Source organism: Acinetobacter sp. F16, from assembly GCF_052712855.1.
Genome location: NZ_JBRATK010000008.1, coordinates 57,672 through 115,018 on the forward strand (window position 1 = coordinate 57,672; position 57,347 = coordinate 115,018).

General features: G+C 42.2%; 60 protein-coding genes (2 of these 60 cut by a window edge). 28 read left to right on the top strand and 32 right to left on the bottom strand.

Translation table 11 applies throughout. From position 1 onward, the window contains the following. On the bottom strand, window positions 1-514 hold the 5' portion of the coding sequence (gene pyrE / locus ACU0NF_RS06585; protein WP_445660545.1) for an orotate phosphoribosyltransferase. 137 nt of this gene lie to the left of the window's left edge; the window shows 514 of its 651 coding nt (coding positions 1-514); it begins with the start codon at window positions 512-514; its stop codon lies off the left edge, out of view. A gap of 40 nt (window positions 515-554) precedes the next feature. Between pyrE and ACU0NF_RS06590 the strand changes: the two genes are divergently transcribed. Continuing rightward, complete coding sequence (locus tag ACU0NF_RS06590; RefSeq protein WP_131267765.1) at window positions 555-1,373, top strand: exodeoxyribonuclease III; 819 nt, start codon at window positions 555-557, stop codon at window positions 1,371-1,373. A 451-nt stretch (window positions 1,374-1,824) separates the two neighbouring features. Further along, window positions 1,825-2,172, top strand: coding sequence for a Spx/MgsR family RNA polymerase-binding regulatory protein (locus tag ACU0NF_RS06595; RefSeq protein ID WP_445660546.1), 348 nt, complete (start codon window positions 1,825-1,827; stop codon window positions 2,170-2,172). A 92-nt stretch (window positions 2,173-2,264) separates the two neighbouring features. Here the strand turns inward: ACU0NF_RS06595 and ACU0NF_RS06600 are convergent, their stop codons facing one another. After that, window positions 2,265-2,702, bottom strand: coding sequence for a DUF2147 domain-containing protein (locus ACU0NF_RS06600; RefSeq protein ID WP_445660547.1), 438 nt, complete (start codon window positions 2,700-2,702; stop codon window positions 2,265-2,267). 154 nt (window positions 2,703-2,856) lie between these two features. Here ACU0NF_RS06600 and ACU0NF_RS06605 point away from each other — a divergent pair, with 154 nt between their 5' ends. Continuing rightward, complete coding sequence (locus ACU0NF_RS06605; RefSeq protein ID WP_445660548.1) at window positions 2,857-3,768, top strand: alpha/beta hydrolase; 912 nt, start codon at window positions 2,857-2,859, stop codon at window positions 3,766-3,768. Between the two features lie 79 nt (window positions 3,769-3,847). Here the strand turns inward: ACU0NF_RS06605 and ACU0NF_RS06610 are convergent, their stop codons facing one another. Beyond that, the gene (locus ACU0NF_RS06610; protein WP_445660549.1) at window positions 3,848-4,414 is read right to left on the bottom strand and encodes an FMN-dependent NADH-azoreductase; all 567 of its coding nucleotides are present in this window, start codon (window positions 4,412-4,414) and stop codon (window positions 3,848-3,850) included. Between the two features lie 260 nt (window positions 4,415-4,674). Between ACU0NF_RS06610 and ACU0NF_RS06615 the strand changes: the two genes are divergently transcribed. After that, window positions 4,675-5,871 (top strand): GGDEF domain-containing protein, encoded by a 1,197-nt coding sequence (locus ACU0NF_RS06615; RefSeq protein ID WP_445660550.1) that lies wholly within the window; start codon window positions 4,675-4,677, stop codon window positions 5,869-5,871. On the opposite strand, the gene ACU0NF_RS06620 is transcribed toward ACU0NF_RS06615, so the two are convergent. From ACU0NF_RS06620 to ACU0NF_RS06640, 5 genes are all read right to left on the bottom strand, one after another. Continuing rightward, window positions 5,868-6,548 (bottom strand): glutathione S-transferase family protein, encoded by a 681-nt coding sequence (locus ACU0NF_RS06620; RefSeq protein WP_370983736.1) that lies wholly within the window; start codon window positions 6,546-6,548, stop codon window positions 5,868-5,870. The two genes, ACU0NF_RS06615 and ACU0NF_RS06620, sit on opposite strands and share 4 nt — an antisense overlap. A gap of 3 nt (window positions 6,549-6,551) precedes the next feature. Next, window positions 6,552-8,393, bottom strand: a complete 1,842-nt coding sequence (gene dsbD / locus ACU0NF_RS06625; protein ID WP_445660551.1) for a protein-disulfide reductase DsbD — start codon at window positions 8,391-8,393, stop codon at window positions 6,552-6,554. A 20-nt stretch (window positions 8,394-8,413) separates the two neighbouring features. After that, window positions 8,414-9,184 carry a transporter gene (locus ACU0NF_RS06630; RefSeq protein WP_445660552.1) on the bottom strand — a complete coding sequence of 257 codons (771 nt, stop codon included), beginning with the start codon at window positions 9,182-9,184 and terminating at the stop codon, window positions 8,414-8,416. 13 nt (window positions 9,185-9,197) lie between these two features. Beyond that, the gene (locus ACU0NF_RS06635; protein ID WP_445660553.1) at window positions 9,198-9,740 is read right to left on the bottom strand and encodes an ankyrin repeat domain-containing protein; all 543 of its coding nucleotides are present in this window, start codon (window positions 9,738-9,740) and stop codon (window positions 9,198-9,200) included. A gap of 168 nt (window positions 9,741-9,908) precedes the next feature. After that, entirely contained in the window at window positions 9,909-10,286 is a 378-nt protein-coding gene (locus ACU0NF_RS06640) for an HPF/RaiA family ribosome-associated protein (protein WP_131384071.1), read from the bottom strand. Between the two features lie 489 nt (window positions 10,287-10,775). Between ACU0NF_RS06640 and ACU0NF_RS06645 the strand changes: the two genes are divergently transcribed. From ACU0NF_RS06645 to ACU0NF_RS06655, 3 genes are all read left to right on the top strand, one after another. Continuing rightward, window positions 10,776-11,510: an outer membrane protein OmpK gene (locus ACU0NF_RS06645; protein WP_445660554.1), complete on the top strand. Its 735-nt coding sequence runs from the start codon at window positions 10,776-10,778 to the stop codon at window positions 11,508-11,510. 109 nt (window positions 11,511-11,619) lie between these two features. Next, window positions 11,620-12,123 carry a GNAT family N-acetyltransferase gene (locus ACU0NF_RS06650; RefSeq protein ID WP_445660555.1) on the top strand — a complete coding sequence of 168 codons (504 nt, stop codon included), beginning with the start codon at window positions 11,620-11,622 and terminating at the stop codon, window positions 12,121-12,123. Window positions 12,124-12,243: 120 nt separating this feature from the next. Further along, window positions 12,244-12,948 carry a phospholipase D family protein gene (locus ACU0NF_RS06655; RefSeq protein WP_445660556.1) on the top strand — a complete coding sequence of 235 codons (705 nt, stop codon included), beginning with the start codon at window positions 12,244-12,246 and terminating at the stop codon, window positions 12,946-12,948. Between the two features lie 75 nt (window positions 12,949-13,023). On the opposite strand, the gene parE is transcribed toward ACU0NF_RS06655, so the two are convergent. Then, window positions 13,024-14,904, bottom strand: a complete 1,881-nt coding sequence (gene parE, locus ACU0NF_RS06660) for a DNA topoisomerase IV subunit B (RefSeq protein WP_445660557.1) — start codon at window positions 14,902-14,904, stop codon at window positions 13,024-13,026. 14 nt (window positions 14,905-14,918) lie between these two features. Then, a complete protein-coding gene (locus ACU0NF_RS06665) occupies window positions 14,919-15,503 on the bottom strand; it encodes a YqiA/YcfP family alpha/beta fold hydrolase (protein WP_445660558.1) in 585 nt (194 codons plus the stop codon). Window positions 15,504-15,752: 249 nt separating this feature from the next. Here ACU0NF_RS06665 and ACU0NF_RS06670 point away from each other — a divergent pair, with 249 nt between their 5' ends. Further along, on the top strand, window positions 15,753-17,084 hold the full coding sequence (locus tag ACU0NF_RS06670; RefSeq protein ID WP_445660559.1) for a PGAP1-like alpha/beta domain-containing protein: 1,332 nt from the start codon (window positions 15,753-15,755) through the stop codon (window positions 17,082-17,084). A gap of 48 nt (window positions 17,085-17,132) precedes the next feature. Here the strand turns inward: ACU0NF_RS06670 and ACU0NF_RS06675 are convergent, their stop codons facing one another. Continuing rightward, entirely contained in the window at window positions 17,133-17,657 is a 525-nt protein-coding gene (locus tag ACU0NF_RS06675) for a disulfide bond formation protein B (protein ID WP_445660560.1), read from the bottom strand. An 18-nt stretch (window positions 17,658-17,675) separates the two neighbouring features. Next, a complete protein-coding gene (gshA, locus tag ACU0NF_RS06680; RefSeq protein WP_445660561.1) occupies window positions 17,676-19,253 on the bottom strand; it encodes a glutamate--cysteine ligase in 1,578 nt (525 codons plus the stop codon). Window positions 19,254-19,478: 225 nt separating this feature from the next. Here gshA and ACU0NF_RS06685 point away from each other — a divergent pair, with 225 nt between their 5' ends. Genes ACU0NF_RS06685 through ACU0NF_RS06695 form a run of 3 tightly spaced genes read left to right on the top strand, consistent with a single transcriptional unit; the run spans window position 19,479 to window position 21,961 of the window. Beyond that, window positions 19,479-20,018 (top strand): DUF924 family protein, encoded by a 540-nt coding sequence (locus ACU0NF_RS06685; RefSeq protein ID WP_445660562.1) that lies wholly within the window; start codon window positions 19,479-19,481, stop codon window positions 20,016-20,018. 50 nt (window positions 20,019-20,068) lie between these two features. After that, window positions 20,069-20,623 carry a CC0125/CC1285 family lipoprotein gene (locus tag ACU0NF_RS06690; protein ID WP_445660563.1) on the top strand — a complete coding sequence of 185 codons (555 nt, stop codon included), beginning with the start codon at window positions 20,069-20,071 and terminating at the stop codon, window positions 20,621-20,623. Between the two features lie 30 nt (window positions 20,624-20,653). Beyond that, entirely contained in the window at window positions 20,654-21,961 is a 1,308-nt protein-coding gene (locus ACU0NF_RS06695; RefSeq protein WP_445660564.1) for a DUF445 domain-containing protein, read from the top strand. Between the two features lie 62 nt (window positions 21,962-22,023). Here ACU0NF_RS06695 and ACU0NF_RS06700 read toward each other — a convergent pair whose 3' ends face one another. Then, window positions 22,024-22,308, bottom strand: a complete 285-nt coding sequence (locus ACU0NF_RS06700) for a DUF2798 domain-containing protein (RefSeq protein WP_445660565.1) — start codon at window positions 22,306-22,308, stop codon at window positions 22,024-22,026. Between the two features lie 198 nt (window positions 22,309-22,506). Between ACU0NF_RS06700 and argS the strand changes: the two genes are divergently transcribed. Beyond that, window positions 22,507-24,297 (top strand): arginine--tRNA ligase, encoded by a 1,791-nt coding sequence (argS, locus tag ACU0NF_RS06705; protein ID WP_445660566.1) that lies wholly within the window; start codon window positions 22,507-22,509, stop codon window positions 24,295-24,297. A gap of 21 nt (window positions 24,298-24,318) precedes the next feature. Further along, the gene (locus ACU0NF_RS06710; RefSeq protein WP_284067507.1) at window positions 24,319-24,930 is read left to right on the top strand and encodes an SPOR domain-containing protein; all 612 of its coding nucleotides are present in this window, start codon (window positions 24,319-24,321) and stop codon (window positions 24,928-24,930) included. 183 nt (window positions 24,931-25,113) lie between these two features. On the opposite strand, the gene asd is transcribed toward ACU0NF_RS06710, so the two are convergent. The 3 genes from asd to pncB form a co-directional block, all read right to left on the bottom strand. Beyond that, a complete protein-coding gene (gene asd / locus ACU0NF_RS06715; RefSeq protein WP_445660567.1) occupies window positions 25,114-25,965 on the bottom strand; it encodes an archaetidylserine decarboxylase in 852 nt (283 codons plus the stop codon). Then, window positions 25,962-26,810 (bottom strand): sulfurtransferase, encoded by an 849-nt coding sequence (locus tag ACU0NF_RS06720; RefSeq protein ID WP_445660568.1) that lies wholly within the window; start codon window positions 26,808-26,810, stop codon window positions 25,962-25,964. The genes asd and ACU0NF_RS06720 overlap by 4 nt, the downstream gene beginning before the upstream one ends. 108 nt (window positions 26,811-26,918) lie before the next feature. After that, window positions 26,919-28,130, bottom strand: a complete 1,212-nt coding sequence (gene pncB / locus ACU0NF_RS06725; protein ID WP_284067509.1) for a nicotinate phosphoribosyltransferase — start codon at window positions 28,128-28,130, stop codon at window positions 26,919-26,921. A 340-nt stretch (window positions 28,131-28,470) separates the two neighbouring features. Here pncB and dtd point away from each other — a divergent pair, with 340 nt between their 5' ends. Continuing rightward, window positions 28,471-28,911, top strand: a complete 441-nt coding sequence (dtd, locus tag ACU0NF_RS06730) for a D-aminoacyl-tRNA deacylase (RefSeq protein WP_445660569.1) — start codon at window positions 28,471-28,473, stop codon at window positions 28,909-28,911. A gap of 61 nt (window positions 28,912-28,972) precedes the next feature. On the opposite strand, the gene ACU0NF_RS06735 is transcribed toward dtd, so the two are convergent. The 4 genes from ACU0NF_RS06735 to serB form a co-directional block, all read right to left on the bottom strand. Beyond that, window positions 28,973-29,479, bottom strand: coding sequence for a hypothetical protein (locus ACU0NF_RS06735; RefSeq protein ID WP_445660570.1), 507 nt, complete (start codon window positions 29,477-29,479; stop codon window positions 28,973-28,975). Window positions 29,480-29,545: 66 nt separating this feature from the next. Further along, window positions 29,546-30,025, bottom strand: coding sequence for an SCP2 sterol-binding domain-containing protein (locus tag ACU0NF_RS06740; protein WP_131269115.1), 480 nt, complete (start codon window positions 30,023-30,025; stop codon window positions 29,546-29,548). A gap of 152 nt (window positions 30,026-30,177) precedes the next feature. Further along, window positions 30,178-30,513, bottom strand: a complete 336-nt coding sequence (gene aciT, locus ACU0NF_RS06745) for a ciprofloxacin tolerance protein AciT (protein WP_131317221.1) — start codon at window positions 30,511-30,513, stop codon at window positions 30,178-30,180. Between the two features lie 423 nt (window positions 30,514-30,936). Continuing rightward, window positions 30,937-32,157, bottom strand: a complete 1,221-nt coding sequence (serB, locus tag ACU0NF_RS06750; RefSeq protein WP_131269117.1) for a phosphoserine phosphatase SerB — start codon at window positions 32,155-32,157, stop codon at window positions 30,937-30,939. A gap of 77 nt (window positions 32,158-32,234) precedes the next feature. On the opposite strand from serB, the gene ACU0NF_RS06755 reads away from it, so the two are divergent. Continuing rightward, window positions 32,235-33,488 (top strand): hypothetical protein, encoded by a 1,254-nt coding sequence (locus tag ACU0NF_RS06755; RefSeq protein ID WP_445660597.1) that lies wholly within the window; start codon window positions 32,235-32,237, stop codon window positions 33,486-33,488. Between the two features lie 75 nt (window positions 33,489-33,563). On the opposite strand, the gene ACU0NF_RS06760 is transcribed toward ACU0NF_RS06755, so the two are convergent. The 3 genes from ACU0NF_RS06760 to mhpT all read right to left on the bottom strand — a co-directional run bounded on the left by ACU0NF_RS06760 (window position 33,564) and on the right by mhpT (window position 36,764). Further along, window positions 33,564-34,505 (bottom strand): bile acid:sodium symporter family protein, encoded by a 942-nt coding sequence (locus ACU0NF_RS06760; protein WP_445660571.1) that lies wholly within the window; start codon window positions 34,503-34,505, stop codon window positions 33,564-33,566. A 128-nt stretch (window positions 34,506-34,633) separates the two neighbouring features. Further along, window positions 34,634-35,272, bottom strand: a complete 639-nt coding sequence (gene pncA / locus ACU0NF_RS06765) for a bifunctional nicotinamidase/pyrazinamidase (protein WP_284067512.1) — start codon at window positions 35,270-35,272, stop codon at window positions 34,634-34,636. Window positions 35,273-35,555: 283 nt separating this feature from the next. Then, entirely contained in the window at window positions 35,556-36,764 is a 1,209-nt protein-coding gene (gene mhpT, locus ACU0NF_RS06770; protein ID WP_445660572.1) for a 3-(3-hydroxy-phenyl)propionate transporter MhpT, read from the bottom strand. A gap of 726 nt (window positions 36,765-37,490) precedes the next feature. Between mhpT and dapA the strand changes: the two genes are divergently transcribed. Genes dapA through purC form a run of 3 tightly spaced genes read left to right on the top strand, consistent with a single transcriptional unit; the run spans window position 37,491 to window position 39,765 of the window. Further along, on the top strand, window positions 37,491-38,390 hold the full coding sequence (dapA, locus tag ACU0NF_RS06775; RefSeq protein WP_445660573.1) for a 4-hydroxy-tetrahydrodipicolinate synthase: 900 nt from the start codon (window positions 37,491-37,493) through the stop codon (window positions 38,388-38,390). Between the two features lie 13 nt (window positions 38,391-38,403). Beyond that, entirely contained in the window at window positions 38,404-39,009 is a 606-nt protein-coding gene (locus ACU0NF_RS06780; protein WP_131317231.1) for a lipoprotein-34 precursor (NlpB), read from the top strand. 36 nt (window positions 39,010-39,045) lie between these two features. Continuing rightward, the gene (gene purC / locus ACU0NF_RS06785; protein WP_131384147.1) at window positions 39,046-39,765 is read left to right on the top strand and encodes a phosphoribosylaminoimidazolesuccinocarboxamide synthase; all 720 of its coding nucleotides are present in this window, start codon (window positions 39,046-39,048) and stop codon (window positions 39,763-39,765) included. A 264-nt stretch (window positions 39,766-40,029) separates the two neighbouring features. Here the strand turns inward: purC and ACU0NF_RS06790 are convergent, their stop codons facing one another. Beyond that, entirely contained in the window at window positions 40,030-41,304 is a 1,275-nt protein-coding gene (locus tag ACU0NF_RS06790) for a replication-associated recombination protein A (RefSeq protein WP_445660574.1), read from the bottom strand. Between the two features lie 300 nt (window positions 41,305-41,604). Here ACU0NF_RS06790 and ACU0NF_RS06795 point away from each other — a divergent pair, with 300 nt between their 5' ends. Beyond that, window positions 41,605-43,752, top strand: a complete 2,148-nt coding sequence (locus tag ACU0NF_RS06795) for a sensor domain-containing protein (protein WP_445660575.1) — start codon at window positions 41,605-41,607, stop codon at window positions 43,750-43,752. Between the two features lie 126 nt (window positions 43,753-43,878). On the opposite strand, the gene ACU0NF_RS06800 is transcribed toward ACU0NF_RS06795, so the two are convergent. Next, window positions 43,879-44,331, bottom strand: coding sequence for a YcgN family cysteine cluster protein (locus ACU0NF_RS06800; RefSeq protein WP_171536943.1), 453 nt, complete (start codon window positions 44,329-44,331; stop codon window positions 43,879-43,881). Between the two features lie 192 nt (window positions 44,332-44,523). On the opposite strand from ACU0NF_RS06800, the gene ACU0NF_RS06805 reads away from it, so the two are divergent. Continuing rightward, window positions 44,524-44,682 carry a DUF1328 domain-containing protein gene (locus tag ACU0NF_RS06805; RefSeq protein ID WP_067869124.1) on the top strand — a complete coding sequence of 53 codons (159 nt, stop codon included), beginning with the start codon at window positions 44,524-44,526 and terminating at the stop codon, window positions 44,680-44,682. Window positions 44,683-44,900: 218 nt separating this feature from the next. Here the strand turns inward: ACU0NF_RS06805 and murJ are convergent, their stop codons facing one another. Together murJ and ampD are read right to left on the bottom strand one after the other, a co-directional pair. Then, the gene (murJ, locus tag ACU0NF_RS06810; protein WP_445660576.1) at window positions 44,901-46,451 is read right to left on the bottom strand and encodes a murein biosynthesis integral membrane protein MurJ; all 1,551 of its coding nucleotides are present in this window, start codon (window positions 46,449-46,451) and stop codon (window positions 44,901-44,903) included. Between the two features lie 73 nt (window positions 46,452-46,524). Further along, the gene (ampD, locus tag ACU0NF_RS06815; RefSeq protein WP_445660577.1) at window positions 46,525-47,100 is read right to left on the bottom strand and encodes a 1,6-anhydro-N-acetylmuramyl-L-alanine amidase AmpD; all 576 of its coding nucleotides are present in this window, start codon (window positions 47,098-47,100) and stop codon (window positions 46,525-46,527) included. A gap of 174 nt (window positions 47,101-47,274) precedes the next feature. Between ampD and nadC the strand changes: the two genes are divergently transcribed. Further along, on the top strand, window positions 47,275-48,120 hold the full coding sequence (gene nadC / locus ACU0NF_RS06820; protein WP_445660578.1) for a carboxylating nicotinate-nucleotide diphosphorylase: 846 nt from the start codon (window positions 47,275-47,277) through the stop codon (window positions 48,118-48,120). Here the strand turns inward: nadC and ACU0NF_RS06825 are convergent. From ACU0NF_RS06825 to ACU0NF_RS06840, 4 genes are all read right to left on the bottom strand, one after another. Continuing rightward, window positions 48,117-48,296 (bottom strand): ABZJ_00068 family colistin stress protein, encoded by a 180-nt coding sequence (locus tag ACU0NF_RS06825; RefSeq protein ID WP_445660579.1) that lies wholly within the window; start codon window positions 48,294-48,296, stop codon window positions 48,117-48,119. The genes nadC and ACU0NF_RS06825 overlap by 4 nt on opposite strands. Window positions 48,297-48,510: 214 nt before the next feature. Beyond that, entirely contained in the window at window positions 48,511-49,227 is a 717-nt protein-coding gene (rph, locus tag ACU0NF_RS06830) for a ribonuclease PH (protein WP_284067522.1), read from the bottom strand. A gap of 174 nt (window positions 49,228-49,401) precedes the next feature. Continuing rightward, complete coding sequence (locus ACU0NF_RS06835; protein WP_445660580.1) at window positions 49,402-50,547, bottom strand: fatty acid desaturase family protein; 1,146 nt, start codon at window positions 50,545-50,547, stop codon at window positions 49,402-49,404. Window positions 50,548-50,627: 80 nt separating this feature from the next. After that, complete coding sequence (locus ACU0NF_RS06840) at window positions 50,628-51,650, bottom strand: ferredoxin reductase (protein WP_445660581.1); 1,023 nt, start codon at window positions 51,648-51,650, stop codon at window positions 50,628-50,630. 175 nt (window positions 51,651-51,825) lie between these two features. On the opposite strand from ACU0NF_RS06840, the gene ACU0NF_RS06845 reads away from it, so the two are divergent. Next, window positions 51,826-52,482, top strand: a complete 657-nt coding sequence (locus tag ACU0NF_RS06845; RefSeq protein WP_445660582.1) for a TetR family transcriptional regulator — start codon at window positions 51,826-51,828, stop codon at window positions 52,480-52,482. A gap of 371 nt (window positions 52,483-52,853) precedes the next feature. Here ACU0NF_RS06845 and ACU0NF_RS06850 read toward each other — a convergent pair whose 3' ends face one another. After that, entirely contained in the window at window positions 52,854-53,471 is a 618-nt protein-coding gene (locus ACU0NF_RS06850; protein WP_284067524.1) for a thiol:disulfide interchange protein DsbA/DsbL, read from the bottom strand. A gap of 181 nt (window positions 53,472-53,652) precedes the next feature. On the opposite strand from ACU0NF_RS06850, the gene ubiG reads away from it, so the two are divergent. From ubiG to ACU0NF_RS06880, 6 genes are all read left to right on the top strand, one after another. Further along, entirely contained in the window at window positions 53,653-54,369 is a 717-nt protein-coding gene (ubiG, locus tag ACU0NF_RS06855; protein ID WP_171536949.1) for a bifunctional 2-polyprenyl-6-hydroxyphenol methylase/3-demethylubiquinol 3-O-methyltransferase UbiG, read from the top strand. Continuing rightward, window positions 54,366-55,064: an HAD family hydrolase gene (locus ACU0NF_RS06860; protein WP_131269136.1), complete on the top strand. Its 699-nt coding sequence runs from the start codon at window positions 54,366-54,368 to the stop codon at window positions 55,062-55,064. The genes ubiG and ACU0NF_RS06860 overlap by 4 nt, the downstream gene beginning before the upstream one ends. A 33-nt stretch (window positions 55,065-55,097) precedes the next feature. Then, complete coding sequence (locus ACU0NF_RS06865) at window positions 55,098-55,844, top strand: YciK family oxidoreductase (RefSeq protein WP_131317259.1); 747 nt, start codon at window positions 55,098-55,100, stop codon at window positions 55,842-55,844. Between the two features lie 193 nt (window positions 55,845-56,037). Continuing rightward, complete coding sequence (locus ACU0NF_RS06870) at window positions 56,038-56,193, top strand: hypothetical protein (protein WP_165494450.1); 156 nt, start codon at window positions 56,038-56,040, stop codon at window positions 56,191-56,193. Between the two features lie 295 nt (window positions 56,194-56,488). Beyond that, window positions 56,489-56,887 carry an RcnB family protein gene (locus tag ACU0NF_RS06875; protein ID WP_445660583.1) on the top strand — a complete coding sequence of 133 codons (399 nt, stop codon included), beginning with the start codon at window positions 56,489-56,491 and terminating at the stop codon, window positions 56,885-56,887. Window positions 56,888-57,134: 247 nt separating this feature from the next. Further along, window positions 57,135-57,347 carry the 5' portion of an RcnB family protein gene (locus tag ACU0NF_RS06880; protein WP_445660584.1) on the top strand. Its footprint extends 162 nt past the window's final position, so only the first 213 of its 375 coding nucleotides appear in the window; its start codon is at window positions 57,135-57,137; the stop codon falls past the right edge of the window.

The following is a 57,347-nucleotide window of genomic DNA, read 5'->3' on the forward strand; positions in this document are numbered from 1 at the left end:
GAATTGCAGACAAATTGCCTTGACCTTTTTCTTGGCGGTCTAAAGCGACCAAAACACCGGCAATTTGCGCACCTGCATTTTTAAGCACAGTCACCACTTCACGAATGGCTGTGCCCGCTGTGATCACATCATCAATAATCCAGACTTTTTTACCTTCAACTGAAGCACCGACAAGCACGCCACCTTCACCGTGATCTTTGGCTTCTTTACGGTTAAAACCCCAAGGTACGCTCACGCCATGATTTTGTGACAACGCCACAGCAGTTGCCGCTACAAACGGAATGCCTTTATACGCAGGTCCAAAAATCACTTCAACATTGTCGCAAGTTGTTAATTTATCGGCATAGCCCGAAGCTAGTAGTGTTAATGCTTCACCATCATTGAGCAAACCGGCATTAAAAAAATAAGGACTCACACGACCCGATTTTAAAGTAAACTCACCAAATTTAAGCACACCACGTGATAATGCAAGTTCGATAAAAGCTTGAGGGTTAAATTGAGCTAGCGAGGTCATGAGGTGCTCCAAAATTCATAAATAGAGGTAAGACTTGCGCATGATACCAAAGAGTAGCTATCCAAGTGATCAAAAAATTCTAAGAGTCGTTTCCATTAACGTAAATGGCCTACGTTCGTCAGTGACCAAGGGTTTACTTGAATGGTTAGAACAGTCAGAAGCCGATGTGATTTGTATGCAGGAAAGCCGGATCACGCATGCGCAGTGGACTGAAAAATTTAGACCGGAAGGTTGGTACACTCACCTGTTCCCTGCTGAACGTGCAGGCTATGCCGGTACAGCCATTTATAGCCGCCTACCTTTTGTGTCAGTGACTGATGGTTTGGGTTTTGAATTGGCTGATTCCCAAGGACGCTTTATCTCTGCTGAATTCGACTTAGGTCTGGAAAAACCTGTTCATATTTGCTCGCTTTATTTACCATCAGGTTCATCGGGTGAAGAAGCGCAAGCGCGTAAAGACCACTTTTTAAATCAATACCAGGAAATTTTAAAACAGTGGCGTGATGAAGATAAATCGATCATCGTCTGCGGCGACTACAACATCGTCCATAAACGCATTGATATTAAAAACTGGACGGGCAACCAGAAATCTTCAGGCTGTTTACCGCATGAACGTGCTTGGCTTGATCATATCTATGATGATCTGGGTTATGTCGATACTTTCCGTGAAGTCCGTAAAGAAGCTGAGCTTTACTCATGGTGGTCAAACCGTGGACAAGCCCGCGCCAAAAACGTCGGTTGGCGCATTGATTACCAGGCCTGTTCACCCGACTGGAAAGACCGCACAATCAATGCCTGGGTCTATAAAGAAACCTGGTTCAGTGATCATGCTCCAGTGATTATTGATTATAAAATCTAATCAATCACATCTATTTTAGTGAACACATGTTCACTCAATACCATCCAAAAACCTACACTACTTGACGCGTTTGTGTATTTTTATACACCTGTTTTAAGTGCATTATGGCTTCACGGCAAAGGGATACGTCAGGATGACGCAAAAGGACAGGACGCCGTAGGATGAAACAAAATAAACCACTTCGGTCGCTTATTTTGCAAGGATGTTGACAATGGACGTTGAATTGAGACCCGCATGATCAGGATGATTAAATGCGGGTTTTCTCTTTTCTAGATACACTAAATCCATATTTTTAATATTAAAGTTATTTTTATCTATGACACCATATTGGCAAATCCACATGTCAATTTCATGACATCCGGATTTAATTTTTAATACTTTTAATTCCCTCTAGAGCTTCTGGACAATTTTCGCTAGGCTATCTGGCAATCGAAAATGGAATGATCCTGTTATGCTTAAAATTTATGGCATCAAAAATTGCAGTTCAATGAAGAAAGCGTTCGACTTATTGACTGAGCTCGGTCTGGCCTACGAATTTCATGATTACAAGAAACAAGGCATTGATGCTGAAACTGTACAAAAATGGCTAGATGAAGTTGGACAAGATCTCATCCTGAATAAAAAGGGTACCACTTGGCGCAAACTAAGCGAAGAAGAACAGCAAACTGCGCTTGCCAATCAAACCAATTTAATTAGCGCTTTAACAACGCATAGCAGCCTGATTAAACGTCCGGTGCTTGAAACAGCTTCAGGCTATATTATTGGTTTTGATGAAGAGGCCTATCGGGCATTAAAATAATGTAGTGTGCATCACCAGATTAAAAAAGCCTGATAATTAAAAAAGCCTGACTACGTCAGGCTTTTTTGTTTAATCCATGTGGCTTTGCACAATTAGTTTGCACGAATCCAAGTCTGGTTACGACCTAAAGCCGCTACACCAATAAAACCACGTAATTCTAATTTTTTGCCGCCATCAACCATTTGGCCTTTTAATCGGTAAGTTTTGCCTGAAGAAGGATCAAGAATAGTTCCATCTTCATAGCTTGTACCACCCGCATTTTTAAGACCATGAACAATCTTTAAGCCTCTTAAAGATTTGTTGTGATATGGACCTTCACATTTTGAACATGCTTTTTCTTCGCCTGGTGTTAACACCTGTTGAATACTCGCAGATAATGTGCCATTTTTTTGCTCAGTAAATTTTACTATCGCTTTCGGTTGTTTCGTTTTGTCATCAATCGTTTTCCAAACAGAACCATTTAGTGGATCAGCAGCATTAGCCAAAGCTGTTAATCCGAGCAATCCTAGTGCAAGTGCAATTTTTTTCATTTTTTTTGTTTCCCTAGTCTGGTATAGACGGCTTAGTATTAAAAAGTCACAACATTTTTGCAATTTTTCAGTGTGACCATTTAGTGTAATCTTGTAACTTGATTTGGTAAATATCCAGTCATCCCTTAAAAGATAGAACAAGATGGAAAAAAATATGAAGATCAGCCCAGTCTGGAAACAATTAATTACAGAAAGCATTTTAAAAACCACCATCCGCAAACCAAGCCAATTTAACCTGCCTCCAAACTCGATGCGTTTTGCCTTGGAGCAAATGTGCCGTGCCTTTCCAAGCAACAAAGACGTTGAAATCAGACCGCTACGCTTGGCAGGCTTACATGCTGAAGAAATCAAACCTCAAAGTGAATCGACGCAACTTATTTTGCATATTCATGGCGGTGCATTCTATTTGGGCTCACTCAATACCCATCGTGCCTTTTTGACCCATGTCGCTGCACGTACCCAAATGCAGGTGCTTCACGCCAATTATCCCCTGTCTCCCGAATCGGTTTATCCGGAAGCCAGCGATGCGATTTTCGATATCTATACCACTTTATTAGGCCAAGGAATTCAAGCCAAAGACATTATTTTATCCGGTGACTCTTGTGGCGCCAATCTGGCTTTAGCCTTAGCGCTTAAAATCCGTGACGAAGGCCTTGCTCAAGTCAGTGGACTAATCCTGTTATCGCCTTTTTTAGATTTGACTTTAAGCAGTGAATCTTTGCGTTATAACCGTAAACATGATGCGCTCCTCTCGATTGAAACCTTAGAAGCAGGCATTAACTATTACTTGCCTAAATCTATGGACACCGCCGATCCTGCCATTTCACCGTTATTTGCAGACTTAAGCGGATTACCCCCGATCTTGGTTCAAGTGGGCTCTAAAGAAATTTTACTGGATGATGCGCAGCGCTTTAAAGAAAAAGCGGAACAGGCAGGTGTCGATCTGACCTATAAACTTTATACCGGCATGTGGCATAACTTTCAGATGTTTCATCCCTGGTTTGATGAAGGTAAACAAGCCTTGGCAGATCTGGCCGAATTTGCGCATAAGCTCGATCAAGATTAAAGCTTGGTATTAAAAAGTCATGCTCATAAAAAAGGTCAGCCGAAGCTGACCCAAGAGCAATATATTGTCTTTTGAAAAATTACAGTGCTTGTACTTGAGTTAAAGCGCTAGAAATGGCTTGGTCTTTCAACTCTGGCCCCATATTCACGCCTTCAGCACGAATAATTTCAACATCATTTACACCGGTGAAGTTAAATACCGTTTTCAAAAAGCCTTCCTGAAAATCGACCGGGCTATTTTCGCCATAAACTCCGCCACGGCTACTGGCGATATAAACTTTTTTCTCACCAGCCAAACCGACTGGGCCATTTTCAGTATATTTAAAGGTTTTACCGGCTACGCTAATACGGTCAATCCAGGCTTTCAAGGTTGAAGTCAAACCGAAGTTGTACATGGCCGCACCGACCACCACGATATCTGTATCCAGATATTGCTGAATAATTTTTTCGCCCAAAGCCGCTTGTTCTGCATCTTGCCCCATTAAAATGGCACCGGTTAAATGCGGAATAGGCTGTGCAGCCAGATCCAGATAATCCACGGCTAAATCTGCATGTTTAGTCTGTAACTGATCAACAATAGCCTGGCTTAATTGGCGTGAAACTGAAGCAGCGCCTAAAATGCTTGAATCGATATGTAAAACTTTCATGCTCAAAACCTTAATCTTTATTTATTCAATGCGCTCAGTTTAAACGATCAACAAAAATAGAATAATACCCTTATATACAACACACTGTTTTATATTTAGAACAATAAACAGGCGAATAAAATGCTGTTTTATACCTAAAAGTACAAAATATAGGCATTACTATTCGTAAAAAAACGTGCTATGTTGTGAATTATTAAAAATAAATCAGATCAACGCATCACTAATACCTAATTTAAAGATCTAAAGGTCATATCTATCGAATGAAGCCAACCTTTTCACCCAATCTTAGCTCCTCATTACAAGAAAAAATTGCGAAATATCTGATAGAAGATGAAGTCGTAATGAACTGGAGCGTCCTTAATAAATGCATTCTGATGCTTGTTTTAGCAAGTTTGGTGCATGTGATCTGGATTGTCTGGAAAGTTTTTGTCCTTCTTTCACCCGAACTGGGGCACTGGATCAATTTGCCTTTGCTCAGGTTTCAACTTGGACTGAATATCTTCTCTCTGATTGTTTTTATTGGGCTGATTTATTTGTGTTCAGTCTGGCGAAAAAATGTGAGGGCACAAAAGTGGCTGCCTTATTTATGTGTGGCCATTTTTGTTATTTCATTATGTCGGGATGGCTATGTCATCGGGGTTCTCAGTCCTGCCACCATGATTTCTTACATCAGCCTGGTGACTGTTGGCCTGGTGTTGTTTAAACGTAAAATTGTCTATTACGCACTGATTCCGGCCACACTCTATTTGGTCTTATGTGGTTATTTAAGCTTACAGGGTCACTTTCCCTACGCACCGATTTTTTATCTAGACAGCCTGCCTTATCAAAATATGTTTTGGGTTGTTACGATGATGTATTTCATTGTGCCTATTTTGATTACCTGTTTAATTTTATTTGAAATTTTACTCAGCCAATGGCGTCATCGGGAAAAACTCATTCAGCATTTAAGTCAGATTGACCCGCTGACCAATGCGCTTAACCGCCGTAGTATTAGCGCTTGCCTGGAAAAACTGGAGCGTAAACCGGTAACCTCTTATGCACTGGTGTTAATCGACCTGGATCATTTTAAACGGATTAATGACCAGTATGGCCACGATAAAGGCGATGAAACCTTGATTAAAGTCAGTGAAATCCTTTCCCAAATCATTCGTGATAGCGATGTGGTGGGACGCTTTGGCGGTGAAGAATTTATTCTTATTTTAAATAACTCTTCTTTAGAAAAAGCGCAAATTATTGCCGAACGTTGCCGTCAAGCCATTCAACAGTTGCAGTTAATCAGTGATGTAGGCGAGAAAATTCAGGTCACCGCCAGTTTTGGGATTGCATTATCCAATACCCAGCTCAGACCGCAGCAATTGTTAAGCCAAGCAGATAAAGCACTCTATGAAGCAAAAGCATGTGGCCGTAATCAGGTCAAATGCTATCAAGACTTCTTTAACGAAGCCAAGCTGTGTTAAAGCTTTTGCTGTTGATAGGTTTCTAAATAATTCACCCAGGCATCTTCTTGCATGGCTGCACCCATCCAGGCTTTCATTGCCGGATGTTGTAGCATGGTTTGCATATACTGCTGTGTAGACTCGCTGACCGGTAAAGCATAGGTCATTAAGCGCGTCACCACCGGTGCATAAAACGCATCCGCAATCGAGAATTCACCACATAAAAAACCATTCACTTCTGGACGTTCAGACCAGATCTGCTCGATACGTGCCACATCCTGACGAAGTTCTGCATTTTCCTGCCATAAACTTTTGCCGACATCGGCTAAAGTTGCCCGGATATTCATGCCGCAGGCATTGCGCAAACCCGAAAATCCGCTGTGCATTTCCGCCGCAATACAGCGCGCACGTGCACGTTGCTTCAGCTCTTTCGGCCATAACGCCTGATCCGGATGCTGTTCTGCCAAGTATTCACAAATGGCCAAGGAATCCCAGACCATCAGCCCATCATCCATCAACACCGGGACTTTCCCATTCGGGTTAACCGACAAAACATCCCGCTTAAAAGTGCCTGTATCACGCTCTGCAGGAAACGGAAGTATGATTTCTTGAAATGGGATATTAAACGCCTTCAGCACCAACCACGGGCGCATGGACCAACTGGAATAATTTTTATTGGCAATATATAACTGATACATGAATTATTGTCCTATATGCTTTTGAAACAGATCGAGCTGTTGTCGTAATTCTGCTTCGCTAAAAGCGCCGGTTAATCGTAGACCACGGATTTCTTGTTGTTTTGGATTTAAAAACAAATAGGTCGGTGGACCTAAAATATCCCATTGATTGAGTAAAGCCTGATGGGTTGCATCGTAATGACTCAAATCAAGCTTGATGAGAAAATACGGTGCCAAGTCTTGCTGCACTTGTGCTGATTTTAAAACACGCTGTTCAATCGGCTGACATGCCACGCACCAATCGGCATAGACATCAATAATAATACCTTGCTCAGAGGGCGCACTGGCGAGCAACTGCTGAAATTCATCGGCTGTTTTAGCCACATGCCATGTTGCCTGTGTACTGCTGCGTTCGACAAAGAAGCGTTGACTGTGCTGATATTGCGTATAGGCCAGATAAGGAATCACGGTGATTAAGGCTAAAATATACAGCCATTTAAACTGTGTTTTTTGTCCGATTAAGCGCGCGATTACATAGCCAATAAAGCTTAAGCCCAAGCCCAGACCTAGCCATTGCATCCACGCTTCAGAAATTAAAGGACGAATAAAATACAGCGCCAAAGCCAGCATGATAAAGGCAAAAATCACTTTAATTTGGTGCATCCACTGTCCGGCTTTGGGCAGAATTCTTGCACCTAATACACTGGCCAAAAGCAGCGGTGTTCCCATTCCGAAACCCAGCGTGAACAGTAATAGTGCACCTTGCCACTGGCTTTGGGTTTGGGAAATAAATAACAATACCCCGGCCAAAGGCGCGGTCATGCAGGGTCCAACCAGTAAGGCCGAAATCATGCCCATCACCCCGGCACCCACCAAGCTGCCGCCTTTTTGCAGCGAATGTACCCGGTCTAAACGGTTCACTAAAGCATGCGGCAATTTAATTTCAAACAGGCCAAACAAATTCAGCGCGAACACCACAAAAAGTGCGCTAAAAGCAATGAGGGTCGAAGGTTGTTGTAACCAGCGCTGGAAGTTCAAACCGGCGGATGAAGCGATTAAACCTAAAATGGCATAGACCATGGCCATGCTACAGACAAAAACCAAGGCAATCATCCAGGCTTTTAAGCCCTTGCTGTCACGCACGATTAACGAGGTCAAAATCGGTAGCATCGGCAATGAGCACGGCGTGAAGGCCAGTAAAATCCCTAAGCCAAAAAATAGCAGCAGGCTATAAAATAAAGAATTTTTTGCCAGTTTTTCTGACCACATCTGATCTTGGGCAGTATCTAGCGCCGCTAGAGGTGCAGTGCTTTCTGAATCATTTTGTTCAGTTGTAAAAGGAGTATTAGGATTTGTTGTGCTATTTGATGACTGTGCAAGATCGAGCAAACGCTTGCTGGATTTCGCCTGATTTTGCAGAAGCACCAAGCCACCGACATCGGTCTGGAACTCAACCGTTTGTGGCGGATAACAAATACGGTCTTGGGCACAACCCTGCCAAGTCACCTGATAAGTTTTTGCTGCTTCGGTCGCAATATTCACTTGCACATTCTGGAAGTAAACCTGGGTATGCCCATAGTTTTCATCATACAGGTCGGTGGCTTTAGGCAGCTTTAAAGCAAGTTGTTGTGTGCCTTGCCGGACTTCAAATTTATGTTGGTATAAATAATACCCTTGGGGAATATTCCAGTTGAGCTGTGCTTCATGCTCACCAGTAGATTCAACTGTAAAAGAAAAAGCATCCTCTGCAGAGCGCAATTGTTCCTGTGCGTGTAAAGTCATTGAAAACAATAAAATGACGCTACAAATAAATCCGCTTACTGCAGAATGAAACAACAACCCACCATTTTGAAGATGCTTTTTCATATCGTTTATATTTTTTTTAATTAAAAGAGGAATGAAACACCCAAACCTGACTGGTAGCTTTTATCTTTGCCATTCAAGTCAACACCCACACTAGCATCCATTTGCACGCGGTCATTCAATGCATAGATCACACCTGAACCCAGTGAATATTCATCAGCTTCACTTTCTGCTTTACGGTAAACCAGTTCTGAAAAACCAGACCATTTACCCGAAATTTGATATTCGATGGTCGGTACTGCAGTCACGGCCCAATTACTGTTCTGGACTTCGTAACGCATGGTGATGGAGGTATTAATCAGATCAGTCGCTGCGTAAGCTAGGGCAGAGCTGAGGCTGTAAATGTCATCGTGATTGCTAAAACCATCATTGCCTGTTGCAAGAATAGCTTCGGCTAAAATGGCCATAGACAGCTTTTCATCATCCAGATCAATGGATTTTTTCACACCAATGCTGACATCGCCTAAACCGTCTTCTTCAACAGACTGTCCTGCTGTTTTGGTTTTTGACCAGGATGGACCTTGCCAGCCCAATTGCAGCTCCAGGTCTTTGGCCAAACCCGTACGCAACAACATGTCAGCATTTAAGCGGGTGTTCCTCACTTTTATGCCATTTTCATCTTTGCTTTCTGCATAGCTTAGGCTGGGTAAACCTTGTTCCCAAGCCAGTTGACCGACTGGAGTAATGCCGGTACCGATACCTGTCCCGGGGCGGTCAAAGGAAAATTCAGCAGCCATAGTATTCATACTGAAACCTGCCGCAACAATCAAAGCTACTATTTTTACTGCTGACATTTCTATCTCGCTATTATGTTAATTCTTTGGTCATTTTAGCACCGTGACTACGGAGCAATTCCAAGGTTTGTTTTTCTTCTTGCAAAGCTTCTGACCAGTTAATTTCATCAAAATCACAATCAAAGAATAAATCGCTAATAGACGATAAAATAGTGAAGCCTTCTTCATCCTTGCTATTTGGATCTACTTTTTCATCGAGCAAGCGTTGTACGGCAGGTGCACAGGCAGCGCTGGCAGCATCCCATAATGGACCATACAGTTCTTCTGCATCCCATAAATGTACATTGGTTTTGGCCTGAATAAGCGCTTCTAAAATTTCAATATGTACCGTCAAATTTTGTTGTTTTTCTTGTTCAGATAAGGGTGAATCGGCTTCATAGGCTTCACAGATCTGTTCCCACCATTTAAACAAACCATCTGACCAGACAGAAATGACAGGACCTTTTTCCGGATCAATAAAATTGGGGTCGAGGCCTTCTGCCAAAAGGCGCTGTACTTGAGCAAGATTGAGTTCTTCTATTGCCTGTACAAAGACTTGTTGTTGCGCTGTTAACATGGAGAAAGCTCTCTTCAATCAGTTTTAAACTATTATGCCCAATAAAAGCTGATTTGTTTTAGCTAAATGTATAACAAGTATATTTATTATTCATTTTTCTTTTTATAAGATTTGCACATAAAAAAAGCTCCGAAGAGCTTTTTTCTATCCAATCAAGCAAGTTTCTGCCTAATCTTCTAAATCCGGTGTAGCTCCAGTATCGCTGTCTTCAGCAAATGCCGGTACTGCAGCACGAGGGTTTTCTTTCTTCTCGAATAGATGCTCTAGACTGCGTTTCAAGCGGTCGATGGCACCATGTATCGCGGTGTCAATATTGTGACCACGATGATTGACCACCACAGGTTTCAATCCTGCTGGACGCGCTTCAATCATGCAGTGAATATCATCTGCACCGCCTTTGGCTGCATTTTGGTCGCTAAAATGAACTGAAAAGTGAGTAATACGTTCGCTATGACGTTGGAATTCTGCATTCAGTTCTGCACGAACATAAGTAATTAAACGTTCACTATTTTGAATGTTTTTATCTGTACGGATTTCAATGTTCATATAATTTCATCCTCTTTTATTCACATCTTTTGTGCAAAACTTCTTATCTTGGCACGTTTAAACTTGCTGTAAAAACAGCGCGAAACATCTTCAAATTAGTTTGGAACAAGTTCCTCCACATTGAACGATGAACACTTTTGAGTCTGCAGAATCGTGTCCTTATACTTCGAATATACGGTTCTAAGCGAAACATATGCAAGTAGTATTTTGATATTTTTTTTAATATCAATATTATAATTAAATCATTCAATTTTATTTGCCAAGTTAGTTGATAAATCTCACATTATTTTTTATGAATTAAATGTAATGATTAAAAAGTATTTTATATTCTTGGCCCGCATGTGTTTTTAAGTATCAAAGCTGTAGTTTAATTTTAACCCCAGCAATATTTTAGCAAATGATATTATTTTTGAGCCATTGATCAATTATGGCTTTATTTTTACTTAAGAATCTGTATGCTTTGTTTGCTTCTCGGGGGAGATATTTTCAATGAAACTTACACAAATTTTTACTGCATGTGCATTGGCTTCAACTGCTGCACTTACTCAAGCTGCGCCAATCTGGCAAGACTTCAGCGTGACTGGTCTTTATGGTGAAAACTATGAAGTTGTAGATGATCAGCAAACAACTTTAACTGTTGAGTATGCAGCTAAAGTAAAATATGCAGATGTATTCTTCTTTGCTGACCGCATGCGCGGTGGCGATGATAACAAATCAACTTACTTTGAATTATCACCTCGTTTAAGCCTGGGTGAATTAACCGGTCAAAAACTAGCATTTGGTCCAGTAAAAGACGTGTTGGTTTCTACAACTTGGGAAGCTAATAGTGCTAAAGAAAGTTATAATAACTTTGATAACTTTTTATACGGCGTTGGCTTCGATCTAGATATTCCATATTTCCAATATGCGAGTTTAAATCTTTATCGTGCCAATAATGAACTTCAAAAAGATGACTACCAAATGACACTCACTTATGGTGTGCCATTTAAATTAGGCTCTGAAGATTTCCTAGTTGACGGTTTCCTGGATTGGTCAACAGCAGAAAAAAATGACCATGCGAGTGAACTTAACTGGACCACGCAATGGAAATGGAATGCTGGTAAACACATTTCTCCAGACACGCGTTTATACCTTGGTATTGAGCACTCAGTTTGGAACAACAAATTCGGTATTAAAGACCAAAATGAAAACAATGTAAGTGCATTGGTTAAATACCACTTCTAAGCACCAGATTTTGAACGTTAAAAAAGCAGGACTTCGGTCTTGCTTTTTTATTGCCCTAAAATGGAAATATTCCTAAAATATGCCTCTATTTATTCATTCGGCATAGATAATGGACTTTCAAATACGTCCCGCTCAAATACAAGATCTAGAACAAATACTGAATATTTATAATACTGAAATCCTAAATGGAACTGCAACCTGGAATGACAAGGAAAAATCTTTAGATGATTTCCATCATTGGTTTCACAATCTCATCGCTCAGCAGTTTCCTTTGTTCGTCGCTGAAGATTCAGAGTCTAAACGCATTGCAGGTTATGCTGATTATTCTTCATTTCGTCAAATTACCGGCTTTAAGCATACCGTTGAACATTCCGTATTTATTCATCCTGACTTTGCACGACAAGGCTTAGGCAAGGCTTTAATGCTGAAACTGATAGACCATGCCAAACAGAACCATATTCATGTCATCGTCGCGGCGATTGATCATGGAAATAAAGCGTCGATTGTGTTGCATGAAAAATTAGGTTTTAAGCAAACTGGTTATATGCCTGAAGTGGGACAGAAATTTGGCCAATGGCGTGACTTGGTACTGATGCAGCGGATACTAGATTAAGTATGAGGTTATTTACCTTTCTAAAATAATGCTTCAAATTTGTTTATTTACTGCTAAACAAATAATGTGTATGTGCTTTAATAATAAAAAATAATTTGAATAAACCGAGTCTGGGGAATTATGGCTAAGTTTCTAAATACCAGTGCGACCAATTTTTTCTTGGAAGAACTGATCAAAAATGCAAAAGAACGGCTCATCTTAATCAGTCCTTATCTGCGTTTAAACGACCGTATTAAAGAATTATTAGAAGACAAAAACCGTTTAAAAATTGATATTCGTATTGTTTATGGAAAAAGTGATTTGCATCCCGATGAAATTAAATGGATGCAAAAACTTGATTATGTACGCCTAAGCTTTTGCAAAAACCTACATGCAAAATGCTATATGAATGAATCCGAATGTATTATTTCGAGTTTAAATCTCTATGAATTTAGTCAAGTCAATAACAATGAAATGGGTATTTTGATTCGCAAATATGAAGATGATGAAGTGTTCAAAGACGCTTATGAAGAATCTCAGCGCATTATTCGCATTAGTGATGAACTTCGAATCTCATTAGATGAAGTAAAAACAGCGCAAGTTCAAGTTGAAGAGAAAAATGATGAGGACGCTGACAACCTAAGTAAATTAACTTCATCAAAATTAGCGGCAAAACATAAATTAAAAACTACTGATTTACTGGATAAGTTTGTCGAAAAAGGTTTTCTAACCCTGAATGACAATGGCAAACATTTACTCACAGAACAAGGCAAAGCTATAGGCGGAGAATTTAGGACCAGCCAATACGGTGGTTACTTTCTGTGGTCAGAAAGCCTAGAGATCTGATAAAAAAGCCCGCATTCCAGCGGGCTTTTTTATTCATAACTATGAGTAAGTAAGTACTTATCCAAAAGATTAAAACTAGACCACCAAATCAGCCAAATTACCTTTTTGCTCTAACCAATCTTTACGATCACCGGCGCGTTTCTTGGCAAGCAACTTATCAAGCAGACCTGCGGTAAATTGCATGTCATCCAAATCGAGCTGTACCAGACGGCGAGTATCCGGATCTAAAGTCGTTTCACGAAGTTGACTGGCATTCATTTCACCCAATCCTTTAAATCGGGTGATTTGCGGGGTTTTGGTTTTGGTTTTCTTCAAAATTGATTCTAATTCGTCTTCATCAAGTGCGTAATGGACGTCTTTACCATCGTCAATTCTGAATAATGGCGGCATGGCCACATACAAATGTCCTGCTTCTACCAAGGTTGGGAAGTGTTTCACAAACAATGCACACAATAATGTCGCGATATGTAAACCATCCGAATCGGCATCGGCAAGAATACACACTTTGCCATAACGTAATTCTGAAAGGTCATCACTGCCTGGATCCACACCAATCGCAATGGCAATATTATGTACTTCTTGAGAAGCCAAAACCTCATCGGATGCCACTTCCCAGGTATTTAAAATTTTCCCGCGAATCGGCATGATTGCCTGAAAATTCTTATCGCGTGCCTGTTTCGCAGAACCACCGGCAGAATCCCCTTCCACAATAAACAGTTCAGATTCATCCAAACTATGCCCAACGCAATCCGATAATTTCCCCGGTAAAGTTGGCCCGGCAACAATCTTTTTACGTTCAACTTTTTTAGCAGCTTTTAAACGACGACCCGCTTTGGCAATCATGATTTCAGCAATCTGCATGGCTGTATCGGAGTTTTGATTCAACCACAGCGCGAATGCATCTTTGGCAATATTCAGCACAATGGCAGACGCTTCACGACTTGAAAGTCGTTCCTTGGTCTGGCCTGAAAATTGCGGTTCCTGAAATTTCAAAGACAGAATGTAATTCACCCCATCCCAGACATCTTCCGCAGACAGCTTTAGATTACGCGGCAATAAATTACGCAGTTCACAGAACTCGCGCATGGCATCGGTTACACCTGAGCGCAGACCGTTCACATGCGTACCGCCTTGCGCAGTGGGAATCAGGTTGACGTAACTTTCCTGAACCTGTTCGCCGCCTTCAGCATTCCAGCAAATTGCAAATTCAGCACTGGCACGTTCTGCTTCACCTATCGCCACAAAAGCAGGACATGGAATAATGTCACGGTCTTGCAATTCATCCATCAAATAGTCAACCAGACCATTTTCAAATTGCCATTCAATTTTTTCGTTATTGATTTGGTCAACATAAACAATTTGTAAGCCTGCCGCTAAAACAGCTTTGGCTTTTAAATTATGTTTTAAGGCTTTTAAGGCAAATTTGGGTGAATCAAAATATTTTGTATCTGGCCAGAAATGAACCGTGGTGCCTGAGGCACGCTTGGGTGCTTTACCTTGTAACACCTCCAGTTGTGAAACCGCTTCACCATGCTCAAAGGCCATTTTATAGACATTGCCTTGACGCTGAACTTCAACTTCTACCCGGTTGGACAGTGCATTGACCACAGAAATGCCCACACCATGTAAACCGCCTGAAAACTGGTAGTTATCGGTACTGAATTTACCGCCAGCATGCAATTTGGTCATGATAATTTCAATTCCGCTCTGACCATATTCAGGGTGAATATCGACAGGCATACCCCGACCGTTGTCTTCTACCGATAAAGAGCCATCTTTATACACCGTCACGGTGATTTTATTGGCATGTCCTGCAAGTGCCTCATCCACAGCGTTATCAATGACTTCTTGTGCCAAATGGTTTGGACGAGTGGTATCGGTATACATGCCCGGACGACGACGAACCGGATCTAAACCAGATAAAACTTCAAGTGATTGAGCCGTATATTGAGACACGTTGTACTGTTTCCTTATTTTATACAATCCGATAAAAACTGTAATGCCATCGGTATTTTGTCTGCGAAATTGTCCATCGCATGCTTGCCATTTACTTCAGTGATGATCATGGACTGATGTGAAGCATTGCTATAATAACGCTGTGCTTCACGATAATCCAAAACTTCATCACCTTGTTGTAATAACACTAAAATTTTGTCTGCATCGTGTACAAATGGCAGCGCCATCTGCTGCAGTTGATCAAGGTGGGTATGATCCAGCGTCCATTTGGCATTCACCACATAGGGAATCTGTTCACTGCCAAATAAATCATGAAACAATTGCCATGGTCGCATAGCAGGATTAATTAAAACAGCCGGCACGCCATGTTTTGCGACCAGTTGTGTCGCATAAAAGCCCCCCAGACTGCTGCCAATCAGCACCACTTGATCTAAACCTGCAATCATATCCGAAACATGAGCCAAAACCTGTTGCGGTGGCATATTTAAATCAGGCAAATAAACCTGAAAATCGGTGTGCTGCTGACAGAATGCTTTAATCTGTTGCCCTTTTATCGATAAGGCACTGCTTTGGAATCCATGTAAATAAATAATGTTCATCGATTTTTATTTCATATTAATTTAAATGAATCTGATTTATTCTAAAACGGGAACCGCATGACAAGCTTATTTTAATTTGCATTTAACAGGAATTGTCAGACAAAAAAATTAATCCCAAAACGCAATCCTCGTTATTGTAAAAGCTGTTCGAGATGAACCCTATAAGATTAAAAGCAAAGAATTTATACCGTGATCTCAAGAAAAAATAAAGTGCCTGCGGGACCTGGTCAGAAATAAGGATAGGATAAAATGCCAAGTTTAACACCATTGCATGAAACCTATTGTAAATGGGATCGTACTCCACCCAGCCAAGCCGATGTATTGGAAGGCTTGGCACAATTGGTCACGACCCGTTTGGGGGATGTAGTACAAGACCTGATACAGGTCATTCAACGCGAAATCATGATCAGCTTGTTTGGCATGAGTGAACAGCGCTCGAAAAAGTTACAGCGAATTCCTTACGTCGAAAAACTGTACCAGTTCTCCTACGATACCTTACTCAATTCCGGTCTCTATTTACTTGCGCCGGGCTTACGCCAGATTATTGAAAAATACCCAAAATTACATGATAAACCGCTTACTCCATCACTGCACTTTTTAGTCGGTATGCTGAATGGGGTACTTGGGGACTATTTACTCAAATATCAAAATCCGATGGCCCTGCCCATGGTGTTATACGATCACTATGGGGAACTGCAAAAAGGCGATTTATCTGGTCGGGTGGTGATCTTTGTGCATGGTTTGTGCCTATCGCATTTAGAGTGGTCCAACCATCGATACGGTGGCATTGGTGAGAAGCTCTTGGCACAACGTGACAATAACACCATGCTCTACCTCAACTACAACACCGGGCGCCGGATCTCGGCCAATGGGCGCAGTCTGGCCAATACCCTGGAAGACCTGGTTCGCCGTAACCCGCAGATTACCAGCATTGATTTAATCGGGCATAGTATGGGGGGCTTGGTGTTACGCAGCGCCTTATTTTATGGCAAACAGAATATGTACCCTTGGATCCATCTGACAGAAAATCTGGTCTGTTTAGGTTCACCGCATCATGGTGCTGTTTTGGAACGTTTTGGTTTTATCATGCAAGATAAACTGGGACATTTTCCCTTTGTGAAAATCGTCCGGCATATCGTCAATATCCGCAGTAACGGCATTCTGGATTTACGTTATGGCAGCGTACGTGATGATGACTGGGAACATAATCTTGCACGAATTGGCGGTATGGATGACAACCGCAAACCCGCTCCCCTGCCTTCTCACATCAATACCTTTTTTGTTGCCGGTTCCATTGCCTATGAAAATAGAAAAAATCGCCCTTTAAATGTACTGGGTGATTATCTGGTGAATATTAAAAGTGCTTTAGGCGAGCATCCAAATCCACGCTTTCAATTGAAAGTGCCTGAATCGCATAAAGCCATTTTTTATGGCTTAAACCATTTTGAGCTTCACTCTCACCCCAGTGTGGCTGAGCAAATTGTGAAATGGTTTTATCCACCGGAAGATGAGCAGGTGAACGACCATGTGCATGAATATAGGCTGCAGCTGGAAGACTTATCCGGCATTGCCTTGACTTAAATTGACCATAAAAAAGCCAACATGAGGTTGGCTTTTTTATAATTTTGTTTATTTTTTCTTGGCAGACTTATGCGTTGCAAACGGATATTTACGCAGCAGTTGCCACAAACTGATCAAGGCCAGCAGTGCAAAGAAAGCCAGTGACCACACTGGAAGGGATTGCCCCAAGAAGGTCCAGTCCACTTTGGCACATTCGCCCGAACCGGTCAGTACCTGTTCAAACACCGACTTTAAAGGCAAGGTATTGACCCAGTAATCCAGGCCCGGGCCACAACTTGGCACTTGATCGGGTGGCAAATTTTGCAGCCAAACATGACGCGCTGCCACACCTGCTGACCAGAGAATACTGATTGAACCCAACAAGGCATAAATACGTTTAACCGCATTTGAATTCGGGTTATGCAAAAAAGCGACCAGAGAAACAATCCCCAAGCCAATCAGGCCGATGCGTTGAAACACACACAGCGGACAAGGTTCAAGCCCTTGTACGTGTTCCAGATACAACGCAAACGCCATTCCAATGACGCTGGCCAAAAACAAAAAACCACTCACGAAGCGATAACTCCATTGCATGGTGAATCCTCTTAATTTTTATCGATAATCGGCAAGATATTGCTCAAAACTGAGGCTGGTATCCTGTTCGAGTTGCTGTTGTTGTTGCAGTGACTGCACCGCTAAATCATCAAAATAAGACAGGGTCTCGGGGCTTAATTGATGCTGCTCATAGGTCGTTGCATGCTGTTGTGCCATGAAACTGCCAAAACTCCATGTGCCGCCATTTTCTAAAGTATCGGCAATCACTTGTGCAGACAGGGTTTCATCTACTTCATCAATGCGTTTCAGCATGACGGTCAATGCGGCTGAATATATATCGGTATTATAGGTCGCATCCAGTAAATCAGCCAAAGCTTGCATTTCGGTGACATGCGCACGTGACCAGTCTTCAATGGCATGTTCACCCGCCGCATCAATAATCAATGCATTTGGCGCACGGCCACGATTGACCACTTCTGCCTGATTACGCTCAATCTGTTCTTGTTCTTGATCCAGTAATTCCGAACTCTCTTGTAATAAACAGTGCAGTGCCAATACTTCCAGGAATGCTGCTGTATGTTCATCAATCCCGATTGGGCTATATGGATTGACATCCACCGCACGCAATTCAACATAACTCACCCCGCGATTTTCAAGCGCTTCAGATGGGGTTTCTCCAGCTTGAGGCACCTGTTTCGGACGGACTAGACTGTAGTATTCATTTTCAATTTGCAGCACATGGTCATTGATCTGAGTCGGCTCGCCCTGTTCATCGTTTAAACCTAAACGGCTAAACGGTGCATAAGGGGTTTTTACTGCTTTCTTCAAACCGTCTAAATAGCCAGACAAACTATTGTAGTGAATGCCCAATTGTTTCTGTGCAGAATTCTGATAGCCAAAATTGCCCATCCGCAGTGCGGTGGCATAGGGAAGGAATAAAGTTCCCTTTAATAAAGGCAGTAAATGATGTTCACGTCCAGTCATAAAGCACTGACATACTGAAGGACTGGCCCCAACCAGGAACATCACCAATGGGGTTAAACGAATAAAGTTACGAATTAAGCCAAAATAACGATGACTGCGATAATCCTGTAAATTTAAACTTTTTAAAGCTTCATCGCTTTCTTGTTGTTGCAGGGCTTCAAAGACCTGGTCAGGGAAAGATAAATTATAATGTACCCCGGAAATGGTCTGCATGCGGCGACCATAACGCACGCCCAAGCCATGACGATATAAGGTCTTAAAACGACCGACATTGGACGTGCCATACTGCGCTAAACGAATATTGCTTTCGTTATCATCGAGCATGCAGGGCATCGACAAGGGCCACAGTTTTTCACCATTTTCCAAATGGCGATGAGCAACCGCATGAATATCTTCTAAATAATCTAGGGCTTTTTTAATGCTGTCTTGCGGAGGGGTAATAAACTCCATCAAGGCTTCTGAATAGTCTGTGGTGATATTCGGATGTGTTAAAGCCGACCCGAATGCTTTTGGATGCGATGCTTGCGACAAAAAACCATTGCTTTGCATACGCAGGCTTTCACGCTCAATACCGCGCAACATGCCTTTAAACAGCGAAGAATCCACCCAAGCTGGTAATACCACTTGAGAGGTCGATTCGGGTTGACTCATTACAATCTCGCTTATCGGAAGATAACTACTAAATAGAACTACTAAAATAAAATCATCAGTTTATAGCAGTATAACGTGATTTTTGGCTGCTACATTACACCCTGTATAGTTTTCAAGCAAAAGGGCGATTTTATTTCTGGCAAATTTTTATCACAAAGTTACTCTATAAGACACCTACAATTTGTGATTGTATTGAATAATAAGTGCTAAGGAATTGTAAATATTATGAATTATCAGGATATTTTGGACTTTTGGTTTAGCCCGGAAACACAGCCCTTATGGTTTGCAAAAAGTAATGATTTTGATGGATTAATTAATCAAAAGTTTCGTGATATTCACCAGCAAGCGGCACAAGCCGAGCTTTGGTCCTGGCGCAAAACTGCAGAAGGCCGCCTGGCTGAAATTATTGTGCTGGACCAGTTTTCACGTAATTTGTTCCGGGATCAAGCGCAGGCCTTTGCCCAGGATGCTTTAGCCCTGACCCTTGCCCAAGAGGCGATTAGCCTGGATTTAGACAAGCAGTTAAGCCCGGAACAACGTGCGTTTTTATACATGCCCTTTATGCACAGCGAATCGAAACTGATCCACGAATTCGCGTTAAAATTGTTTCAGCGACTGGGTAATTCGATGAATCTGGATTACGAAAAAATGCATAAAGCCATTATTGAGCGTTTCGGGCGCTATCCGCACCGTAATCAAATTTTAGCGCGTCCCTCGACTGCAGAAGAGCTCGAATTTTTAACCCAACCCAACAGCAGTTTCTAAACATTTATTGTGTCTCCTCCCTCACACAGTAAATGGTATGGAGGTTTAACATGAAGAACCGCATTATAGGTCTAAGCATAGTGGCGGCAATTGCCCTCTCTGGCTGTGCCATGACGCCTTCAAAACCGCTGACTTTTGACCAACTAGGTCAATTCAGCAATACGCCTTTGAACTCACAGAGCTATCGCATCAGCTTCCTGGCACGTCCCAATATGAGTTTTGGTACAGCGGAAGAAATTACTCTGGTTAAAGCCGCCCAAACCACCGTACAAAATGGATTTCGCTATTTTAAAGTGCTGAATGACCCAAGTAACCGTAGCCAGCCACCACGCCAGGCGGTGGTCTACCCAGCCCCAATGTACTATCCATACGGCTATTATCGTCGTTACCCGGGTTTCTGGCCTGACCCGTTTTATGATATGCCGCGCGTGGTCAATATTGACCCGGTTCAAGTTTCCTATACCATTGAATGTTATAAAGATCAGAAAAAAGCACCCGATGATGCCTTTGATGCCTATTTAATTTTAAAATCTTTAGGCCAAAAATATGGACTCGGTCCAACTGGACAAGTTCTACCACTACCGGTGCCAGCCAAAACAAAATAACCATGCGCCACACATAGACAGGAATATTGCATGACCACAGCGGAAGCGTCCACCATCCCGAGTTTGCAACGCAGTAAACGCTTTGCCACCATTGCCTTAATCATGGCTGTTGTAACATGGTTAGTGTTGATGGTGGTTGCCAAGCTGATTCCTGAATATGTCTGGCTGATTCATATTTTGATGCTCGGTGCTGAAGCGGGCGTAGTGGGTGGCTTGGCGGACTGGTATGCCATTACCGTGCTGTTCCGCAACCCGTTCGGGAAAATGCCGATTCCTAAATTCATGCGTGATCACACCGAAATTATTCCGCGCAATAAAGCGCGAATAGCCGAGTCGATGGGACGTTTTGTACAGGAAAACTTTTTATCGCCGCAAGTGGTCGAGAAAAGTCTACAAAGTACCGACCTCAGCCTTGCTGTGGGGCAATGGCTAGCCAAAGCTGAAAATAACGCTCAAGTGACCCAAGTCATTCAGCAAACCGTGCCGAAAATTTTTGAATTTGTGGGGCAGGAGCAAATTGGACGCTTTATTCAAAATAATAGCGTGCAATGGGTTCGTAACACCCAAATCAATACCTTAGCCAGTGAAATGCTGCGTGCGGTTCTGGAAAATGACTTTCATCAGGATGTCTTACAACGCGGACTCGATTTAGCCCATGAATGGGTGATGTCTCATCCCGAAGAAACCCGTCAGCTGACCCGCACGTTGTTCAAAGAATTAGGAGTATGGAAACTGGCGAAAGGCGCAAGCTGGATTGGCATTGATGTACAGCAACGCACCATTGATTCACTGGTGGAACGGGTTGAATCGATGCTTGCCGATCCGCAGCATCCTTGGCGTCAAAAAATTGAAGACATGGGACAGCAGTTAATGCTGCAACTGGCGGATGATGAAAGCAGTGCCAGTCACCGCTTAAATAGCACCAAGGATGCCTTGCTGGATAGTCCACAAGTGCTGAATTTTATTAGCGGTGCGATAGTCATTCTCTGTGATGCGATTAAAGCCGATTTACGCAAACCAGATTCAGGCATTGCACAAAACCTACGTGTGGCCATTCAGCAAGTCGGTGAAAATATCATTTCCAACCCTGCGGTGCGTCAGTTGCTGAATGACCGTATGAGTGGAATTGCGGTCAATTTAAGTGACCAGTACAGTGAAAAAGTCATTCGTTTTATTAGCGAACGGATTCACGAATGGGATTCACGAGAAATGATCGACAAAATTGAAAATGAAGTCGGCGGCGATCTGCACATGATTCGCGTCAATGGTGTGGTGGTCGGTGCATTTATTGGTTTGGTGCTTGGGATTATTCGCGCTTTGGTCGATGTAGTGCTTTAAGGCTTTGTTTAAAATCAATAAAGCGGATTCATAAAAACAACAGTTACGGACTAAAAATTGATTTACTTGGGCGAATTCTGAGCAGGCAGATCGACCAGTTTGCCTGTCAATTTGCGTACAAGAGGTAAAAGAATCAATACAATTGGAAAAGCAAAAGCCCAAGAAATCATCCAGTTATGGAACCATAAATTCATAAAGCCATCGATCCAGCCCAGATTACGCAGCATATTAATAAAGGAAATAATGCCACTCATCAGGCCAGACAAAATAAACGGCATCACGACCGTGGCCCATTTTGCTGGAAGTTTGGGAATATTACCGATAATCGTGGGGCGTTCCGCTTGCATATGCTGCTGCTCTGTTCATTCTTTTAAGCCCTCCAATATGCCACAAATCATGCTTTTTGGAATCTTTTCCCGGTTTTATCTGCTTCCTTTATAGGTAGACTGTCGGACAAGATTCATTCAATACAAATGGGTTCACCTAAAGACGGTGAAATTTGCTATATTTGCTGTTTTTCCGCGACGTTTATTTTTCGACTGATTATGAATACGGCAATCCAAGCAGCTCTCGAACATGCAGTGCAATCTCTTCAAGCTGAAGGTGTACTCCCATCCGACTTTAATAACAGTGGCAACTTAACGCGAACCAAAGACCGAAGCCACGGTGACTTCGCCTCAAACATCGCGATGATGGGTTCTAAAGCTGCGGGCATGAAGCCTCGTGATCTCGCGGAAAAAATCCTCGCCAGCCTTCCTGAAGTTGCCGATATCAGTAAAGCAGAAATTGCCGGTCCAGGTTTTATTAATTTCTTTTTAAATGCCGACCAGCACTTTACTGTTCTTGATCAGATTCAGGCACAAAAAGATCAATTCGGTCGCACTCAGGCCAATGCTGAAAAACGCATTCAAGTGGAATTTGTTTCTGCCAATCCAACTTCTAGCCTGCACGTAGGTCATGGTCGTGGTGCAGCTTATGGTATGACTGTTGCCAACTTGCTTGAAGCAACAGGTGCTAAAGTAGACCGTGAATATTATGTCAATGATGCCGGCCGTCAAATGGATATCTTGGCAACATCAACCTACTTACGTTATTTGGAACTCACCGGTCAAGAACTGGTATTTCCAAAAAATGCCTATCAAGGCGACTATGTTAAAGAAATCGCGCAAAGCATTATCAACAAAGATGGCGACGCATATGTACGCCCTGTTGCTGATGTTTATAAAGATGTACCTGAAGATGTTCAATTTGCGGCTGAACCTGATGCAGATGGCAACAAAGTTGTGCTTTCAGGCGATAAAGAAAAACACATCGATGGTTTGATTTTCAATTCACAACAACTCATTGGTCAAGGCTACCGTGTATTTTTACAAGCAGCCTTAAAAGCCATTCTTGATGACATCAAAGATGACCTTGGCGAATTTGGTGTAAACTTCAACCAATGGTTCAGTGAAGAATCTTTAACTGCGAAAATTGACGAAGCCTTAGAAACTTTAGATCAACGTGGTTATCTGTATGAACAAGATGGCAATATCTGGTTTAAATCGACTGAATTTGGCGATGAAAAAGACCGTGTGGTGAAACGCCGTAATGGTCAAACCACGTATTTTGCCTCTGACATTGCTTACCATTTAAACAAATTACAACGTGGTTATACCGACATCGTGGATATCTGGGGTTCAGATCACCACGGTTATATCGCACGTGTAAAAGCGGCAATTGATGCGTTGGGTTATGACTCTAAAAAATTGACTGTGCTTTTGGTTCAGTTCGTGAGTCTATGGCGTGGCGGCGAGATGGTGCAAATGTCATCTCGTTCAGGCCAATTCGTGACTTTACGTGACCTTCGTAAAGAAGTCGGTAATGATGCAGCGCGTTTCTATTATGTAATGCGTAAATCTGAACAGCACATTGACTTTGACCTTGACCTTGCTGTGTCACAAAGCAAAGACAATGCGGTGTATTACATCCAATATGCACATGCGCGTATTTGCCGTATGCTTGAAAAAGCAGCCTCTACCAACGTGAATTTTGATGCCGTAAATGCGCGTCAATTTGCAGCGAAACTTGATCTTGATGCTGAAACTGAAATTTTAGCGAAACTTGCCGCGTATCCTGAAATTGTGATTCGTGCAGCAAACAGTTTTGAACCGCATCAGGTGGGGAACTATCTGAAAGAATTGGCAGCATTATTCCATGGTTGGTATAATGAGCATAAAGTACTCAATGATGATGCTGAACTTACGCAAGCACGTTTACTCCTTTCAGTAAATGTACAGCAAGTCTTACGTAATGGTTTAGAATTATTAGGCGTATCTGCCCCTACATCCATGTAATTAAAATAAAAGGAAGTCCACGTGTTTGGAAAAACGCAACGCGGTGTATCTGAGCGACCGAATAAGCCTAAAAAGCCATTGATTCCGGCATGGCTTGGAACACTTGTCGTCATTTTAATCGTGCTGAGTTTTGCTGTAGCCTTGATGCTATGGAAACCGTGGGCACCTGTTCAGCCGAAGAATCAGATTAATTCTGAACATTACCAGGAAGATACCAACAAGGATTATCGTTTCTACGATTTATTGCCTCAACAGCAAGTCACGCCTATTCCTGATCAGGCGGTGCCTGAAACGAAAAATTCAGAAGCAGTGGTGATTGTTGAAGCACCTGAAGAAAAACCGACCATTAACACGGAAGCCACTGAGCCAGGCCTTGAAAGTGCTGAAGCTCCGGTTGCCCATCAGCCAAGTTATATTCTTCAAGTCCGTAGCTATTCTGATCCGGATAGTGCCGATGCTCGTCGCGCTGAAATTATTCTGAATGGTTTATCTGCCGATGTGGTTAAATCGGTTGAAAATGGACAAACTTGGTATCGGGTGATTTCCGGCCCTTATGATTCTGCTGATGCAGCACTGATTGCACAGCAAACTTTACAACGCAGCGGGATTGATTCTATTGTGGTGAAACGCTAATTCAGAAGATTAACGTCTTCTAGAATGTAAAAAAGAGCCTCATATGAGGCTCTTTTTTATAGCTTAAATTCCCTCTCCTGCTAGGAGATGAGGATTCTCGAAATATATTTCGAGTCCGCAAGGGAGAGGTCGTTTTTAAAAGCCCCTCCACCTCACCTCATCCCAGAGGGAGGAGGAATATGATTAAACCGTATGCCCCAAAGCTTCACCCATCACCACAACCGAGTTGGCTTTAAACATCGCATCCCACTGCATTTTATCTTGTTCAAATAAAATCACAGCTGTTGAACCTAAATAGAAACGGCCAAGTTCTGCACCTTTTTCAAGGAACAGGTTGTGCTGGTTAAGTTCCAGACGGCCCGTAGGTTTCACCTTACCTGTCGCCACTGTTTCAATACCGGCAACAATCATGGCACCGACTAGAACCACAGCCATACGGCCCAGTTCAGTATCAAACAGGCACACCATACGTTCATTACGTGCAAACAGACCCGGAATATTTTCCGCAGTGGTCTGATTCACCGAGAACAATTCGCCTGGCACATATAAAGTTTCAGTCAAAGTTCCCGCAAAAGGCATATGCACACGGTGATAATCTTTAGGCGATAAATACACGGTTGCGAACTGGCCATTTTTAAACGGTTCTGCCAGTTGTGGGTCGGCAATCAATTTTTCAACTGAAAAGCTTTGACCTTTGGCCTGAAAAATATCGCCATCTTCAATTTTGCCCAATTGTGAAATCGCACCATCTGCAGGTGAAACAATACTGTTAGGACTGTCATCAATTGCACGGACACCGTCTTTTAATGAACGGGTAAAAAATTCATTGAACGACTTATATTTCAATGCATTACTTTGTTCAGCAATCGACATGTCAATGCCATATTGGGCTTTAAAAGCCTGAATCACGGTATTTTTGACAATCGGGTTTTCACTGGCTGCGAGTTTCCCCACCACACGTGATAACTGGTGTTGTGGCACAACACGTTGTGCTTGAATAAAAATTTGTTTTTTTAAACGTGATGCGAAACTCAAGACGGTAACTCTCCGGTAATAATCGGACTGTCGAGGCGGTTGCCCCACTCACTCCACGCACCATCATAAGCTTGAATGTTCCAACCGAGTAATCGACCCAAAATATAAGCTAAACCCGAACGGTGATGGGACTGACAATAGACCACCACAGGTTCATTTAAATTGAATCCCAATTGTTCTAAGCGTTGTTGAGTGCGTTCTAAGGGATGTAATTTTAAATGATTTTCACGATTAAGGGCAGTACTCCATTCAAAATGTCGGGCATTTGGAATGTGACCGCCGCGTCGCGCTGCAAGTCGAAGTCCGGTATATTCATCTTCAGTCCGGCAATCCCACACTTGAATTTTATGGTTTTGAACTTGATCAAGAAGTTGTGGGTATTCAATCCGGTACTGGTCAATTTTAGCCTGGTTAATTTCAACCAGATCTGTGACAGGCACTAATTTTTCGACATCTGACGAAGTTGGAAAACCTGCAGCCAGCCAGGCATGAATCCCGCCATTGAGTAAACTGGTATTTTCAAAACCGAGGCAATGCAAATTCCAGATCAGGCGTCCTGCCCATGCACCGCCTTCATCGTCATAAGCGACGACGTGATGCCCTGGAGAAATATTCAGATATTCAATCAGTGCTTTTAAGCCATCCACATCGGGAAGTAGACCCGAGGCCTGTTCTTCTTGACGAACCAGCTGTTTAGGCTTGACATGAACCGCATGCGGAATATGCAATTGATCATAAACAGAACTACGGCTTAAATCGACAATACGCAATTTCTCACTGCCCAGATGGGGCAAGAGTTCTTCTGCTTCAATGAGCAGACCAAAATTAAATGTAGAAACAGTCATACTTTTTCGAGTTTTATTTAGATCAACATTGCTGATCTTAGCACAACTCATTTTTACTATTATGCTGATTTTTTGCATTCTTTTAGCAAAAAATCAGCTATAGAAAAGTCACTGTTGTTCAGTTTCGGTGATTTCGAACACCTGACGTAAGTAAGCCAGGAAAGTATCGTTATCCGTCATGGTTTTACCTGGACTGTCGGAAATTTTAGCCACCGATTGACCGTTACATTCCACCAGTTTCAACACAATATTGAGTGGAGTTTGGCCCAAGTCATTGGTTAAATTGGTGCCAATACCAAAGCTCACCTGGAAACGGTCTTTAAAGTACTGATGCAAATCCCAGGCTTTTTCCAGATTCAGCCCGTCACTAAAAGTCAGCATCTTGCTTTTGCTGTCCACTTTCAGTTTTTTGTAGTGGGCATAAGCTTTATCGCCCCATTCATAGGGATCGCCACTATCATGACGCAGGCCATCAAACAGTTTGGCAAAATACAAATCGAAATCACGCAGGAAGGCATCCATACCGACCACATCGGTCAAGGCAATTCCTAAATCACCCCGGTATTCCTGCACCCAGGTTTCCAGCGCCAGTTTTTGAAAATTACGTAAGCGCACATCTAAAGCCTGAAAGGCTTGCAGAAATTCATGTGCCATGGTGCCAATGGGGGTAATGCCCAGTTCTTTGGCAATCAAAACATTGCTGGTACCACGGAAAATATATGGAGCGGCCTGATTAAACTCGGTAATGACATGCTTCTGCCAGGCATAACTATAACGGCGGCGTGTACCAAAGTCGGACACTAAAAACGGTGGGTCATTCGGATTTTGTTCTTGTTCGTACTTTTTAAGCAACGCCATTTTGGCTTGCAAACGGCGTTCACCTTCTGCCAAAACCTCATCACTGCGGATACGCCGGAAATACAGTTCATTCACCAGCGCCAGCACAAAGATTTCAAACATCATCGCCTGAACCATCGGGCCTTCAACCCAGATATCCAAACGGCCCTGATCATCAATACTGGCTTTAATAAAGCGTCGTTTCAGCTGGAATAATTCTAGGTAATCGACAAAGTCACTTTTAATAAAACGCAAGCTACGTAAATATTGCAACTCATCTTCTTTAAAATTGAGTTGACATAAATAATCCAGCTGCTCATTCAAATCATCCAAAATATCCGTGAGTGGATAAACGGTATCTTCTAAATTGCGACAGCGAAAATGGTAGACGCTATGAGTTTGAGGAAATTTATGCAGAACCACCTGTAACATGGTGAATTTATACAGGTCAGTATCTAATAACGATTGGATGATTGCGGACATATAACTTTCAGTTTTTATCAACTGCCAGCATTAAAGCATATTTTTTTAGCTAGCAAACCAATGTTTTCGTAAATGCTGAAAACTATTGAATAAATGATGTCGCATTGATCCATGGCCAAAATAACATCACCTCTTTTTCAAATCGCTCCAATCCGTCTTTAAAATACGCTTAACCTTTTTTAAAATACTGTCTCTAAAGCACGGTCGGTAAAAAGATGCTTAGATCTTGATCCATACATTGAGATTTTTTAAATCCATCCCCATCACGACTTTTTAAAGCCTTTAAGCGTGTATTTGCTACAATTCACAGCAAATTTGAAATAACTGATTTGGTTAAATTATGCGAGCCTTATTACAACGAGTTCTTGAAGCAAAAGTTGTGGTCGATGGTCAAACCACCGGAGAAATTGAAAAAGGCATTTTGGTGTTTCTGGGCCTAGGTAAAGAAGATAATCTTGAAAAAGGCAAAAAGCTGATCGACAAGGTCTTGAAATATCGATTCTTTGATGATGAGCAAGGCAAGATGGGCTGGAATGTCAGTCAAGCGGATGGTGGCTTACTCTTGGTTTCACAATTCACCCTCATGGCACAAACACAAAAAGGCTTGCGTCCCGATTTTGGACCAGCGATGCCGCCAAATGAAGCCAAAGCGCTTTATGAACAATTGGTGGACTATGCCAAATCCCAATTTGAAAATGTGCAAACCGGCATTTTTGCAGCCGATATGAAAGTCCATTTGGTCAATGACGGACCGGTGACTTTTAACCTGGAAGTTGAATAAACGACGCAATAATATCAGCCATTAAAAAAGCCCTCGACTGAGGGCTTTTTTAATTAGACTCTTAGAGAGTTGTAATATATTTTGCTCGGATCATCATATCTGCTGGAATATCTTGAACTAACATAACAGTAAGAGATTGTTGCCCTTTTTGTGATGCACTCTGATTCTCTTCAAGAACCGCGTTTATATCATTCGGATTTAAGGTATACATTGCCCCTGTCGCAGGATCAACAATCAGTAATCCAATTAAGCCACCAAAAATAATATTTGCGATATACCAGCCATTCACTGTACCAGTGACTTGAATTGTTTTAGTCTGAAATCCTTCTTTCTTAAAAGTTACATCATAAGCTGCTGGTTTAAAGAATCCATTACCACGCTTAAGTGTTACTGTTGCAGGCGTAACTCCAGTATGTACTTTTTCGCCAGCTTTATTTGCAATAGAAATTGATGCTTGTTCAGGAACTGACTTAAATGTCAGTGTTTGTGTTGACCCTGAAATAATACTCGCACAACCTGTCATGGTTAATGATGCGGCAATTAAACTTGCTGTAATTAATTTTTTCATAAAATACCCCCTAAAAATAAGGGGGTACTTTACAGCAGAAAATCAATTACTCAATAAGTCTTTAGGCTACTTACCAGTTTTTTCACGAATAAATGAACGAACCATTTTCACTTTTTCTTGTACCGGTTTTGGTAATTTTGGTGGAATCAGTTTGGCTACTTTGTTAAACCAAACCAAAAGGCCAAAATCACCTTCCATTTTAATGCTGCCATTTTGCATGCCGGTCATGAAAGCGGTTGGATCACCTTTCATTAAGGTTTTTACGCCTTGCTCACTATCGGCAAACTGTAAAATAAAGTCCGCTTTTTCAGCATCACCAGACACAGTATCAATCTGTCCATTGTTTACGATGATTTGGCGCGCAACGCCTAAATCTGTACCAATCTGGATACGAAATTGACGTTCATGAACTAACTCAATAAATTTTGGGCTGGTGCGAGCCAGTTGCTTCATACGCAAAGCCAAGCCCGCAACTAATAAATCAAGCGGATCCGTGCTTACATCGACCAGTGGTAATTTTACGACAGGAATCGAAGATAGTTTCATGACATTTAAGCCTATTGTAATTGTTGGAAAATTGACGACTTATCCTAACATAAGTTATGTTTTTTGAAGTAAGGCTTTGTATAACAATATTGAACGGACAAAAAAAGATGTGCGCCTGGCACATCTTTTTTAAAATTCTTGAATACGTCGATTTAACGGCTTGAGCAGTGCTGCTGGTCTTCTTCATATACAGGCGTATGTTCAATACAACGACGTTCAGTCAAAGCACGTTCTGCACGACGATCTTCGCGTAACAAAAGCATGGCCACCACGCCCATTGCTGACATTGACGCAGTAAGATAGCTATAGGTCATGGGCAATTCAAAGACCATTTGTGTACCGAAGCGGACAACTTCTATCAATCCCCAAAACAGCATACCTGCAAACATAAAGCTTAACAAACGACGATAAGGCGAGAAGAAAACAGCTATCAAAGCAGCCGCGATCAAGCTTAAGCCTACGATGGTTGCTAAATTCGCTGTAACCATAAAAACCTCCGTCTAAGATAAGATTTGGACATTGAATGTTTGTCTAAACCTGATTCCCGATACCGTTAAATAAATGATGAATATGTCTATATCAATCTCTATGCAAGCATTATGCGTAGTTTTTTAAAGAAAAAAAGTCTTGTATTTTCAGAAAGCGACACACCTTGTCGCAACATTATTTTGTCATTACACTTTTTTATTTTTAACTTTTTCTGGAAGTGAGATGGGTACAGACTTGCCGTGTCATTACAAAAAAACAACGCCTTAAAAGCATTAAAAAAATATTTTTCCCGAACGGATTGATTGTTGTTTTTATCGGCAATCCAAGTTGACCGCTCATCGTGTTTTGACTGTTTTTACAACAAAAAAACGCGACAACAATGTCGCGTTTTGTCAATAAACTTCAATAGTTAGGTCGGATAGTTAGGCACGACTTAAATCTTTATCATGCACACCAAGCAGATACAACACACCATCTAAACCTACGCTTGAAATGGCCTGATTTGCATTTTGACGAACCAAAGGTTTGGCACGGAATGCCACACCTAAACCGGCAATCGACAGCATCGGCAAATCATTCGCGCCATCGCCTACAGCAATGGCCTGTTCCAGTGAAATACCCATTCGTTCGGCAAGTTCACGCAGCAGGAAGGCTTTACGTGCCCCATCAACAATATGACCTTTGACTTCACCTGTCACGATACCATCGACAACGTCCAGGCAATTGGCATGTACTTCATCAATACCCAGTTTTTCTTGCAAATATTCAGCAAAATACTGGAAACCGCCTGACAGAATAGCTGTTCGATAACCCAAGGCTTTCAAGGTTGAAATCAGACGTTCTGCGCCTTCAGTCACCGTTAAACGCTCAGCAATTTGGGGTAAAACAGAAGCATCCATACCTTTTAATAAGGCGACACGCGCCCGGAAACTTTGCTGGAAATCAAGTTCCCCTTGCATGGCACGTTCAGTGATTTCAGCGACTTGCTTGCCTACACCGGCTTCAATCGCCAGCTCATCAATGACTTCTTGTTCAATTAAGGTCGAGTCCATGTCGAAGCAGACTAAACGGCGATTACGGCGGTAAGCATTGTCTTCTTGAACTGCAACATCGACGTTCAGTTCAGTCGATAAAAGCAAGCAAGATGCACGCATTGCCGTGGCATCCAGCATTTGCCCTTTCAAGCCAAACTGTACGCAAGAACGTTTTGGTCCATCGCTTTGACCCGCGAGCTTTGGACGCTCCGACAAACGGGTTACAGTTTCAATATTAAAGCCTTGGTTAGACACAATATTCGTGACCGCCTGCAAGTGTGATGCAGTTAATTCTGGTGCAAGCGCAGTCACGATATAACGGGTCTGCCCGCCTTCACTGACCCATTGATCATATTCTGATGTAGAGATTGGTTTAAAGCGCACAGTTAAACCAATATCATGTGCTAGAATCAAGATCTCCTTCATGGCTAATGCTGTAGCAGTTTGGTCATCTGACGAAACAACAATACCTAAAGTCAGTTGGTTGTGGATGACGGCTTGTCCAACATCTAAAATTTGTAAAGAGTGTACGGACAATACCTGCATTAATCGTGTAAATTGATTAGGCTGGTCTGGTCCCAAAAATGATATAAGAATGATTTCTCGCATGAATTGACTCGGATCTGAGCTACAACTATTGTAAGAATCATAATCGAATTTGAACATAAATGCCTTGGAAGTTTACGTTGAATGCGCCTAGACAAGGGCTATTTGCTAGCCTACTGATTGTAAGTTTTGCTTTACACACTTTTTTACTGGTACTTGCGACGACACACCAACTGAATGCAAATCGCGCCAGTCAGGGACAACTGATGACCACGCAACTGGTCACAGACAGCCTATCCGAGCTTGAACCCGCCAATACCGTGTCCCTAGCATTACTGGCCGACCGTTATGCAACCAACCCGAGTGTTGCCTCTATTCGCATTTTAGATGCGAATAATCAGGTGCTTGCTACAGGTGGTTTAACCAAGACACGTCAAGGTGAAGTGTTTGTTCGTGAGGCCCTGCAAAATGAGAAAAAAGTCGGCACCATTGAAATCACTTTAATTCAATCCAGCATTGGTGAAATTTTACGTACCCAGTGGCTGGCGATTTTATTATCGCTGATGATTCACGGTCTATTATGGTTAGCTTATCGTGCCATTGCCCGTCCAAGCCGGACTGAATATTTGGCGCGTATCAATAATGAATCCCGCCTAAAACATGAAATTCAGACCTTGACCCAGGCCTTAGAACAAGAACAGCACAATGCCGCTGTCGCAGTGGCGCAAGCACAGCAGAATGCCCAGGCAAAAAACAAAACCAAAGAGTCTAAACCTGTGGTCCTGGATGACCACTGTGTTGCATTGAATATCCAGTTCTATGATCCAAAACAGCTTCTGGATTCGGTCAATAAAACAGTCTCTGTTCCTTATTTCAATTTATGCCAGATTTTCCTGAACAAAACCGCGGAACTCTGTGTTCAACACTACAAATTAAACAGTTCAGATATTTCTACCGTACATAAATTTGATGAACATGGCGCAACCATCAGCATGTCGGTGGAAACGCCAAATGCAGTGCAATGTTTAATGATGATCAGTACCGTATTCCAGTTATTGTCGGATGTATTGTACAAACGCTATCGTGAAGAAAAGCGCTTTGTTTTACAAACCCGTAGTGCAATTTCAAGTCATGTCGAGGCTATGCACCTGACGCCTGTGCAAGCTGCAGAACGTCTGGTTCAACAGCTGGCAGCAAAAGAAAGCGCCATTCATTTACCCAATGAATTACTTAAAGATATTTCTGACCGTTACCAATTGGTCAGCATGCCAAATCCAACCAATGTGCTGACCCGTCATGCCTTTATGATGAACGGAATGGACAGTGAAGTTGCAGAATTGGCACAAACCTTCAGAACTGAAATTTTAAAAGCCAAACAATCCAAAGCTTCTTAAAATGGATTCATAAAAAAAGCCGAGCTAATGTGCTCGGCTTTTTTTCATCTATTCAAAATTGAGATCATTTAACCATTATTTCATTTTATTGGCTTTACTGGCCCAATACGTCGCCAATGCAGGCCCTGAAATGTTATGCCATAAACTAAAAATCGCGCTCGGCACCGCAGTAAGGGGGGATGTCGTAAAATGCACCGCAGCCAAAGCAACCCCTAAACCTGAGTTTTGCATCCCCACTTCGACTGCCACTGCTTTACAGTCTGCATAGGGTAATTTAAACAAACGACTGGCCCAAAAACCCAGTAAATAGCCCAAGCCATTGTGTAAGGCGACAACGCCTAAAATCAGTAATCCAGATTCCAAAATCTGAGCCTTACTGCCGCCAATAATGGCAGCCACAATCGCAACAATCGCAATGACAGAAATCAGTGGCATGACTTGAATATAAGACTCCACTTTTGACTTCAGTACAGTCCGAATAATCAAGCCCAGGATGATGGGGAACAACACTACTTGTAGAATCGAGATAAACATCGAGCTGGCATTAATTTCAATCCATTGACTGGCCAATAAATAGAAAATGGCAGGCGTGAGCAACGGTGCAAGTAAAGTAGACACCGACGTACAGGCAACCGACAAAGCGGTATTGCCCTTGGCCATATAGGTAATCACATTCGATGCAGTGCCGCCTGGACAGCAGCCCACCAGAATCACCCCGATCGCGATTTCCGAAGGCAGGTTCATCATCTTGCATAACAGGTACGCCAGTCCCGGCATCACCACAAACTGCGCTACAACGCCAATAAACACGGCTTTGGGACTTTGCAACACGCCTTTAAAGTCATCCACCGTCATGGTCATGCCCATACCCAGCATGATGATGCCGAGCAACCATGGAATATACGCTTTTAGCCAAATGAAAAGATCAGGTGCAAGTAGCGCAATACCTGCAAATAAAATCACCCATAAGGCAAAAGTTTTTTGAATAAATTGCGTAAAGCGCAATAACGCTGACATGTCGATGTCCATATTAAATATGTTTGTAGGCATACCCTGCCATAAATGCTCCGGCATTCACAATTCGCAATAGGCATAAATCATCGATCTAAACAGTCATCAAATAAGTTTTCTGGAATTTTAAAACTTTAACTGGCTTGGAATTGTTGAATCACGTCTTTGACATACAGGCGTTTCACCCCGGCTGCCAGCATATCTTGCCAGGCATGTTGCAATGAACCATCGAGGTCAATTCCTTTGGTTGCATCTGAAATCACATACGCCTTAAAGCGGAGTTTGCAGGCATCGATTGCCGTCCACGCCACACAAAAATCTGTCGCAATGCCGACGATAAACACCGTATCAATGCCACGTTCTTTTAAATAGCCTGCCAAGCCGGTGGTGGTCTTTTGATCCGCTTCCATAAAGGCAGAATAGCTGTCGATCTGCGCATGGAAACCTTTGCGAATAATCAATTGTGCACTGGGTAAATTTAGATCTGGATGCAGTTCAGCATCTGGCGTGCCTTGAACACAATGCGCTGGCCACAAAACTTGAGTTCCATACTCTAATTTGATGGTTTCAAAAGGCTGTTTACCCACATGATTTTGAGCAAATGAAACATGATTTTCTGGATGCCAATCTTGGGTAATCACAATATTGTCAAAATACTGCGCCAATTGGTTAATGTTCGGAATGATCTGATCCGCATGGGCCACAGCTAAATTACCCCCTGGGGTAAAACCATTTTGTACATCTACTACAATCAAAGCGGTATTGTTTTGCATAATTCGCAGTCCGTTATTTGCGTGTTGTCATTTTTGTTAAGCATATAACAAAATAAATTGTAGTATTTAGGCTTAGGGTTAAAAATAAAATGGCTGCTGATTTAAATCATAAAGAAACTTGGGCAAATTCGCTTCTATGGAGATTCGATACTAGACATTTTTGATACTAGGCATGATTCAAAACTTAGGGGAGATATTCGATTTGTTTATGGCTGAAGAATAGAAATGAAATTTCAGTTAAAAAAATAGCCCGCGATTGCGAGCTATTTTGCACATCAAGAAATTAAGCTTGGGTTTGTAAGCGACGAACCAGAATCAACATAAATACGGCTGAAATCACGATACAAGGAATGGCTGCTGAGATTACCCCTGCTGCTCCAAAACCTGCGGCAAGTAACTGACCTGCAATTGTCGGCCCAAGCATTGCGCCAACACGTCCCACGGCTGATGCCATACCAACGCCTGTTGCACGCACTTCAGTTGGGTATACGATACTGCCAAAAGCATAAAGTACTCCTTGGCAACCAATCACGAATGCACCGACCAATGCAGAAGCCAGATACATTTGTGTCAATGAACTCGCTGCATTCAAGCAAAACAAACCTGCCAAAATACCGCCGTACATTAAGATAATCACATAAGCTTTTTTCCAGCGGTCAGTCAACATACCGAGAACAATCGTACCGACTGTTGCACTCATCATGAAGAAGAACTGTGCAGTACTGCCCTCTTTACGGCTAAAGCCCAGTTCCATAAACAATGAAGGCAACCAGCTCAACATGATGTAAACCACCATCAAGGTAAAGAAGTAGCTCACTGAAATTAAACAGGTGCGCATCAGGTTCTGGCTATTGAATAAATCTTTAAAAGAACCTTGAGTCGCGACTGTAGTTGTTTGAGTGGTATTTTGCGCTTTTAAGAATTCACGTGATTCTGGTAAAAATTTAATCATGATTGGAAGCACAATAATCGGCAGTAAACCACCTAAATAGAAAATGTTTTTCCAGTTTGAACCAAAATCTAAACTCGCAATGTAGGATAAAATTGCTGCACCCACAGGCATACCGCAATACATCAAACCCACAGCACGACCGCGGTTTTCAGGTTTTACGGCTTCAGAAGCAAGGGTAATCAAGTTCGGCATTGCCGCACCCAAACCTGCACCTGCTAAAAAGCGAACCAGTAAAAGGCTGTTAAAACTGTTGACCCATACGGTGCATAGGGTAAATAAGGCAAATATTGCAACCGACCAAATCAGTACCTTTTTGCGACCAATACGGTCTGAATATCGTCCACCAATCAGCGCTCCAGGCAATAAACCCAGAATCCCTGCGCTAAAAAACACCCCCAACTGCGAACTATCTAAGCCAAAAGCTTCACGAATACCAGCAGCAGCAATACCTGCAGCCTGAATATCCAGCCCCTCAATCACTGCAATTAAAAAACAAATCGCGACGGTAATGACGGAATGTTTGTTATCTGATCTTTCCATTGGAAAACCCTTGTGCAATCAGTGTCCAAAATAGAACGCCATCATCCATGAGTCTGGAAATACACATAACTACCAATAAGTTGAACAATCCACAATTTATGAACAAAAGTAATCGATATTTAACGTTTTTCCGAGAAATAGCGCATAGTCGCAAAAACACTTAATCAAGTTTTGACCAGAACAAAAAAATTGACATTACAATAATGATTTCAATTCAACAGTGTCTGCCTACCCCAAAAGTACAGTAATGGATTAATAGTTTTAACTGATTATTCCCGCAGTTTTTAACGATGATTTTTATCGTTTAAATTCTTGGTTTATATAGCTTTCAAGTCTATGCTCATCTTTATTAAATCTTAAATCCTGATGTTTTTACCCGGAATTGCTGATGTGACTGGCTTTAAAGCAATTTTATGACAGCTTTAGCGGCACTTTTGCGTTATAACAAGTGGGCATTTATAACGATGCTGATCAAGATTTTAATCAACCCCAATTTAAAAACCTGAGTTTTGTATTGTTCAGTAAATTTTTCCATTGCTTTTCATAAAGTTTTTATACGGTTTGACTAAAGCATATTGTTCTTCATCGTTTGTTCGTTCATAATTTGCATAAGCATTATTCAATTACGCTTAATCGTAGTGAACTTGCTATAAATCAAAATACGCACCCATCCAAATTTATGTTTTTCTACCTCAGCCGGATGGACAAATAGGATATTTTTTCAAAATGACTCAGCAAGCACAGATCATCCAAGGTTCAATTGTCGCAATCGTCACTCCGATGTTTGAAGATGGCAGCGTAGATTGGAAGGGTCTAGAAAAGCTCGTTGAGTGGCATATAGCACAAGGTACCAATAGTATTGTTGCTGTAGGCACAACTGGTGAAGCTTCGACCTTAAGCATGGCAGAACACACCAAAGTCATCGCTGAAATTATTCGTGTAGCCAACAAACGTATTCCTGTGATTGCAGGTACGGGTGCGAACTCGACCCATGAAGCGATCGAACTCACCAAAGAAGCCAAAGAACTGGGTGCCGATGCCGCGCTCCTGGTTACCCCTTATTACAACAAACCGACACAAGAAGGCTTATATCAGCATTATAAAGCAATTGCTGAAGCCGTTGATTTACCACAAATTCTTTATAATGTTCCAGGTCGTACTGGCGTCGACATGCTCAATGAAACGGTGATTCGCCTTGCCGACATCCCGCAAATCATTGGGATTAAAGATGCCACCGGTGATGTACCGCGTGGTCAGGAACTTATTCAAGGATTAGATGGTAAAGCCATGACCGTTTACTCGGGTGATGACGCGACTGCCTACCAATTGATGGGCTTCGGTGCACAAGGCAACATTTCTGTGACTGCCAATGTGGCACCTAAAGAAATGAGCCAGATGTGCGCTGCCGCACTTGCAGGTGATGCAGACCGCGCTGAAGCTTTAAATGATGAAGTTGCAAATTTACACAATATTCTGTTTTGTGAATCCAACCCAATTCCTGTGAAATGGGCACTTCATGAAATGGGATTAATTGGTACCGGTATTCGCTTACCATTAACTCCTCTTGCAGAACAATATCGTACACCGTTGCGTGAAGCACTGAACGCTTCGGGTGTCATTAAATAAAGAGCACAACACTATGCAATTACGTTTTGGTTTAACCCTTGCACTTTCAGCATTCAGTTTAGTCGGTTGTAGTTCAATGGGAATCAGCAATGGTTCACTGGATTATAAAAATACTGCAACCCTTGAACCCCTGAAATATCCTGAAGGTTCAATGGTTCGACCTGCAACGCCATTGTATCCGTCTCCAACGGTTGACCCACTTGCAATTGAACATGCGCCTAAGCTTGAAAATAAACGTGGCAACCGTTTTGCTTTACCTCGCCCTGACAAAGCTCAGGCAAATACGCCAACAGATAGCCAGAATGACAGTACAAATGTCGGTCGTCCCCAATTAGTACAGGATGGAAATCAAAATCCTTTGCTCAAAATTGATGGAAATTCTGCTACAATTTGGCAGTACACACTTGCTACCCTCAGCAGCCTGAACCATACCATTGTTGGTCAAAGTAAAAATCGTTACGAAGTTACGATTAAGGTCGATCAACAGACTTATGTATTAAGACTGACCTCTGTAGGAACAAGCAATAACATCGCTGTGTTCAATGCCGATAATAGCTTTGCAGATAAAGAAAAAGCTGCAGAACTGTTAACCCAGATTTACCAAAATTGGCCAGCCTAGTCGTACTAGGCATTTTTTTTTGAAAAAGGTTCCCCCATGTTGAAACAAACCTTGCTCTATACTGGTAAAGCGAAATCTGTTTATGAAACAGACAGTGCAGATCACCTTATCCTAGTCTTCCGTGATGATGCATCTGCATTTAACGGCGAAAAAATCGAACAGCTGGATCGTAAAGGCAAGGTGAACAACCGTTTTAACGCCTTCATCATGGAAAAATTGGCTGCTGCTGGCATTGAAACTCACTTTGAGAAACTTCTTTCCCCAACTGAAGTTTTAGTGAAAAAATTGAAAATGGTTCCTGTTGAATGTGTTATCCGTAACTACGCAGCAGGTAGCTTGTGCCGTCGTTTAGGTGTTGAAGAAGGCAAAGAATTAACCCCTTCTACTTTTGAATTATTCTTCAAAGACGACGCGCTTGGCGATCCAATGGTTAACGAATCTCAAGCCATTGCTTTAGGTTGGGCGACTGCTGAACAGCTTGAGCAAATGAAAGTACTGACTTATAAAGTTAACGAAGTACTTAAAGACTTGTTCGACAAAGGCAATATGCTTCTTGTTGACTTCAAACTTGAATTTGGTGTATTCCACGACCGTATCGTTTTGGGTGATGAATTCTCTCCAGACGGTTGCCGTCTATGGGACAAAGACACCAAGAAAAAACTCGACAAAGACCGTTTCCGTCAAGGTTTAGGCGGTGTTGTTGAAGCTTATGAAGAAGTTGCTGCACGTTTAGGTATCGATCTTTCTGATATCTAATCAGCTAGCTGATTCAAAAAACCGAGCCTGATGGCTCGGTTTTTTTATACCTCCATAAATCGGAAAAACAAATGTTACTCATAAAAATGATCATTTTTACAACATGATGATTTTGTCTTAATATGGAACACATACCAGGCAACAAGGTGTTGAGGTGATTTTATAACATTCTGTATGCCGACCAGGATTACTGTTTACCCTCTAGGATGTATCTCCCCCAAGACATCCTATTTTCCGCCCAACTCGCCTTGAGTTGGGCTTTTTTTATTGCTGCTGCTGTTCCTGCTGCCAGCGACGTTGCTGAAGTTTTTCGCCTTCCACTTCACGTTTATTTCGAGCTGACTCATATAATTTTGTGCCTTTCAATTCAGGCGGCAAATAGTCTTGCAAGACAAAATGCTCTGGGTAAATGTGCGGATAGAGATAGTCCACGCCATAGCCCTGCTCTTTCATCAATTTGGTCGGTGCATTTCGCAGATGTAAAGGCACCGGTAAATTTGCAGTTTTTTCAGCTAAATCTAAAGCTTTATTAATGGCTAAATAGGTACTGTTACTTTTGGCACTGGTGGCCAAATAGACTGCACATTGTCCCAAAATAATCCGGCATTCCGGCATACCTACCGCTTGTACCGAGCGGAAACATTCTCCGGCCAGAAGCAAGGCGTTCGGGTTGGAGTTGCCAATATCTTCAGACGCTGCAATCAGCATACGGCGTGCGATAAACACCGGATCTTCCCCCCCTTTGAGCATGCGTGCCATCCAATACAATGTCGCATCCGGATCACTGCCACGAATCGACTTAATAAAAGCCGAGACCAGGTCATAATGCTGCTCACCCGATTTGTCATAACGGGCAATGTTCTGCTGCGCGACTTTCACCACAATGGCATTGGTAATGACATTTTCTTGTTCAGGTTCAAAAGTGCTGGCGATGAGATCGAGCAGATTGAGTGCTTTACGCGCATCTCCCGCTGCAAATTGAATCAGTGCTTCATATTCTTCAATTTGAATAAATCGTTCTTTTAAGAAGGCATCATTTTGCAATGCTTGATTTAATAAAGTCTGAATCGCATCCGCATCTAAAGCATTCAGGCTATACACCTGACAACGTGATAACAACGCGCTATTCACTTCAAAGGAAGGATTCTCTGTGGTTGCACCAATCAGCGTGATTTTGCCCTTTTCCACGGCATTCAATAAGGCATCTTGCTGTGACTTGTTAAAGCGGTGGATTTCATCAATAAACACCACAGGTTTGAGCAAATCGCCACTTTCAGCAATGATTTCACGCAGTTCTTTCACGCCCGTATTCAAAGCCGACAAACTGACGAAAGGTCGATCAACCGCCTGTGCAAGCAGCAAAGCAATGGTGGTTTTCCCGACTCCCGGAGGACCCCAAAAAATAATCGAGGGTAAATGTCCTTGATCAATCATCTGGCGCAACGGTGCCTGATCACCCAATAAATGATCTTGGCCAATAATTTCGGATAAATCACGCGGGCGAAGCCGTTCAGGAAGTGGAATATGACTATCTGACATCTTGTTATTTCTTTAGTGTGCTTAAAACAAGTCTACTATGTAATTTTAATATCGCGTATTTCAATTGAAATGTTTTACAAAAAAATCATACTGTTTTTTTCTAGTACTGGGCAACATTGTTGATTATTATTGTGTCCTTTATCTGAATTTACTTTTAAATAGAACTTAGTAGATTTACTTTAATCATCAATATTAAGAAATATATGCTTAATAATTCTACTTCTTATTCTTGAAGTGTATAATAATTGTGTGAAATACATCACACTTTTTAATATTTTGGCCGTTTTATGGGTGAGCTGCATGAAATATATTTTCAGAAACAAGCCAATACCGCTTAGACATGATTTTATCATTAAGCCAGATCACACCCCTCCAGCCCATCATTTTCAATTGAATACAGAAAATTTAATTCTTCAAAAGGTATTAGATCAATTACCCCAGCTCATTTGGATCAAGAATAAACAAAAAAAATATTATTACAATCAAGCACTTTGTGACTATCTGGGTATTAATCTCAATCTAGCCAATACAGATGACTGTAAAAAATTCATTCATCCTGAGGATTTCGAACATTTCCGTCTTCTTTGGCAACAAGCCCTAGCAACGCAGCAACCTTTTGAAAAAGAATGCCGGATTAAACATCATGAGCAGGGATATCGGGTTTGCCTGATTGCGGTGCAATATCCAGAAAATCTGGGCAATGCTGAATGGATGATGACAGCAACCGATATTCATGATCATTATTTAAAGCAATCTCAACTGACCCAACAAGTTCATGCACAAAGCAAAATGCTGGATGCCAGTGTCGATTGTATTAAGCTTTTGACGCCAGATGGCCGTGTTAGCCATATGAACCGTTCAGGTTGTCTGGCTTTAGGCGTACCGGTAAATGAAAAAAAGTTTGGTATGCCCTGGTTAAACTTGTTGCCTGACAATGTTCACAAGTCAGGACAACAGGCTTTAACGCATGTGGTCAAAGGCAAAAATGCACGTTTTGATGGCATGAGTATTATTCCAGGTCAAACGCCGCAGTATTGGGATAACATTCTCACCCCGGTGCAAAATGAAGACGGTTCGCTACAAAGTATTCTGTGTGTGTCCCGAGATATTAGCCAACAAAAAATTGCTGAAAAAAACCTGCAAAAATTCATTGAAATAGATGAATTAACCGGCTTATATAATCGCCGCGCATTTAATAAAACCTTTAAAAAGGTCATTCAGAATGCCCGTCATCAAAAGCAGTCGATTGGCTTTTTGCTGATTGATCTAGATTATTTCAAGCATATCAATGACACCTTGGGACATATTGCGGGTGATCATCTGCTGCAGATTTTAGGTCAGCGTTTCAGTGCGTGTTTTAAAGAAGAAGTGATTATTTCACGCCTAGGCGGTGATGAATTTGCCATTATTGTGCCGCATCTGAGCGATGAAGCTGAATTAATCCAGATTGCAAAAACAGCACGTCAGCAGCTGGATATCCCGGTTTGCTATGCAGGACAATATATTAATGGCGGGATGAGTATCGGCTGTGCCATTTATCCTCGCGATGCACAAAATAGTTCAAATTTACTGCGCTGTGCAGATGTCGCACTGAATGATCTTAAAATCAGCGGTCGTGGTGGCATCCGGATGTTTAAGAGTGCCATGTTCAAGACCATCGAGCTCACCACCAAACAGCTCGCGCTCGCCCGCGCCATCATCCATAACGATAAAATTATTCCGTTCTATCAACCTAAAGTCAGTCTAAAAGATGGAAAGGTCATCGGTTTTGAGGCTTTACTGCGCTGGTATGATGCTCAGGATCAAATCCAGCTGCCTTCACACATTTTCTCGGCGTTTCAAGATTATGAACTGGCGACGCGTATTAGCGAAATCATGCAGTTAAAAGTGTTGAATGACATGACCCGCTGGCTTGAATCCGGACTGGAAATTTTACCCGTTTCAATCAATGCCGCACCGGTTGAATTTTTAAGAGACAACTACGCAGAAACGCTTTTAAGCAGACTTGCCCAGTTTAATATTCCCTATGCCATGATTGAAATCGAAATTACCGAGCAAAGCCTTTCGGAACGTGGCTCTGACTATGTGGTTCGCGCACTGAACCTGTTAAAGCAAACCGGGATTCGTATTTCACTCGATGATTTTGGTACCGGACATTCGTCTTTAACGCGTTTAAGAAACTATCCGGTCGATTGCCTAAAAATAGACCGTAACTTTATCGTAAACATGCACGATGATGTTTCGTCACTGGCCATTGTCAAAGCGATTAGCCAGATTGGCACCAGTATTTCCCTAGAGATCTTGGTGGAAGGGATCGAACACTTGGAACAGCTGGATGCATTGAAAGCATGTGATTGTCATACCGGACAAGGCTTTTACTTTTATCGTCCCATGCCCTCTAGTGATGCCACGCAACTGTTACAGCCTTTGACAACAACTCAATCTTAAGTTGTGAATTGATGCGCTAAGCTGCCCGGAAAATGAGGGCGTATGCGTTAAGCATGGTCTTATTAAGACAGCAAGATTTAGAGTTGATATCTACATAGAATTTTTTAAGTGATTCGGTCAATCGAATTAACGCACCCAACGAACAATATAGTCTTCAATCTCTTCTTCATTGACTTCAACTTCTGAAATACAGCGCCCAGCTGCCGACTTTTTCGCCTTAATCACACTTTCCCGTGTTCCGGTATTTAAATAATGCCAGGACGGTAATTTCTTGCCTTCATTTAAGCGGCGGTAAGCGCAACTGGGGGGCAGCCAGTGAATCGTGTCTAACTTTTCCAGCGTGAGTTGAATGCAATCAGGAACATAGTCAAGACGCTCGGCATAATTACTGCAACGCGCTGTGTTGCAATCGAGAAGTTTGCACGACACCTTGGTATAAGCCACTTCGCCAATTTCTTCATCTTCCAGTTTGATCAGACAACATAGGCCACAACCATCACAAAGCGCTTCCCACTCAGTGGGGTTCAGTTCAGCCAAAGAATATTTTTTCCAGAATTCCGGACGTAATTGTTCAGTCATAAAACTAAAAAAGAAAACAGGTTGAACCTATTATAACGTGTTCAAGTTCACATTGTAGGAATGTTATTTTTACTTTAAATCATATATTTATTGTCAAAGTGAACATTTTGCAAACACAAGCATAACAATTTTAGGAATTTCTAGGGCATATACTGAATCTACTTTGAAAACAACAACACTTGGAGAAAACTTATGTTCCGTTGGGCGATTATTTTTGCAGTGATTGCGCTGATTGCGAGTCTACTTGGTTTTGGTGGTGTAGCCGGCTTATCTAAAGATTTCGCGGTTATTTTACTGGTGATTGCAGTGATTCTAGCAATTGTTGGTTTTCTCTCACGTGGAAAGATATAAAGACTACCACTCGTTAAAAACGATTAAACAATGTTAAAAGAGCCCAAACCGGCTCTTTTTTCATATCCAGATTTCATCTTTTGTATCGTAAAAATCTGAATCCAAAACCTGAATGAATGGGGTGAAATTAAAATCATTTTCATCCATTCAATTCAGGCCTTCATTTTAGAATAAACAATGAATTCTTTTCTTATGACCTATTTCTTAAGGTCTGTTTCTCAAGGTTTTAAGTGACGTGGTCTAAACCCGGTGACCAGCAAACCGATCGCATAAGCCAAAACACCCACCACACAAAGTCCGATCACTTCAAAAACCCGAATCCATTGCGAAACATCGCCGTTATACCAGGTCAAGGCATACCACAGTGCAGCAATCATGGCAGCATTGGCGATGGCAAACTGAAGAAAAAGTTTCTTCCAGTGCGCCCCAAAACGGAAAATATTGCGTTGGTGCAGGTAAAAATACAGCATCCCGGCATTAACCAGTGCAGAACCTGAAGAGGCCAAGGCCAAGGCCATATGTTCGGCTTCCCAATGGATCAGTTTGAAGAAGCCAATAAAGATCACGTTTAAAATCGCATTGGCTGCAACGGCCATTAAGCCGACCCGTACCGGTGTTCGGGTATCTTGCTGTGCGTAAAAGCCCGGTGCAAAGACTTTAATTAACATGAAAGAAATCACCCCGGCACTCATACATTGCAAGGCCAATGCCGTCATTTGTGTATCTTCAAGGGTAAATTGCCCGCGCTGGAACAGTGCCTGAATGATGGGAGTCGACAGCATAAAGAGTGCAATACTGGCAGGAATACCGACCAGCATAATCACTTTTGCAGCCCAGTCGATCATGCCACGGAACTTGGATTGGTCTTGCTCGGCATGACGCATAGAAAGCGATGGCAGGATCACCGTACCAATCGCCACCCCAATTAACCCCAAAGGCAATTCGGTCATACGTTCGGCACTGTATAGCCATGACACTGAACCATCTTGCATGAAGGATGCCCAGATGGTGTTCAGCAGCAAATTGATTTGTGTCACTGAAACACCAAAAAGCGCAGGCAGCATCAGTTTCATGATGCGATCTACACCTTCGTGTTTAAAATCAACTTTCGGTGGAATCAGCAGTTTTTTACGCCATAGCTCCGGGATCTGAATGGCAAGTTGCAAGATGCCTGCAACTACAACTGCCCAACCCAAGGCCATAATCGGTTCAGCCATATATGGCGTTAACCACCATGCGCCGGCAATCATGGTGACATTCAGCAAAACCGGCGCAAAAGCAGGAGTCGAAAATGAACCATAACTGTTCAAGATACTGCTGGCAAAAGCGGTCAGCGACATAAATAACAAATATGGAATGGTCAGGCGGAACATGTCCGTAGCCAAGGCAAATTTTTCTGGGTCGTCATGGAAACCTGGTGCGTAGATGTACAAAATTGCAGGCGCTGCAATCATCGCCACAAAAGTCAGCGTGGTCATAAAGGTCGCCAGACAACCAAACACCCGACTAATCAGGATTTGCACTTCTGCATGGGTTTTTGTGGTTTTATATTCGGTTAAAACCGGAATAAAGGCTTGCGAAAATGCGCCCTCGGCAAACAGCCGCCGAAAAAAGTTCGGGATACGAAAGGCAACCACAAAGGTATCGAAATCTTTACCTGCACCAAACACATTCAGCAAAACCACATCTCGGACTAGACCCAAAACCCGAGACAGCATGGTCATTGCACTGACAATAAAGGTCGACCGCCACAGCGCCATCGTTTCCACCCAGTATTAAAATAAGTCGCTATTGTAAAGAAACTTCACAGGAATTTCGTTGTTAAATCATAAAATCGAGCGGTTATTGATCTGCTTTGTATTGCTGGATTAATGCTCTGGTTTTTGACCAATCAAAAAATGGACCCGGATCGGTTTTACGTCCGGGCGCAATATCCGAGTGCCCTGCCAGATGTTGCAATATCTTCGGATAAGTTGCCTGCAGTGTCGCAAGGACCTGTGCCAATACGCTGTATTGCACCTCTTCAAAAGGCTGGTCATCGCTGCCTTCTAGTTCAATGCCAATAGAATAATCATTACATTCTTTTTTGGCCAAATAGGTCGAACGCCCTGCATGCCAGGCACGGTCATTGAAATTCACAAATTGTAAGACTTCACCCTTGCGCAAAATTAACAGATGGGTCGACACCTGCATGCCTTCAATAGTCTGAAAATAAGGATGCTGTGACCAATCCAGCTGATTTTGAAAAAACTGTTCGATATAACCGCCGCCAAATTGCGAGGGTGGCAAACTGATGTTATGCACCACCACCAACTGGATTTCGGTGTGTTCAGGACGTTGATTATAGTTTGGAGAGGGTACTTGCCTTGCACCGATTAACTGACCATCGATGACCTGAAAAGACGGTGCCTGTTGCATATTCCTATCCTGAATCTTATGGGTGTAAGTAGATGATTTTAGCGCAATCCTAAAACTTTAAGCTTAAAATCTCAAATTCCAAAGATAAAAATTCGTGGAAAAAACATTTCTTTTAAATGAACAATGCTAATATAACGCGCAATTTTCATGGGTTAAAAAAGATACGGAATTCTAATGAGCATATCTCAATCTTTATTGGAACACGCCATCCAGATCAATATTCAACAGGCCTTGGAAGAAGATATTGGCGAGGGTGATCTCACCGCTTTATTGACCCCTGAAGATGAGCAAGCCACTGCAACCATCATTAGCCGTGAAGACATGGTGCTTGCTGGCCAACCTTGGGTCAATGCACTCATTCAAGCCTATGATGCAACGGTACAAGTGACCTGGCTAAAAAATGATGGTGACCGTGTACAGGCCAATGAAGCCTTTTTAAAATTAGCCGGTTCTGCACGCAGCCTGCTCACCGTTGAACGCCCGGCACTGAATTTTGTACAAACGCTTTCTGCGGTTGCAACCAAAACAGCTGAATATGTCAAACAGTTAGAAGGTTTAAACACCAAACTGTTAGATACCCGTAAAACCCTTCCCGGCTTACGGATTGCACAAAAATATGCGGTCGCGATTGGCGGCGGTCAAAACCATCGCCTCGGTTTGTTTGATGCCTTTTTAATTAAAGAAAACCACATTATGGCAGCGGGCGGCATTGCACAGGCGATTGCCAAAGCACACAGCATTGCACCAGGCAAGCCTGTAGAAGTTGAAGTCGAAACCTGGGATGAACTGAATCAGGCCTTGGAGGCACATGCCGATATCGTAATGCTGGATAATTTCAGTCAACAGCAGATGATTGATGCGGTGAAGCATGTTGCCGGCCGTTGCAAGCTGGAAGCTTCGGGCAACATCACCATTGAAAACTTACGTGAAGTGGCAACATCGGGTGTCGACTATATTTCGATGGGTGTTTTAACCAAGGATGTCAAAGCAATTGATTTATCGATGCGCTTTAATGCTTAACTCTGCTCGGTATCATTTTTCGGTTTAGATTTTGGTTTAGTGAAATCCTGAATTTCACTATGGGGTGTGTTCTGTTGCCAAGCCGATTGGACAGACTCTTGTTCTGAAGCTCTGGGGTCACTGGTCATCAGGACCATGGTCACTACACATATAAGCAGGATGATGATATTTAACATTCAATGCTCCTGTAAAAGTGAACTACTATTCTAAACATTGAATATGAGCTGAATTTTAAGCAGACGTTTCAAAAGGTGCTGCTCTTGCAGCCTTTTTGTATCAGGTCTTTTTGTATCACACCTTTGTATATTCAATTTCTGACTGATCCATAAAAAAACGCACCCTAAGGTGCGTTTTTCATTTTTAATTAAACAACATTTTTAATAAAACAACTTACCAGCCCAAAGCTTCCTGTTGTTTTTTAATCAATTCTTGAATGCCTTTTTCAGCCAATTCAAGCATCTCGTTACACTGTGCACGGGTAAATGGTTTGTCTTCGGCAGTACCTTGAAGCTCAATAAACTCACCTGCTTGGGTCATTACCACATTCAAGTCAGTTTGGCAGTTTGAATCTTCTTCATAACAAAGATCGAGTAACGCTTCGTCCTGGTACATACCCACAGAAATCGCAGCCACCAAGCCTTTAAGCGGATCTTGTTTAATTTTCTTTTTCTCAAGCAATACGTTCATCGCATCAATGAGCGCTACGGCTGCGCCGGTAATAGAAGCGGTACGTGTACCACCATCTGCCTGAATCACATCACAGTCGATGGTAATGGTATTTTCACCGAGTTTTTTCAAATCGACCATGGCACGCAAGCTACGACCAATCAAACGTTGAATCTCTTGAGTACGGCCACTTTGTTTACCACGAGCAGCTTCACGGTCACTACGGGTATGTGTTGAACGTGGCAACATGCCGTATTCAGCGGTTACCCAGCCTTGTCCCTTGCCTTTAAGGAAACGTGGCACTGAATTATCAATACTTGCAGTACAAAGAACTTTAGTATGACCAAATTCAATCAATACTGAACCTTCCGCATAACGCGTATAGTTACGGGTAATTTTTACGTCACGTAATTGATCTAAAGTACGTTGGTCGATACGCATAATGGGTTCTCTTTGGCTAAAATTCATTGCGGGCTAGTATAACAGAAGCCAGCTTGAAGGTTTTGCCGGCAGAGTATCGATTGACAAAAACCATAAAATCAAGCCGCTTCTCTTTAGCTATGAGTTAAATGAGGCCCCCATTATATGCGACCTCAAATTTAGCGCTATTCAGCTTTAAAAGCTGAATAAGGTTTTCAACTTTTGTTTAGATTGCGCAACCGATGCTGTCCAGGAATTCGGTAAAGAACATTTGGCTAAACGCACCCAGACACTGCCAAACTGTTTAAAGAAACTGGCTTCGTTATAGTTAATGCCATACTCTGCACACAAGGCACGAATTTTCGGTGCCGCTTCTGCATAACGATTGGCAGGCATATCCGGGAATAAATGGTGTTCAATTTGATGGCTCAAATTACCACTTAAAATATGCAGCCATTCTGTGCCGGTAAAATTACTCGATCCGCGAATTTGACGTAAATACCATTCCGCACGGGTTTCAGTTTCAGTATTATCCGGTTCAAAGGTTTCTGCATCTTCAGTGAAATGTCCGTTAAAAATGACCGCTGATGCCCATAAACTACGAATCACGTTGGCTACGGCGTTACCTGCAAATACCGGAATGGCATTTGGACCGGCAATGAGCGGGAAAAATACATAATCTTTAGCGACCTGACGCACCGCCTTTTTACGGAATTTCGCTGACTCGATCCACACCTCTTTCCATGTTTTGGTTTTATAGGCAATCACATCTTCCAAATGCAGGTTTTGTACGCCCACATACCATTCAAAAAACACCATCAATTGAATCGCTAAAGGAATATTGAATAAAAAGCGCGGTTCCCATTTTTGCGATTCGCTGACACGAATTAAGCCATAACCAACATCGTGGTCTTTGCCGACAATATTGGTATAAGTATGGTGAATATAGTTATGTGTGTATTTCCAGTCATCGCCTGTCGCCATGGTATCCCAGTCATAATTGGCACCGTTCAGGTTCGGGTCATTCAGCCAGTCAAACTGACCATGCATCACGTTATGACCCAGTTCCATATTTTCAACGATTTTAGACAGACCCAATAAACCGGTGCCTAATAACCATACCGGTGGAATCCAGCCACCAAACATCAACATGCCGCGTGACGCAATTTCGCTATAACGGACAAAATCGCGAATTTTATAAATGTATTGGGCATCTTGCTCGCCAATACTATCCATAATGTCACGGCGGATGGCATCGATTTTTTGCCCTAATTCAGCAATTTGTTCAGCACTTAAATGTTTTGATTTACTATTTTCTGGAAACTTAACTGACATATTCATTGTTTTTCTCCAAAGCGGAAATCAGGCACTGCTTTTATTCAAAATGCGAGATGTCGCTTAACTGCCTAAAATTATTGTATTTAGAGGTTGATCAAGACCGGACTAACGGCTTGGCTAATACACAACTTAATTTGAGTATTGCTATCGTGGTCGATTTCACCGGTCAGCAGATTTTTGGTGGAACCGCTGACTTTAGTACAGGTACAGGTATTGCAAATACCCATACGACAGCCATGTGCCGGCTTCAACCCTGCCTGTTCGGCACTTTCAAGTAAATTGGTTTTTGCTGCAAATTCTTGTTGTGCACGTAAGAATACCACCGGTTGCACAGTTGCATTTTCATCAACAACCACTTGAAAGTATTCCTGTTTTAATTGATTAGCAATACCTAGCTGTTGGTAAACCTGATTCAGGCTTTGCATCATGCCCTTGGCACCACAGGCATAACTTTGGCGTTGCCCGAAATCTGCAACTGTACTTTCAAGCAGTTCTACACTTAAATGTTGTTTCTGTACAAGTGTATTGAAATGATGATAATTGAACTGTGAATATTGTTCAGATAATTGCTGTAATTCGGTATGAAAAGCGTCATCACGGGTAAAATAAATCAGGTCAATTTGGCTGACTTTTTGAGTCAGGGCCTGTTGCAATAGCGAATAAATCGCGGTGATGCCACTTCCTGACGCCAGTAATAAAATAGAATCTTGAGATGAATTTAAGCTGAAATCGCCCTGAACTTGAGAAATTTCCACCACACTGCCCACGGCCAAATGGGTTAAGGCATTGGAAACTTTACCCTGACGTTTCACCGCAATTACGATGTTGCCGGTCTCGGTGATTTTTACAATTGAATAACTGCGTTGCTGACGAACACCTGCAATCACTAAAGTCACTAAAATACTGTGTCCAGCACGAAACGCTTTTGCATGAAAATTATGATTTGGCTGTAGCTGAATCTGATAAAAGTCTGCGCTCAACATGTGTACGTCAACAATACTGGCTTTGACTTTTTTCCATGCCCAAACTGGATTCACTTTTTCAGCAATAAAATCGACGAAATCTTCTCGGATCCATTGCGGTTGGTACTGCATCACATGACTCATATGAGGTTCCTCTTTTTTATTGCTGGTTATTTATTTGAGTGAACAGGTGTTCTTATAGTGAACACTTGTACACTATAATTATTTTTTAGTTCAGTCAACACATGTTCACTGACATTCGTCGTTTAATTTGTTTTTTTTTGATAGACTTCAGGCAGAATTTTTTTAGGGTAATCGAATGTCGATCCGGGATGAGCGTAAACAACAAAGCCGCCAAGCACTTTTGGATGCCGCGCTTGCTTTAAGCACGTCTGGACGTTCTTTTAGTAGTATCAGCTTGCGTGAGATCGCTCGTCATGTAGGTCTGGTACCGACTGCATTCTATCGCCATTTTCAAGACATGAATGAGCTGGGACTGGAATTGGTCGATCAGGTGGCCCTACATTTAAAGGGCATTTTGCATCAGCTTGGGCAAGCCTATATCTACCAACCCAATACCAAAGCAAAAATTAGCCTCGACCTGTTTTTTCAGGCGGTTGAGCATAATCCTGAACCGTGGGTCTTTATGATTGCCGAGCGCTGGGGTGGATCAGAAGTGATTCGTCAAGCCATTGCCCGGGAAATTAATTTTTTAATTGAAGACTTGGCCAATGATTTATGCAAAATGGAAACGGTACAGCACATCCGCAATCTACAAGACCTTCAGGTGATTTCTAATATTTTAATTAATTTATCCTTTACCTGGGCGATGAGCTGGATGGACATCAATCGTCACTATCAGGCAGAACAACGGACAGAACAACAAATACAATTTAAGCTGCAAACCATTACCCAGGTGCATGTGATTTTCCGTGGCATCTCGAACTGGGATACGTCAAAGACAATGGCTGAATAATTCACTAAAAATAAAACGTAAAAAAACCGCAGCTATTGCGCAACGCTGATCAGCTAAGGATTTTTTTCAACAAAATCCTTAGCTTTTTGACCATTCGCGACGGAGTCTTACCACTTTCAAGCAAATGTTTGGAGCTTGTTTATTCTTTTGTTTCGCCAAAAGAACCAAAAACATTTGTCATCCGCAAAACCTGTTCACTTTCTGCACTTAAAATAACTTTGTGCAAAACAGCCCTTTTTTAAATACCGCGCAGGTTGCGGATGACATGTCCGCGTATCGAACATTATCTGGAATTTAAAAAAGAAAAGGCCAGTCAATTTCTTAACTGACTGGCATTAACAACAATTGCGGGTTTTTTTAGCGCATAAAACTTATTTCGCTTTACGCTCTTTTTCCACCAGGTAACTCACCACCTGAGTCACTTTGGCATCTTCACCTTGAACCACATATTTACCATTCACCACCACCGCAGGCACCCCGGTCAGTTGATATTGCTGTGCCAGTTTATTCGATTGCGCCACTTTTGAAGTAATCGCGAATGAATTAAACATGCTGTTGAATTTTGCTTCAGGTATGCCATATTTCACAAAGAATTTTGCTTGTGATTTCTGGTCAAAAATCTGTTGACCACCGGCATGAATGGCATGGAATAAAGGCAAGTGGGTTCTCTTGCGAACGCCTAATGCTTCAGACACATAATAACCGCGAGCACCTTGTTCCCAAACTGGATTCATCGAAGCCGGTGTGCGCACAAAGTTGACATCTTTAGGAATTTTTTTCAGCCAAGCCTGCATATGCGGCTCTAGTGTAAAGCAGTGCGGGCAGCCGTACCAAAAGAACTCACGTACTTCAATTTTGCCAGGAACATCAACTTTACCCGGCTTGGCAACCACGGTGTAATCTTTACCTGCAACAAAGTTGGCTGCCATTGCCGTGCCTGAACAGGCCAAAATAGCAGTAGCAATACCACCTAAAAGGAATTTTTTCATTGAACTTATTGTCCTCTAAATCGTTATGATTAATTTATACGATGACTATAAATCAATTATGCCGAATTCGTTTTCATTCTGTGAACTTTTTTACAGCTTTTATCGCTTTTTTGAGAATAAACGCTACACTAAGCGCCTATAACTTTTTTTAAAATATAACGACTTGATTGAGGTGATACCGATGTCGCAATTGAATGTTGATCCACAAGAAATTGCCAAATTTGAAGCGTTCGCAGCCATATGGTGGGATCAGCATTCTGAGTTCCGTCCACTGCATCAGATTAACCCTTTACGCTTAAATTGGATTGATGAACATTCAGCTGGCATTAGCGGTAAAAAAGTCCTTGATGTCGGCTGCGGTGGCGGGATCTTGTCGGAAAGCATGGCACGTCGCGGTGCACATGTTTTGGGAATCGACATGGGCGAAGCACCCTTAAATGTGGCACGTATCCATGCAGAACAAGAAGGCGTTGAAAATATTGAATATCGCCAGGTTCCGGTTGAACAGTTGGCGGAAGAACAAGCCGGACAATATGACGTGGTCACTTGCATGGAAATGCTTGAGCATGTACCCGATCCGGCATCGATTATTCAGGCTTGCCAGAAGCTGGTCAAACCGGGTGGTCATGTGTTCTTCTCGACCATTAACCGGAATCCAAAATCTTATTTGTTTGCGATTATTGGTGCGGAATATGTCCTTCGAATGCTGGCCAAGGGCACGCATGATTATCATAAATTCATCAAGCCTTCTGAACTTGCGCATGACATTCGTAGTGCCGGCTTAAAACTTAAAGACATGACCGGTTTGCATTTTAATCCCATTACCAAACGTTATTGGCTGGCACCGAATGTCGATGTGAACTACATGGTTTATACGGTAAAAGAAGGTGCTGAATGAAAGCTGTACTGTTTGACCTAGATGGCACATTGATAGACACCGCTGCCGACTTTATTCGCATTATTCAGGACATGTGCCGCGATAAACAGTGTGAAATCGTGGCGGCTGATCTGATTCGCACCCAGGTCTCTGAAGGCGCACGTGCCATGGTAAAACTGGTCTATCCGGAACTGGATGTTGAAGACCCGGTTTTCCTTGCCCATCGCCAGCGCTTTCTGGATTTGTATGGTGAAGACATTGCAGTCGATACCGACCTGTTCGAAGGCATGTATCCGCTGCTTGAAGAACTGGAAAGCCAGGATATTCCCTGGGGTATAGTCACCAATAAGCCGCGCTGGTTAAGCGAGTCCTTGCTTAAGGCACTGAACTTGACTGAGCGCTGCGCGGTTCTGGTTTGCCCTGAAGATGTCAGCAAAACCAAACCCGATCCTGAACCGATGTATCTGGCAGCCAAGCAAATTCAGCTTCAGCCAGAAGACTGTATCTATGTCGGTGATCATCCGCGTGACATTGATGCCGGCCGTAACGCAAATATGTACACCATCTTGGCGGGCTATGGTTATTTACCATTGCAACACAAAGATGACTTAACAGCATGGCACGCTGATTGTATAGTCAACACAGTTGCCGAATTGCATCAAGTGATTAATCAGCTGGTCTCAGCAACGCAACATAATAATTCTCTGATTTCATAACGACATAACAATATATAAATGAGGAGGTATGCAATGAAATATTCAGAATATCACCCTCGCCCCGATCTGTTAAAAGATCGCATTATCCTGATTACAGGTGCGGGCGATGGTATTGGTCGTGCAGCTGCAATTAGCTATGCCCTGCATGGGGCAACAGTGGTACTGCATGGACGCACCTTAAACAAGCTTGAAGTCATTTATGATGAAATTGAAAGCCTAGGTGCGCCGCAACCGGCTATTCTGCCTTTGCAACTCTCCAGCGCCTCTCCTCGGGACTATGAGTTACTGGTCGATACTTTAGATAAACAGTTTGGTCGCCTGGATGGCATTTTGCACAATGCCGGTATTCTGGGTGAACGCACAGAACTTGCCCATTATCCGGTTGATGTCTGGGATGATGTGATGGCGGTCAATCTGCGCGCGCCATTTTTACTCACGCAAGAACTATTACCGCTGCTGCATAAATCCGAACATGCCTCTGTGGTTTTTGCCAGTTCGGGTGTAGGCCGCGAAGCACGTGAGCGTTGGGGTGCATACTCGGTTTCTAAAATTGCCATTGAAGCGGTGAACCAGATTTTTGCCAAAGAAAACGTCTATCCGAATGTACGTTTTAACTGCATTAATCCGGGCGCGACACGTACTGCCATGCGCGCTAAAGCCTATCCAGATGAAGACCCAATAACCTTGGCAACACCGGAAATGATCATGCCCGCTTACCTGTATTTGATGGGTGATGACAGCTTGCATCTGAATGGTCAAAGCATTGATGCGCAGGATTAATCCTTAAAAAGATCAAAAAGGGGGCCGTGCTCCCTTTTTTATCGTCTTTCTTTTAAAGGAAAGAATGTTCAGATCATAAAAACTTATAAATCGTATTTTTAAATAACTTTTACAATAATATTCGGTTTTCTAAATTATTAAAATAAGCCTATGCTTATTCTTATTGAAAAACACAGCATATGAGGAACAGGTTATGGCTGATCAAAAACGTAAAATTGAAATGATTCGTCGCATTAAAAACTTAAAGCTTTCAAATACATTGATTGCAGGCCTTGATGATGCAGGACAGGCAGAAGCGATTGCAGAGGCTGTCAGCTCACTTCAGAACCTTACAGAACAATGGAACTAAAGCAATTTCTGAACAGTCGCCATCGGGCTGTTCAAGCCTTTTGGCAGGACAATTTTGAATCAATAAAATCCACATCTAAAATTTGATACAAAGTTTTCATCAGTAGCTTGTTTTTCTGGTATTTAATATCGACTATAAAATTTCTAAAGATTTTTAAATCGTGAGATATTTCTGCATAATATCCTTATTATCTCTGCATTTTTTAATAAATGAGTGATTTATCTTCACAGTTTCTCTGCAATTTTTGCGTACATTAGCATTATTGAAATTAATAAATTTTCTATGAGGGTTCAACATGAAAAAGATTTTGACAATTTTGGCAATCTCTTTCAGTGCATTGATGGCAAACAGTGTAACCACTGCTGCACCTCACGAGAAACACGATAACCATCGTGGTTGGGACCAATCTCATCAGTCGAATAAGGGTCGGGATTTTCGTGACCATGATGACGATGACCGTATGCAAGATAAGCGCCGTGGTCGTGAAGAACGCGGGGTAAAACGCCTGCAACAGCATAAATGGCAAACCGGTTATGTCATGCCGCAGCATTATCGGGGTAATGGCTATAAAGTCGACTACAAAAACCATGACTTGCCGAAACCTTCTCGTAACCAGCAGTGGTACAAAATCAATAACGACTATATTTTAGTAGATACTGACAGTAATAATATTTTGCGTATTCAGGGTTTTTAAGCTTAGTTTTTAAATTCTCCATGCCCAAACTCCGGTTTGGGCTTTTTTTATTTTTTAAAATATTTTTTAAAAATCGTTGGTTTTAGCAGAAAGTCTTTAGCTGCAAGCTTTTCAGAATTTTCAAAATCTTCTTTTTTTCTCCATAAACTTCACAATTCAACTATAAAGCTCTCATTTTTTATCTCTACTTTTTGGTTAATTTAGCTCTAACGAAATAAACGTTCTCTCTGAAATTTAGGTGAAAGATATGAAAAAAATTCTAACAACAATTGCGCTGTCTTTATCTGCATTGATGGCAACTTCAGCAATGGCAGCACCGGATCATCGTTATGATGATCATCAACGCTACAATCATGCACAACAGAGCAAGCATGACAGCCGTTGGGACAACAACAACCGTTATGACCATAATCGTTATGACAACAAACGTGTAAACCCAAGTCGTGACTGGCGTAAAGGA

Coding starts and splice junctions, on each gene's coding strand:
- dsbD (WP_445660551.1), bottom strand. CDS start 8,393: ATGAAAAAGCATCTTCAAAATGGTGGGTTGTTGTTTCATTCTGCAGTA.
- ACU0NF_RS06870 (WP_165494450.1), top strand. CDS start 56,038: ATGGCTGATCAAAAACGTAAAATTGAAATGATTCGTCGCATTAAAAAC.
- ACU0NF_RS06650 (WP_445660555.1), top strand. CDS start 11,620: ATGGACTTTCAAATACGTCCCGCTCAAATACAAGATCTAGAACAAATA.
- ACU0NF_RS06795 (WP_445660575.1), top strand. CDS start 41,605: ATGAAATATATTTTCAGAAACAAGCCAATACCGCTTAGACATGATTTT.
- pncB (WP_284067509.1), bottom strand. CDS start 28,130: ATGTCCGCAATCATCCAATCGTTATTAGATACTGACCTGTATAAATTC.
- ACU0NF_RS06780 (WP_131317231.1), top strand. CDS start 38,404: ATGCAATTACGTTTTGGTTTAACCCTTGCACTTTCAGCATTCAGTTTA.
- ACU0NF_RS06640 (WP_131384071.1), bottom strand. CDS start 10,286: ATGAACATTGAAATCCGTACAGATAAAAACATTCAAAATAGTGAACGT.
- dapA (WP_445660573.1), top strand. CDS start 37,491: ATGACTCAGCAAGCACAGATCATCCAAGGTTCAATTGTCGCAATCGTC.
- ACU0NF_RS06615 (WP_445660550.1), top strand. CDS start 4,675: ATGAAGCCAACCTTTTCACCCAATCTTAGCTCCTCATTACAAGAAAAA.
- serB (WP_131269117.1), bottom strand. CDS start 32,157: ATGCGAGAAATCATTCTTATATCATTTTTGGGACCAGACCAGCCTAAT.
- ACU0NF_RS06735 (WP_445660570.1), bottom strand. CDS start 29,479: ATGAAAAAATTAATTACAGCAAGTTTAATTGCCGCATCATTAACCATG.
- ACU0NF_RS06590 (WP_131267765.1), top strand. CDS start 555: ATGATACCAAAGAGTAGCTATCCAAGTGATCAAAAAATTCTAAGAGTC.
- ACU0NF_RS06600 (WP_445660547.1), bottom strand. CDS start 2,702: ATGAAAAAAATTGCACTTGCACTAGGATTGCTCGGATTAACAGCTTTG.
- ACU0NF_RS06800 (WP_171536943.1), bottom strand. CDS start 44,331: ATGACTGAACAATTACGTCCGGAATTCTGGAAAAAATATTCTTTGGCT.
- argS (WP_445660566.1), top strand. CDS start 22,507: ATGAATACGGCAATCCAAGCAGCTCTCGAACATGCAGTGCAATCTCTT.
- ACU0NF_RS06635 (WP_445660553.1), bottom strand. CDS start 9,740: ATGTTAACAGCGCAACAACAAGTCTTTGTACAGGCAATAGAAGAACTC.
- ACU0NF_RS06835 (WP_445660580.1), bottom strand. CDS start 50,547: ATGAATATGTCAGTTAAGTTTCCAGAAAATAGTAAATCAAAACATTTA.
- ACU0NF_RS06825 (WP_445660579.1), bottom strand. CDS start 48,296: ATGTTAAATATCATCATCCTGCTTATATGTGTAGTGACCATGGTCCTG.
- ACU0NF_RS06845 (WP_445660582.1), top strand. CDS start 51,826: ATGTCGATCCGGGATGAGCGTAAACAACAAAGCCGCCAAGCACTTTTG.
- nadC (WP_445660578.1), top strand. CDS start 47,275: ATGAGCATATCTCAATCTTTATTGGAACACGCCATCCAGATCAATATT.
- ACU0NF_RS06630 (WP_445660552.1), bottom strand. CDS start 9,184: ATGTCAGCAGTAAAAATAGTAGCTTTGATTGTTGCGGCAGGTTTCAGT.
- ACU0NF_RS06875 (WP_445660583.1), top strand. CDS start 56,489: ATGAAAAAGATTTTGACAATTTTGGCAATCTCTTTCAGTGCATTGATG.
- ACU0NF_RS06610 (WP_445660549.1), bottom strand. CDS start 4,414: ATGAAAGTTTTACATATCGATTCAAGCATTTTAGGCGCTGCTTCAGTT.
- ACU0NF_RS06700 (WP_445660565.1), bottom strand. CDS start 22,308: ATGCAAGCGGAACGCCCCACGATTATCGGTAATATTCCCAAACTTCCA.
- ACU0NF_RS06655 (WP_445660556.1), top strand. CDS start 12,244: ATGGCTAAGTTTCTAAATACCAGTGCGACCAATTTTTTCTTGGAAGAA.
- ubiG (WP_171536949.1), top strand. CDS start 53,653: ATGTCGCAATTGAATGTTGATCCACAAGAAATTGCCAAATTTGAAGCG.
- ACU0NF_RS06865 (WP_131317259.1), top strand. CDS start 55,098: ATGAAATATTCAGAATATCACCCTCGCCCCGATCTGTTAAAAGATCGC.
- ampD (WP_445660577.1), bottom strand. CDS start 47,100: ATGCAACAGGCACCGTCTTTTCAGGTCATCGATGGTCAGTTAATCGGT.
- ACU0NF_RS06790 (WP_445660574.1), bottom strand. CDS start 41,304: ATGTCAGATAGTCATATTCCACTTCCTGAACGGCTTCGCCCGCGTGAT.
- ACU0NF_RS06740 (WP_131269115.1), bottom strand. CDS start 30,025: ATGAAACTATCTTCGATTCCTGTCGTAAAATTACCACTGGTCGATGTA.
- ACU0NF_RS06840 (WP_445660581.1), bottom strand. CDS start 51,650: ATGAGTCATGTGATGCAGTACCAACCGCAATGGATCCGAGAAGATTTC.
- ACU0NF_RS06675 (WP_445660560.1), bottom strand. CDS start 17,657: ATGCAATGGAGTTATCGCTTCGTGAGTGGTTTTTTGTTTTTGGCCAGC.
- mhpT (WP_445660572.1), bottom strand. CDS start 36,764: ATGGAAAGATCAGATAACAAACATTCCGTCATTACCGTCGCGATTTGT.
- ACU0NF_RS06690 (WP_445660563.1), top strand. CDS start 20,069: ATGAAGAACCGCATTATAGGTCTAAGCATAGTGGCGGCAATTGCCCTC.
- pncA (WP_284067512.1), bottom strand. CDS start 35,272: ATGCAAAACAATACCGCTTTGATTGTAGTAGATGTACAAAATGGTTTT.
- ACU0NF_RS06760 (WP_445660571.1), bottom strand. CDS start 34,505: ATGTCAGCGTTATTGCGCTTTACGCAATTTATTCAAAAAACTTTTGCC.
- ACU0NF_RS06720 (WP_445660568.1), bottom strand. CDS start 26,810: ATGACTGTTTCTACATTTAATTTTGGTCTGCTCATTGAAGCAGAAGAA.
- ACU0NF_RS06805 (WP_067869124.1), top strand. CDS start 44,524: ATGTTCCGTTGGGCGATTATTTTTGCAGTGATTGCGCTGATTGCGAGT.
- ACU0NF_RS06695 (WP_445660564.1), top strand. CDS start 20,654: ATGACCACAGCGGAAGCGTCCACCATCCCGAGTTTGCAACGCAGTAAA.
- ACU0NF_RS06665 (WP_445660558.1), bottom strand. CDS start 15,503: ATGAACATTATTTATTTACATGGATTCCAAAGCAGTGCCTTATCGATA.
- ACU0NF_RS06605 (WP_445660548.1), top strand. CDS start 2,857: ATGAAGATCAGCCCAGTCTGGAAACAATTAATTACAGAAAGCATTTTA.
- purC (WP_131384147.1), top strand. CDS start 39,046: ATGTTGAAACAAACCTTGCTCTATACTGGTAAAGCGAAATCTGTTTAT.
- ACU0NF_RS06645 (WP_445660554.1), top strand. CDS start 10,776: ATGAAACTTACACAAATTTTTACTGCATGTGCATTGGCTTCAACTGCT.
- aciT (WP_131317221.1), bottom strand. CDS start 30,513: ATGGTTACAGCGAATTTAGCAACCATCGTAGGCTTAAGCTTGATCGCG.
- gshA (WP_445660561.1), bottom strand. CDS start 19,253: ATGAGTCAACCCGAATCGACCTCTCAAGTGGTATTACCAGCTTGGGTG.
- ACU0NF_RS06850 (WP_284067524.1), bottom strand. CDS start 53,471: ATGAAAAAATTCCTTTTAGGTGGTATTGCTACTGCTATTTTGGCCTGT.
- rph (WP_284067522.1), bottom strand. CDS start 49,227: ATGCGTATCGACCAACGTACTTTAGATCAATTACGTGACGTAAAAATT.
- ACU0NF_RS06670 (WP_445660559.1), top strand. CDS start 15,753: ATGCCAAGTTTAACACCATTGCATGAAACCTATTGTAAATGGGATCGT.
- ACU0NF_RS06620 (WP_370983736.1), bottom strand. CDS start 6,548: ATGTATCAGTTATATATTGCCAATAAAAATTATTCCAGTTGGTCCATG.
- ACU0NF_RS06685 (WP_445660562.1), top strand. CDS start 19,479: ATGAATTATCAGGATATTTTGGACTTTTGGTTTAGCCCGGAAACACAG.
- ACU0NF_RS06860 (WP_131269136.1), top strand. CDS start 54,366: ATGAAAGCTGTACTGTTTGACCTAGATGGCACATTGATAGACACCGCT.
- ACU0NF_RS06595 (WP_445660546.1), top strand. CDS start 1,825: ATGCTTAAAATTTATGGCATCAAAAATTGCAGTTCAATGAAGAAAGCG.
- dtd (WP_445660569.1), top strand. CDS start 28,471: ATGCGAGCCTTATTACAACGAGTTCTTGAAGCAAAAGTTGTGGTCGAT.